Source organism: Sphingobium nicotianae, from assembly GCF_018603885.1.
Taxonomy (GTDB): Bacteria; Pseudomonadota; Alphaproteobacteria; order Sphingomonadales; family Sphingomonadaceae; genus Sphingobium; species Sphingobium nicotianae.
On the sequence record NZ_JAHGAW010000007.1, the window covers coordinates 69,443 to 126,246 of the forward strand.

General features: G+C 65.4%; 51 protein-coding genes (1 of these 51 cut by a window edge). 15 read left to right on the plus strand and 36 right to left on the minus strand.

Going from position 1 to position 56,804, the window contains the following annotated elements; all coding sequences use genetic code 11:
• Window positions 1-82 precede the first annotated feature (82 nt).
• From KK488_RS11515 to KK488_RS11530, 4 genes are all read right to left on the minus strand, one after another.
• Window positions 83-565 carry a hypothetical protein gene (locus KK488_RS11515; protein ID WP_214623651.1) on the minus strand — a complete coding sequence of 161 codons (483 nt, stop codon included), beginning with the start codon at window positions 563-565 and terminating at the stop codon, window positions 83-85.
• Window positions 552-950, minus strand: a complete 399-nt coding sequence (locus KK488_RS11520) for a hypothetical protein (protein ID WP_214623653.1) — start codon at window positions 948-950, stop codon at window positions 552-554. Before KK488_RS11520 ends, KK488_RS11515 begins: the two co-directional genes overlap by 14 nt.
• Window positions 951-1,042: 92 nt before the next feature.
• The gene (locus KK488_RS11525) at window positions 1,043-1,393 is read right to left on the minus strand and encodes a hypothetical protein (RefSeq protein ID WP_214623655.1); all 351 of its coding nucleotides are present in this window, start codon (window positions 1,391-1,393) and stop codon (window positions 1,043-1,045) included.
• Between the two features lie 50 nt (window positions 1,394-1,443).
• Window positions 1,444-1,893 (minus strand): helix-turn-helix domain-containing protein, encoded by a 450-nt coding sequence (locus tag KK488_RS11530; RefSeq protein WP_214623657.1) that lies wholly within the window; start codon window positions 1,891-1,893, stop codon window positions 1,444-1,446.
• A gap of 235 nt (window positions 1,894-2,128) precedes the next feature.
• Between KK488_RS11530 and yajC the strand changes: the two genes are divergently transcribed.
• The 6 genes from yajC (at window position 2,129) to KK488_RS11560 (ending at window position 8,037) form a co-directional block, all read left to right on the plus strand.
• Window positions 2,129-2,464, plus strand: a complete 336-nt coding sequence (gene yajC, locus KK488_RS11535) for a preprotein translocase subunit YajC (RefSeq protein WP_214623658.1) — start codon at window positions 2,129-2,131, stop codon at window positions 2,462-2,464.
• A gap of 7 nt (window positions 2,465-2,471) precedes the next feature.
• Window positions 2,472-5,042, plus strand: a complete 2,571-nt coding sequence (gene secD / locus KK488_RS11540; protein ID WP_214623660.1) for a protein translocase subunit SecD — start codon at window positions 2,472-2,474, stop codon at window positions 5,040-5,042.
• A gap of 27 nt (window positions 5,043-5,069) precedes the next feature.
• A complete protein-coding gene (locus tag KK488_RS11545) occupies window positions 5,070-5,447 on the plus strand; it encodes an Mth938-like domain-containing protein (RefSeq protein ID WP_214623662.1) in 378 nt (125 codons plus the stop codon).
• Window positions 5,448-5,526: 79 nt separating this feature from the next.
• On the plus strand, window positions 5,527-6,804 hold the full coding sequence (locus KK488_RS11550; RefSeq protein WP_349356880.1) for an aminotransferase class V-fold PLP-dependent enzyme: 1,278 nt from the start codon (window positions 5,527-5,529) through the stop codon (window positions 6,802-6,804).
• Between the two features lie 78 nt (window positions 6,805-6,882).
• Complete coding sequence (locus KK488_RS11555; RefSeq protein WP_214623663.1) at window positions 6,883-7,236, plus strand: type III secretion system chaperone family protein; 354 nt, start codon at window positions 6,883-6,885, stop codon at window positions 7,234-7,236.
• A gap of 243 nt (window positions 7,237-7,479) precedes the next feature.
• A complete protein-coding gene (locus tag KK488_RS11560; RefSeq protein ID WP_214623665.1) occupies window positions 7,480-8,037 on the plus strand; it encodes a 3'-5' exonuclease in 558 nt (185 codons plus the stop codon).
• 305 nt (window positions 8,038-8,342) lie between these two features.
• On the opposite strand, the gene KK488_RS11565 is transcribed toward KK488_RS11560, so the two are convergent.
• From KK488_RS11565 to KK488_RS11575, 3 genes are read right to left on the minus strand one after another with little or no spacing between them, the layout of a single operon-like run.
• Window positions 8,343-9,272: a hemolysin family protein gene (locus tag KK488_RS11565; protein WP_214623667.1), complete on the minus strand. Its 930-nt coding sequence runs from the start codon at window positions 9,270-9,272 to the stop codon at window positions 8,343-8,345.
• 24 nt (window positions 9,273-9,296) lie between these two features.
• The gene (gene ybeY / locus KK488_RS11570) at window positions 9,297-9,836 is read right to left on the minus strand and encodes an rRNA maturation RNase YbeY (protein ID WP_214623669.1); all 540 of its coding nucleotides are present in this window, start codon (window positions 9,834-9,836) and stop codon (window positions 9,297-9,299) included.
• A complete protein-coding gene (locus KK488_RS11575; RefSeq protein WP_214623670.1) occupies window positions 9,829-10,824 on the minus strand; it encodes a PhoH family protein in 996 nt (331 codons plus the stop codon). Before KK488_RS11575 ends, ybeY begins: the two co-directional genes overlap by 8 nt.
• A 250-nt stretch (window positions 10,825-11,074) precedes the next feature.
• Between KK488_RS11575 and KK488_RS11580 the strand changes: the two genes are divergently transcribed.
• The gene (locus KK488_RS11580; protein ID WP_214623672.1) at window positions 11,075-11,431 is read left to right on the plus strand and encodes a hypothetical protein; all 357 of its coding nucleotides are present in this window, start codon (window positions 11,075-11,077) and stop codon (window positions 11,429-11,431) included.
• A 298-nt stretch (window positions 11,432-11,729) separates the two neighbouring features.
• Here the strand turns inward: KK488_RS11580 and KK488_RS11585 are convergent, their stop codons facing one another.
• A complete protein-coding gene (locus KK488_RS11585) occupies window positions 11,730-12,770 on the minus strand; it encodes a rod shape-determining protein (RefSeq protein WP_214623673.1) in 1,041 nt (346 codons plus the stop codon).
• Between the two features lie 200 nt (window positions 12,771-12,970).
• Between KK488_RS11585 and KK488_RS11590 the strand changes: the two genes are divergently transcribed.
• Window positions 12,971-14,257 (plus strand): chloride channel protein, encoded by a 1,287-nt coding sequence (locus KK488_RS11590; protein ID WP_214623675.1) that lies wholly within the window; start codon window positions 12,971-12,973, stop codon window positions 14,255-14,257.
• On the opposite strand, the gene miaB is transcribed toward KK488_RS11590, so the two are convergent.
• Entirely contained in the window at window positions 14,258-15,595 is a 1,338-nt protein-coding gene (miaB, locus tag KK488_RS11595) for a tRNA (N6-isopentenyl adenosine(37)-C2)-methylthiotransferase MiaB (protein WP_214623677.1), read from the minus strand.
• Window positions 15,596-15,772: 177 nt separating this feature from the next.
• Between miaB and KK488_RS11600 the strand changes: the two genes are divergently transcribed.
• The gene (locus KK488_RS11600; RefSeq protein WP_214623679.1) at window positions 15,773-15,949 is read left to right on the plus strand and encodes a hypothetical protein; all 177 of its coding nucleotides are present in this window, start codon (window positions 15,773-15,775) and stop codon (window positions 15,947-15,949) included.
• A gap of 35 nt (window positions 15,950-15,984) precedes the next feature.
• Here the strand turns inward: KK488_RS11600 and KK488_RS11605 are convergent, their stop codons facing one another.
• The 7 genes from KK488_RS11605 to KK488_RS11635 form a co-directional block, all read right to left on the minus strand.
• On the minus strand, window positions 15,985-16,737 hold the full coding sequence (locus tag KK488_RS11605) for a lysophospholipid acyltransferase family protein (RefSeq protein ID WP_214624023.1): 753 nt from the start codon (window positions 16,735-16,737) through the stop codon (window positions 15,985-15,987).
• 159 nt (window positions 16,738-16,896) lie between these two features.
• Window positions 16,897-17,325: a Fur family transcriptional regulator gene (locus tag KK488_RS11610; protein ID WP_214623680.1), complete on the minus strand. Its 429-nt coding sequence runs from the start codon at window positions 17,323-17,325 to the stop codon at window positions 16,897-16,899.
• A 136-nt stretch (window positions 17,326-17,461) separates the two neighbouring features.
• On the minus strand, window positions 17,462-17,881 hold the full coding sequence (locus KK488_RS11615) for a Ros/MucR family transcriptional regulator (protein ID WP_214623682.1): 420 nt from the start codon (window positions 17,879-17,881) through the stop codon (window positions 17,462-17,464).
• A gap of 124 nt (window positions 17,882-18,005) precedes the next feature.
• Window positions 18,006-18,491, minus strand: coding sequence for a GNAT family N-acetyltransferase (locus tag KK488_RS11620; protein ID WP_214623684.1), 486 nt, complete (start codon window positions 18,489-18,491; stop codon window positions 18,006-18,008).
• Complete coding sequence (tsaB, locus tag KK488_RS11625; RefSeq protein ID WP_214623686.1) at window positions 18,488-19,129, minus strand: tRNA (adenosine(37)-N6)-threonylcarbamoyltransferase complex dimerization subunit type 1 TsaB; 642 nt, start codon at window positions 19,127-19,129, stop codon at window positions 18,488-18,490. Before tsaB ends, KK488_RS11620 begins: the two co-directional genes overlap by 4 nt.
• A 47-nt stretch (window positions 19,130-19,176) precedes the next feature.
• Window positions 19,177-19,761: a NifU family protein gene (locus KK488_RS11630; RefSeq protein ID WP_214623688.1), complete on the minus strand. Its 585-nt coding sequence runs from the start codon at window positions 19,759-19,761 to the stop codon at window positions 19,177-19,179.
• A 108-nt stretch (window positions 19,762-19,869) separates the two neighbouring features.
• A complete protein-coding gene (locus tag KK488_RS11635) occupies window positions 19,870-22,821 on the minus strand; it encodes a M16 family metallopeptidase (RefSeq protein WP_214623691.1) in 2,952 nt (983 codons plus the stop codon).
• A gap of 420 nt (window positions 22,822-23,241) precedes the next feature.
• Between KK488_RS11635 and KK488_RS11640 the strand changes: the two genes are divergently transcribed.
• On the plus strand, window positions 23,242-24,408 hold the full coding sequence (locus tag KK488_RS11640; protein ID WP_214623693.1) for a GGDEF domain-containing protein: 1,167 nt from the start codon (window positions 23,242-23,244) through the stop codon (window positions 24,406-24,408).
• 78 nt (window positions 24,409-24,486) lie between these two features.
• On the opposite strand, the gene KK488_RS11645 is transcribed toward KK488_RS11640, so the two are convergent.
• Complete coding sequence (locus KK488_RS11645; RefSeq protein ID WP_214623695.1) at window positions 24,487-25,158, minus strand: glutathione S-transferase family protein; 672 nt, start codon at window positions 25,156-25,158, stop codon at window positions 24,487-24,489.
• Between the two features lie 122 nt (window positions 25,159-25,280).
• Here KK488_RS11645 and KK488_RS11650 point away from each other — a divergent pair, with 122 nt between their 5' ends.
• Window positions 25,281-25,778: a hypothetical protein gene (locus KK488_RS11650; protein WP_214623697.1), complete on the plus strand. Its 498-nt coding sequence runs from the start codon at window positions 25,281-25,283 to the stop codon at window positions 25,776-25,778.
• 63 nt (window positions 25,779-25,841) lie between these two features.
• Here KK488_RS11650 and KK488_RS11655 read toward each other — a convergent pair whose 3' ends face one another.
• From KK488_RS11655 to KK488_RS11685, 7 genes are all read right to left on the minus strand, one after another.
• Entirely contained in the window at window positions 25,842-26,096 is a 255-nt protein-coding gene (locus KK488_RS11655; RefSeq protein ID WP_214623699.1) for a hypothetical protein, read from the minus strand.
• A 220-nt stretch (window positions 26,097-26,316) separates the two neighbouring features.
• The gene (gene gltB / locus KK488_RS11660) at window positions 26,317-30,834 is read right to left on the minus strand and encodes a glutamate synthase large subunit (protein ID WP_214623701.1); all 4,518 of its coding nucleotides are present in this window, start codon (window positions 30,832-30,834) and stop codon (window positions 26,317-26,319) included.
• A complete protein-coding gene (locus KK488_RS11665; RefSeq protein ID WP_214623703.1) occupies window positions 30,831-31,571 on the minus strand; it encodes a DUF2059 domain-containing protein in 741 nt (246 codons plus the stop codon). The genes gltB and KK488_RS11665 overlap by 4 nt, the downstream gene beginning before the upstream one ends.
• Window positions 31,568-33,013 (minus strand): NAD(P)-dependent oxidoreductase, encoded by a 1,446-nt coding sequence (locus KK488_RS11670; protein ID WP_214623704.1) that lies wholly within the window; start codon window positions 33,011-33,013, stop codon window positions 31,568-31,570. Before KK488_RS11670 ends, KK488_RS11665 begins: the two co-directional genes overlap by 4 nt.
• A 163-nt stretch (window positions 33,014-33,176) precedes the next feature.
• Window positions 33,177-33,986 carry an undecaprenyl-diphosphate phosphatase gene (locus KK488_RS11675; protein WP_214623706.1) on the minus strand — a complete coding sequence of 270 codons (810 nt, stop codon included), beginning with the start codon at window positions 33,984-33,986 and terminating at the stop codon, window positions 33,177-33,179.
• 54 nt (window positions 33,987-34,040) lie between these two features.
• A complete protein-coding gene (locus KK488_RS11680; protein WP_214623708.1) occupies window positions 34,041-35,003 on the minus strand; it encodes a complex I NDUFA9 subunit family protein in 963 nt (320 codons plus the stop codon).
• A 99-nt stretch (window positions 35,004-35,102) separates the two neighbouring features.
• Window positions 35,103-36,872 carry an alpha/beta fold hydrolase gene (locus KK488_RS11685; protein WP_214623710.1) on the minus strand — a complete coding sequence of 590 codons (1,770 nt, stop codon included), beginning with the start codon at window positions 36,870-36,872 and terminating at the stop codon, window positions 35,103-35,105.
• 631 nt (window positions 36,873-37,503) lie between these two features.
• Here KK488_RS11685 and KK488_RS11690 point away from each other — a divergent pair.
• Window positions 37,504-37,815 carry a UrcA family protein gene (locus KK488_RS11690; protein WP_214623712.1) on the plus strand — a complete coding sequence of 104 codons (312 nt, stop codon included), beginning with the start codon at window positions 37,504-37,506 and terminating at the stop codon, window positions 37,813-37,815.
• Window positions 37,816-37,884: 69 nt separating this feature from the next.
• Here KK488_RS11690 and KK488_RS11695 read toward each other — a convergent pair whose 3' ends face one another.
• From KK488_RS11695 to KK488_RS11715, 5 genes are read right to left on the minus strand one after another with little or no spacing between them, the layout of a single operon-like run.
• Window positions 37,885-41,010 carry an efflux RND transporter permease subunit gene (locus KK488_RS11695; RefSeq protein WP_214623714.1) on the minus strand — a complete coding sequence of 1,042 codons (3,126 nt, stop codon included), beginning with the start codon at window positions 41,008-41,010 and terminating at the stop codon, window positions 37,885-37,887.
• Window positions 41,007-42,158, minus strand: coding sequence for an efflux RND transporter periplasmic adaptor subunit (locus KK488_RS11700; RefSeq protein WP_349356881.1), 1,152 nt, complete (start codon window positions 42,156-42,158; stop codon window positions 41,007-41,009). Before KK488_RS11700 ends, KK488_RS11695 begins: the two co-directional genes overlap by 4 nt.
• Window positions 42,159-42,205: 47 nt before the next feature.
• Window positions 42,206-43,795 carry a flavin monoamine oxidase family protein gene (locus KK488_RS11705; protein WP_214623715.1) on the minus strand — a complete coding sequence of 530 codons (1,590 nt, stop codon included), beginning with the start codon at window positions 43,793-43,795 and terminating at the stop codon, window positions 42,206-42,208.
• A 44-nt stretch (window positions 43,796-43,839) separates the two neighbouring features.
• The gene (locus KK488_RS11710; RefSeq protein WP_214623717.1) at window positions 43,840-44,280 is read right to left on the minus strand and encodes a c-type cytochrome; all 441 of its coding nucleotides are present in this window, start codon (window positions 44,278-44,280) and stop codon (window positions 43,840-43,842) included.
• 17 nt (window positions 44,281-44,297) lie between these two features.
• Entirely contained in the window at window positions 44,298-44,813 is a 516-nt protein-coding gene (locus KK488_RS11715) for a Rid family hydrolase (RefSeq protein WP_250890315.1), read from the minus strand.
• Between the two features lie 313 nt (window positions 44,814-45,126).
• On the opposite strand from KK488_RS11715, the gene KK488_RS11720 reads away from it, so the two are divergent.
• On the plus strand, window positions 45,127-45,792 hold the full coding sequence (locus tag KK488_RS11720) for a RidA family protein (protein ID WP_214623719.1): 666 nt from the start codon (window positions 45,127-45,129) through the stop codon (window positions 45,790-45,792).
• A 289-nt stretch (window positions 45,793-46,081) separates the two neighbouring features.
• Here the strand turns inward: KK488_RS11720 and KK488_RS11725 are convergent, their stop codons facing one another.
• From KK488_RS11725 to KK488_RS11740, 4 genes are all read right to left on the minus strand, one after another.
• Window positions 46,082-47,008 (minus strand): DNA-binding response regulator, encoded by a 927-nt coding sequence (locus KK488_RS11725; protein ID WP_214623720.1) that lies wholly within the window; start codon window positions 47,006-47,008, stop codon window positions 46,082-46,084.
• 1 nt (window position 47,009) lies between these two features.
• Window positions 47,010-48,599, minus strand: coding sequence for an ATP-binding response regulator (locus KK488_RS11730; protein WP_214623722.1), 1,590 nt, complete (start codon window positions 48,597-48,599; stop codon window positions 47,010-47,012).
• Window positions 48,600-48,966: 367 nt separating this feature from the next.
• Window positions 48,967-49,419, minus strand: a complete 453-nt coding sequence (locus KK488_RS11735) for a c-type cytochrome (protein ID WP_214623724.1) — start codon at window positions 49,417-49,419, stop codon at window positions 48,967-48,969.
• Between the two features lie 3 nt (window positions 49,420-49,422).
• Complete coding sequence (locus tag KK488_RS11740) at window positions 49,423-50,706, minus strand: FAD-dependent oxidoreductase (RefSeq protein WP_214623726.1); 1,284 nt, start codon at window positions 50,704-50,706, stop codon at window positions 49,423-49,425.
• 193 nt (window positions 50,707-50,899) lie between these two features.
• Between KK488_RS11740 and KK488_RS11745 the strand changes: the two genes are divergently transcribed.
• Window positions 50,900-51,637, plus strand: a complete 738-nt coding sequence (locus KK488_RS11745) for a class I SAM-dependent methyltransferase (RefSeq protein ID WP_214623728.1) — start codon at window positions 50,900-50,902, stop codon at window positions 51,635-51,637.
• 47 nt (window positions 51,638-51,684) lie between these two features.
• Here KK488_RS11745 and KK488_RS11750 read toward each other — a convergent pair whose 3' ends face one another.
• The 3 genes from KK488_RS11750 to KK488_RS11760 all read right to left on the minus strand — a co-directional run bounded on the left by KK488_RS11750 (window position 51,685) and on the right by KK488_RS11760 (window position 55,999).
• A complete protein-coding gene (locus tag KK488_RS11750) occupies window positions 51,685-52,221 on the minus strand; it encodes a nuclear transport factor 2 family protein (RefSeq protein ID WP_214623730.1) in 537 nt (178 codons plus the stop codon).
• An 83-nt stretch (window positions 52,222-52,304) separates the two neighbouring features.
• A complete protein-coding gene (locus KK488_RS11755; protein ID WP_214624026.1) occupies window positions 52,305-54,350 on the minus strand; it encodes a PQQ-dependent dehydrogenase, methanol/ethanol family in 2,046 nt (681 codons plus the stop codon).
• A gap of 56 nt (window positions 54,351-54,406) precedes the next feature.
• A complete protein-coding gene (locus KK488_RS11760) occupies window positions 54,407-55,999 on the minus strand; it encodes a carotenoid oxygenase family protein (protein WP_214623732.1) in 1,593 nt (530 codons plus the stop codon).
• A 350-nt stretch (window positions 56,000-56,349) separates the two neighbouring features.
• Between KK488_RS11760 and KK488_RS11765 the strand changes: the two genes are divergently transcribed.
• Window positions 56,350-56,804 carry the 5' end (the start) of a TonB-dependent receptor domain-containing protein gene (locus KK488_RS11765; RefSeq protein ID WP_214623735.1) on the plus strand. The gene runs 2,734 nt beyond the window's last position, so the window shows 455 of its 3,189 coding nt (coding positions 1-455); it begins with the start codon at window positions 56,350-56,352; its stop codon lies off the right edge, out of view.

A 56,804-nucleotide genomic window follows, 5' to 3' on the forward strand; every position in this document is an offset into this window, starting at 1 on the left:
CCCCCCCCCCCCCCCCCCCCCCCCCCCCCCCCCCCCCCCCCCCCCCCGCCCCGCCGCGCCCCCCCCCCCCCCCCCCCCCCTCTCACAGCACCGAGATGTAGCTCGCCATATAATCGAAAAAGACGTTGAGGCGCGCCCGGGCGCTGCGGGTGAGGGTGATGAGGCGCATATCCTCGTCGTGGAGGTCGGCCTCGAGATGGATGAAGCCGAGCGCGATGGCATGCTGGATGCGAGGCGTGAGCACGGCAGAGCGCGGCACGCCGAATTCGGCCGGCCGCTCGGCGCCGACACGACGGCTGAGCCATTCATGGACCATGAGGTCGACCAGGAAGTCGAACGTCTCGCTGGGGATGCGCTCGGGGAAATGCTCGGCAAGCTTGACCTTGAAGGTGATGTAGATGCGCGCAGCCGAGAAATAATCGAGATCGGGCCGGTTGAAGACGGCCCCGTCCTCGCCATGACTGAACTGCGGGATCTTCGCGATTTGCTGGCGGATCGAATCGAGAAACGGAAGGGTCGGGCCCTGGGCGGTGATGCTGCCCAGCTTGGTATCACGTGAGGTCATAATTCTGTGTCCACCCGCGGTCGCGGTGAATGCCGATGACCATGACGAGTTGGCCGGGGATTGCCCACATGCCCTCATAGCCATGGTATACAAGCGCTGAAAATTCGGGGCTGATGACGGTCGCCAGATGGGCGACCACGCTGTTGAGTTGGAATGCGGCGACCCAGATGGGCCACCATAGCCGGCTCTTCACGGCAACTGCGTACATGGCGATGAAAGTCGCGGTGTCGACGGCCAGCACCACGGTGTTGGTGCTGTGATAGTGGAGGTGCAGCAGATTCTCCAACTGCATCGTCGCCAGGGTCGCCAGGATGATGATCGCGGTCATCACCCGGCCCTCCCAGCGTCCAAGGAGCAGGGCGTAGATACACGCACCAATGCTCATGGACCAGAACAGGATTGCGATCAGCATTGAGTCATAGCCTCGAGTCCGGTCGCAATCCTGTCTGGCGACGGCATAGGTGGGGCCTGCCGTCTTTACTCTGCCGGGACGAGCTGGGCCGCCGCCGGAACATGGGCGACGCGCTCTTCCAAACCATTGGGGCAGCCATAGTCCGTCACTTCGAGCGTGCTCTTGCCCTTGATCGAGGTGAGCTGCCGCACGACCGCCAGCATGTCGGCGCGGCCGGCCACGAGATGTTCGAAACCGCGCACCATCCCTTCGAGCAGCTTCTGGCTCTGCGCCATGGGCAGGCCGCTCTGTTCGCTCGCCTCGATGATCGAGGTGGCCAAGCGGGTCTTGGACAGGATGGCGTGGTCGATTGCGGAAATCGTCGTCTTGGTATCCTCGGCGACGACGAGTCCGGTGGTTTCCTCAATCTTGAACATGGTTCCTCCGCGGCGCAAAGCTGCGCAAAGAGATGATTGGACTGTAGCGACTAGCGGAAGGCTTTAAACGCGCCGGAAATCAACAGGGCCATGGCAATGACGACCATGGTCGAGAGGAAGGCAAGCGAGAGAATCTGGATGGTCTTGTGACCCAGCGTCTGCTCATTCAACTTTCCCCCGATCGGTGGCACCAATTTGAGCCCTGCAGAGATTTGCTGCTGCAATTCCTCCTGCACCCCCACAATGGAGGTTTTTTCCTCGTCGGTAAGGCCCGCTGCCTGCCTAGGTAATTGTTGCCCAAGCTGGGCCACGAGCCGGCCTGCCTCGCGGCGATCGGCCACGCCGAGCAGTTGCGTCGCGGCCAGCACGTGATTGTCCACGGTGCTGTGCGAAATGCCCAGCTTTCGCGCGATTTCCTTGGACGTGAAGCCTTTGGCGACCAGTTCCAGGCAGGCGCGTTGCCGCTCCGTAAGGCGGTCGATGGTTTCCGGCTTCGACATGATGCTATGTGGCAATAGCAAACCCCACCTGTCACGTCCTTTTTACATCTTTGCCATGCTCGAAACCCGGAGAATCGCCACGCCGCCGCCGCGATGTTTCAGCCTGGCACGGCTTGCCGATGTCGGTTGCCTGGGGGCAGGGGATATGCTAGCCGCGCGCCCTTGAACTCAAGCGATCGACCGCTGTCTGACGGGTCGATCCATCCTTCGCTGATCGCTGAACTCAAGGACTGCAATGTTCACCACACTCGCTCTCGCCGCGGCCGCACCGTCCGGTTCCTCTGGTATGGCCGCCTTTGTCCAGTTCGCGCCATTGGCGCTGATTTTCGCGGTCTTCTATTTTCTACTCATTCGTCCGCAGCAACAGGCAGCCAAGCGTCATCGCGAGAAGGTCGCGGCGGTGAAGAAGGGCGATCAGGTGGTGACCGGCGGCGGTCTCGTCGGCAAGGTGGTTCGCGTCGACGACACCTATGTCGATGTCGAGCTGGCGCCGAGCGTCAAGGTAAAGGCCGTCAAAGGCACACTCAGCGATGTCATCGATCCGATGACCGCCAAGCCCGCGAACGACTGACCGGACCATGCTGGACTTTCCCCGCTGGAAGATCTGGGCCGTCATCCTGACGCTGCTCATCGGTTGCCTCTATGCCGTCCCGAGCTTCCTGCCGGAACGGATTGCGACGCAGCTTCCCAAAGTGTTCCAGGCCAAGGTCAATCTGGGCCTCGACCTTGCCGGCGGCAGTTATTTGCTGCTTGAGGCGCAGACATCGGACGTCGCCAAGGCGCGCATCGCGTTGATGGAAGACCAGATTCGCACCGAGCTGCGCAAGAGCGATGGACGCATCGCCATCGGCGAGATGTCGACCCGCGACAACAAGCTGACCTTCATGGTTCGCGAGCCGAGTCAGGTTGATGCAGCGGTCGAGCGCATCCGGCCGCTGACCCAGGGCGCCGGCATGACCGGCCAGCGCGACTTCAATGTCGAGGTGCGCGACGGCAACACGATCGTCGTGACGCCGACCGACGCCGGCATCGCCAAATCGGTCGAGGATGCGATGACGGTCGCCACCGAGGTCATCCGTAAGCGCATCGACGAGATGGGCACGCGCGAGCCGACGGTCATCCGCGAAGGTGCCAGCCGCATCGTCGTGCAGGTGCCGGGCCTGCAGGATCCGAGTGCCCTCAAGGCGCTGCTGGGCCAGACCGCCAAGCTCGAGTTCAAGCTGGTCGACACGACCGCCAATCCCGTCGACCTTGCCAAGGGCATCGCGCCGATCGGCAGCGAGGTCGTGCCTTATCCCAACAACCCGGCCGGCGGCCCCGTCATCGCGGTCAAGCGGCAGGTCATGGTTTCGGGCGATGAACTGACCGACGCGCGGCAGGCTTATGAGCCCAAGACCAATGCACCGGTCGTCACCATCACCTTCAACCGCTCGGGCGCGAATAAATTCGCGCGCACGACGCAGGCCAATGTCGGCAAGCCGTTCGCGATGATCCTTGACGGCAAGGTGCTCTCGGCGCCGAACATCAACGAGCCGATCCTGGGCGGCTCCGCGCAGATCAGCGGTAACTTCACGGTAGAGAGCGCCAACCAGCTCGCCATCTCGCTGCGCTCCGGCAAGCTGCCGGTCGCGCTCAAGGTGGTGCAGGAATCGACGGTGAGCCCGGAACTTGGCGCCGACTCGATCAAGGCCGGCATCACCGCATCGATCCTCGCGGTCGTCGCCGTCGCGCTCTTCATGTTCGCGACCTATGGCCGCTGGGGCTTCTATGCCAACCTCGCCGTGACCATCAACGTGCTGGTCATCCTCGGCGTGATGGGCCTGCTCAATGCGACCCTGACCCTGCCCGGCATCGCCGGCTTCGTGCTGACCATCGGCACCGCGGTCGACGCCAACGTGCTGATCTACGAGCGCATCCGCGAGGAGCTGCGGCGTGGGCGCAGCGTCGTCCAGGCGATCGAGTTCGGCTACAAGGAAGCCAGCCGCACCATCTTCGAGGCGAACGTCACGCACGCGATCGCCGGCGGCATCATGCTCGTGCTCGGCTCGGGGCCGATCAAGGGCTTCGCGATCGTGCTGCTGATCGGCATCGCGACCAGCGTGTTCACCGCCGTCACCTTCACGCGCCTGCTCGCCACCCGCTGGCTGCGCGCCAAGCGGCCGACGCAGATCAAGATGGGCCCGCTGCGCATCGTGCCGGATAATACCAACATCGGCTTCGTGCGCATCCGCCACATCGCCTTCATTGTGACGGCGCTGCTGACGATCGGTGCGATCGGCCTGACCTTCGCGCGCGGCCTCAACCTCGGCGTCGATTTCGTCGGCGGCGTGTCGATCGAGGAAAAGTTCGCGTCGCCGCCGCCGATCGACGAAGTGCGCTCGACGGTGAACGGGCTGGGCCTGGGCGAAGCCTCGCTCCAGCAGCTTGCCGACAAGAACATCGTCTCGATCCGCCTGCCGCTGCCGGACACGGCGGATGAAGGCGCGACGGACCGGGTGGTCGAAAAGGTGAAGACGGCGCTGGCCGCCAAGTTCCCTGGCGCGAAGTTCAGCAACTATTCGACCGTGTCCGGCAAGGTCTCGGGCGAACTGGTGCAGAACGGCATGCTCGCCGTCGCGCTAGCCATCGTCGGCATCGCGATCTTCTCCTGGTTCCGCTACGAATGGCAGTTCGGCGTCTCGACTGCCGTGGCGATCGTCCACGACGTGCTGATGACCGTCGGCTTCTTCGCGCTCACGCAGCTGGCCTTCGACCTCAACATCGTCGCGGCCGTGCTCACGATCATCGGCTACTCGATCAACGACAAGATGGTGATCGACGATCGCATCCGCGAGAATATGCGCAAGTATCGCAAGATGGACATGAAGGCGCTGATCGACCTCTCGGTCAACGAGACGCTGCCGCGCACGGTGATGACCTCGTTCACGATCATGCTCGCGCTGGGCGCGCTGCTGATCTTCGGCGGCCATGTGCTGCGTGGCTTCACGGCGGCGATGATGCTCGGCATCGTGGTCGGCACCTACTCGTCCGTCTATGTCTCCTCTTCGTTGCTGATCACGCTGGGCCTCAAGCCCAATCCGACCGATCGCAAGGTGACGACAGGCCTCGCCTCCAACGCCGAGCGGGTCGGTCCGCGCAACGAGGGCTGAGGCGCGGACGGTTTTAGGAGCGGAGCCATGGAGCTACGCCGCGAGGAGATTGCCAGTGGCCCGGTCATCACCGGCTTTGCGGGACGAGGCTTCCGCGTCGGTGAGCGTGTCTTCGCGCGCGGGTTGCTGATCGATCCCGGCGGGGTGACTGCCTGGGACGCACCGGCCGACATCGCACTGCTCACGCCGGCCCTGCTGGGCGACCTGCTGGACCTCGATCCCTCGCCAGAGTTCCTGCTGCTCGGCACGGGGGCCGGGCTCGTCCAGCCGCCGCGCGCCTTCGTGCGGGCGCTGGAGAATCGCGGCATCGGCGTGGAGGCGATGGACAGCCGCGCGGCGGCGCGAGCCTGGGGCGTGCTGCGACAGGAAGAGCGGCAGATCGTCGGGGCGCTGATGCCGCTCTAAGGCGCGGTCGCGGACAGACTGCGTATTTGCGGCGTCACATCGCGAGGCTAGCTAAGCGCGACCGGATCGGAGGGCTTGCGTGACACTGCGTCGACGGGACATCATCGCGGGGGCGGTCGCCACGCCTCTCCTGACCGCAGTTGCCGGGGGTGCTTCCATGCCGGCGGGCACGGTCGACAAAGCGCCGGACAACGAGGCCTATTGGGGCACGATCGCCGCCCAGTATGACGTGACCCGCGAGGTCATCCAGTGGGAGAACGGCAACTGGGGGATCATGGCGCGGCCGGTGATGGCGGCCTATCACCGGCAGGTCGAGCGGGTGAACCGCGAGAACAGCTATTATGCCCGGCGCGGCATGGTGGCCGACATGGCAGCGGTGCGGGCGCGGGTCGCGACCGAGCTGGGCGTGAGCGCGGAGGAGATCATCCTGACTCGCAACGCGACCGAGGCGCTCAAGACGCTGATCGGCAACTATAACCGCCTGCGGCCGGGCGACAGCGTCCTCTATGCCGATCTCGACTATGACGCGACGCAGGCCTCGATGCGCTCGCTGGCGCGGCTGCGCGGGGTGACGGTGCGGCGCGTCGGACTGCCGGAGCCGGCCACCTATCAGGGCGTGATCGATGCCTATGCCGCCGCCTTCGATGCCGACCCGAAGATCCGGCTGGTGCTGCTCACTCACCTCAGCCATCGCACCGGGCTGGTCATCCCGCTCAGGGAGATCGTCGCGCTGGCGCGGTCGCGGGGGATCGATGCGATCGTGGACGCGGCACATAGCTGGGGGCAGCTCGATTTCGACTTCGCGGCGCAGGGTGTCGAGTTTGCCGGTTTCAATCTCCACAAATGGTTCGGCACACCGCTCGGCGTCGGCCTCATGTATATCCGCAAGGACCGGCAGGACGCCATCGATCCGGACATGGCCAACGAGCCTGGACCCGGCATCGATGCGCGGCTGCACACCGGCGTGGTCGACTATGCCGCCGCCCTGACCGTCCCGGCCGCGTTCGACTTCCAGGGAGCGATCGGGACTGGCCCGCGCGAAGGACGGCTGCGCTACCTGCGCGATCGATGGGTGAAGCAGGTGCGCGGCCTTGACGGCATCGACGTCCTGTCCCCAGACGATCCACGGATGCATGTCGGAACGACCTCCTTTCGCATCCGGGGCCTCACCTCGGCCGCGGACAATATCGCGGTCGCCAAGGCGCTGCTCGACCAGCATCGCATCTTCACCGTGCATCGGACGGAGGTCGCGAAGGGCTGCTGCGTGCGGGCGACGCCGGCCCTGTTCGTGACGCCGGAGCAATGCGACGCGCTGGCCGCCGCGCTCGCCGATCTGGTCCCGAAAATGCGGCGCTGACGCAGCGGAAGTCAGCCTCGTTCAGCGGGCAGACAGCATTGACCAAGCATTGTCCGCGCCGGGAAGGGAGGTCCCCTCATGGCAGCCAGGATTCCGGACAGCAGGCTCGGTCGCGCGCTGAAGGCGGGCATTCCGGTGGCACTCATCCTTCTCGGCACGGAGCTGCTCGAAGGTACGTTCAAGGTGGAGCGCACCGAGACCGGGCTGGCGCTGAGCTGGTCCTCGCCGGTCGATGGCGAGGAGGCGCGTGATCCCGCCGTCCGACTGCTGAGCTGCGCGCATGGCACCTGCCGGCGCTGGACCTTCCCGCTGACCGTTCCCGCGCCCCATCTGGTCTCAACCGGCGTCTCGCTGGTGGGTTCACTGGCCGATTTCATCTCGAGCGACTGCTCGGAGCAACGCAGGGCGCGCGGACGACTCGCCACGGCCTGATCGACGCACGCGGATGAGGCGCTCTGGCCAGCCTCCGTTTCGCGCGAACTGGGCGGATCGGTCTGACGGCGGGATGGTGCTTCCGCTCTGACGCCAAATTTTAACCTTACAGCCTTATCATTCGCGCCGGACCGGGCAGGACGATGATCAACAAGCCGTTAAGGCTGTCCTGCGACGATACAGAGAGAGGATGGGGGCGCCGAGCGGGGCGAGATGAGCCGCTCGTTTGCCGGAGAAAGACGCATGCCCTTCATTGCCATCGATTTCGAGGCGTCCTGCCTTCCGCGCTATGGCCAATCCTTCCCCATCGAGGTCGGCATCGCCAGTCCAATGGGCTGGAGCCAGTCGTGGCTGATCCGGCCGCACGCGAGCTGGGCCGGCTGGCAGTGGAGCGCAGAGGCAGAGTCCCTGCACGGCATCTCCCGCGCGCGGCTGGAGCGCGAGGGCCTCGATGTCGCGCAGGTCGCGCGCTATCTGAAGACGGCTGTCGGCGGAGACCAGGTCATCGCCGACAGCTGTCTCGACGACGACTGGTCGCGCATCCTGTTCGCCGCGGCGGGCGACAGGCATCCCCTTCCGGTGCATTGCCTTGCGGACCTTCAGGAATTTCACGATGTCGAGCCCGACCGGCTGGCCCACGCCATGGCCGAGGCGGACGTCCAGCGCACTCGCCGCCACCGCGCCGAGGACGATGCCCGTTGGCTGGCCCGGTTGCTCTATGAACTCGGCCTCGATCGCGTGCGGCATTTCATGCCGCTTGCCCAGCCGGACGAGATGCCGAGGCTGGCGGCGGTCCGCTAGATTGATCGACCAGGTCGATCACGCCGCGCAATATTCTAGCGAAGGTCACGAAGTTCACGGTGTGGATGGATTTAAAATCAGGGAAAAATAGGACAATCGGGAAATCGTCCCGGTCCCGTGATCGGAAAAAGCGATTATGCGGGGCTGAGAAAGAACCCATCCGCCTTGGCATATTGGCAGGCATGTAGGACAGCCATTTTGACCGAGAGGGGAGGCGGTCGTCGCCCTTATCGTCATTCCCGCGTTCGCGCGAATGACGAGGAAGAGATCGCGGATTCCCGCAAGCAAGTTCTCTATGAACCGCCCTAATCCTCCGCCCGTTCCGCAACCTGTTTCGGTGGGTGCAGGCGCACGCGCGTCACGTGGCGTGAATCGCCTCCGATAATCTCGATCTTCCAGCCGCTTTCGTCATGGATGAGGCATTCGCCGATGTCCGGCACCTTGCCGGCGATGACGAAGGCGAGGCCGCCGATCGTGTCGACGTCCGAATCCACCTCGGCCAGCTTGGGGTCGATCGTCTCGGCAATGTCGTCCAGCTCGGCGCGCGCGTCGGCGTCCCACATGCCGCCTTCCAGCGGTACCAGCATCGCTTCGGGCTCGTCGTCATGCTCGTCCTCGATGTCGCCGACGATCTCCTCGACCAGATCCTCGATGGTGAGGAGGCCGTCCGTGCCTGAATATTCGTCGAGCACGATGGCGAGGTGGGTGCGCTTGGCGCGCATCTCGGCCAGCAGATCGAGCACGCCCATGCTCTGGGGTACATAGAGCGGCTGTCGGATCAGCGACGCGAGGCTCTCCGGATGCGCCTCGCCTTTTGCGAGGATAGCGAAGGCGTCGCGGATGTGGATCATGCCGGTGATATGATCGAGGCTGCCCTCATAGACCGGAATGCGGCTGTGCCCGGCTTCGACAAACAGGGCCATCAGCTCGGCGAAGCTGGCATCCTGCGAAATGGCGACAATGTCGGCGCGCGGGACAGCGACATCGTCGACGCTATGCTCGCCGAAATGCAGCATGTTGCGGAGCATCTGCCGCTCCACGGGCGCGAGATCGCCCTTCGCGGCCGGCGCATCCTCCTGCTCCTCATGATGCTCGATGACATTTTCGAGCTCCTGACGCAGGCTCGTCGCTTCACTTTCCCCGAACAGCATGGCCCGCAGGCCGCGCCATATTCGGCCGCCTTCGCTGCTACTGTCGCCCTCTTTCGAAGAGGAGGAGGCGGCTGTCTCGGCCATGGTCTGTGTCAGGTCCCTGTTCGTCTATGAAGCGTCGTCGATCGGCCCGGCGTGGCCATTCGCGCGATCCCCATATGGATCAGCAAGGCCCAGCGTTTCAAGGGCGCGTATTTCCAGCTCCTCCATCGCCTCGGCTTCCGCATCATTCTCGTGATCATGGCCGACGAGGTGGAGCGTACCGTGAACGATCAGATGCGTGGCGTGGTCGGCCAGCGAAACGCCGCGCTCCGCCGCCTCGCGCGTGCAGGTCTCCTGCGCCAGGATGATGTCGCCGAGCAGCACTTCGCCATCGTCGCTATTGGCGAGCGCGCCGATGAGATCGCTCTGCACCATCGGAAAGGAGAGGACGTTGGTCGGCCTGTCCTTGCCGCGATAGGCGGCGTTGAGCTGCTGCACCTCGGCATCGTCGGAAAGCTTGACCGAGACTTCAACGGCGATGTCCTTGTCGAGCAGCTCGCCGTTCGGCGTCTGCATGAGGGCGGCGCGGACCGCCCGCTGCGCAAGGGCGCTCCAGTCCGTGTCGCCGGGCCAGGCCGGTCCGGCGTCGGTCGCGACCTCAAGCATTGGGCCCCTCATAGGCCGCGACGATGCGGCCCACGATCGGGTGGCGCACGACGTCGGCGGTCGTGAAGCGGGTGACGGCAATGCCTTCGATGCCCTCCAGCTTGTCGACGGCGTCTGCGAGGCCCGAGGCGCCGGGCGTCGGCAGGTCGACCTGCTTGGGGTCGCCGCAGATGACCATGCGGCTGCCCTCGCCGAAGCGGGTGAGGAACATCTTCATCTGGGCGATCGTCGTGTTCTGCGCCTCGTCGAGGATGATGAAGGCATTGGCGAGCGTACGGCCGCGCATGAAGGCGAGGGGGGCGATTTCGATCTCGCCGCTCGCGATGCGCCGCTCGACCTGCTCGGCAGGCAGCGTGTCGTAGAGCGCGTCGTAGAGCGGGCGCAGATAGGGATCGACCTTCTCTTTCATATCGCCGGGCAGGAAGCCGAGCTTCTCGCCCGCTTCGACCGCGGGGCGGGAGAGGATCAGCCGGTCGACCGATCCGGTGATGAGCTGGGAGACCGCCTGCGCGACGGCGAGATAGGTCTTGCCCGTGCCGGCCGGGCCGAGCGCGAAGATCAAGTCGTTGCGGGCCAGCGCCTCCATATAGACGCCCTGATTGGCCGTGCGCGGGACGATCGTCTTCTTGCGCGTGCGGATCATCACCTTGGGTGGCTCGGACACGTCGTGCCGGATGATGCCATCGAGCGTCGGCTCGGCCGACATGGCGATCACGGCCTCGACCGCGCCGCTGTCGATCTGTTGGCCGACGACCAGGCGATTATAGAGGCCTTGCAGCACGTCGCGCGCGCGGGCGGCGGCTTCCGCCTCGCCCTCGATCTGCAGCTTGTTGCCGCGCGCGGCGATATAGACGCCAAGCCGGTTCTCGATCGCCACGAGATTCTGGTCATATTCGCCGAACAGCGCGGTGAGCAGATAGGGCTTCTCGAAGACCAGTTCGAGCCGGGCTTTCTGGCCAGCCTCCGCCTGAACGGGACGCTTAGGCACTGGGCCGGCTCGGTGCGCGGGGCGCAAGGGAGACTGATGTCATCGGAAGCCCTCATGCCAGAGCGAATCGGAGGCGGACAAGAGGGAAGGTGGGAAAGATGCTTAGGCCGCGTGGACGAATTCCCGCTTCAATGATGGTCCGCTCTTAAGCGCGGACAATCCACGCCGGATGGCTGAAAAGTTGGGGTTTGCGGACAGGCGGCTTTTGAAATCAATAGCATGAAATGCCGCCCTTCCTTATGTTGGGTAGATGATCGGTAATCGCTTCGCCCTGTCCATGGCCTTCATCACATTCGCAGTGATGGTCTGCGGGCTAACCTTGGCTATCGGCAACGAGGTCGTTGCCTATTTGGCTGCAACGCTGCTGTTTCTCTGCCTGTGCGTGGTCGAGCAAGTTGGGCTGTTACCTTTGTTCAGAGGATTTCTGCGGCTCGCCCTTCTTATAGTTCTACCATCAGCAGCTTTCCCCCTTGCCGATCTTGGCTACCTCCCATTCCCTCAGGTCACTCTCTACATGGCCGCAATCATTATGCTTGCCGCTCTGCCCGTGTTTTGGTGGCAAATGGCGAAGCGCAGGACGAACTCTGGGCCTACAATTGTCCGCTAATTGAGCCGCTGTTGACCTGCGAGGCGTCCGCAACGTCGTCGCGTCCTGACTGCCCGCTTCCGGGAGAAAATGCCGGATAGCCGTCGTTCGAATTTGTCCACGCCGCCTGGCCCTCCCCTGCAGGGGAGCGTTGCAACACGCCATCCAGAAACATTTCTTCGTCATTCCCGCGAATGCGGAATCCAGTTCCCCCGTTGTCCTGTTGATGGAAGGTGGCAGCTAGATTCCCGCATTCGCGGGAATGACGGGGAGGGGGAGCTTTCGCAACGGCCCCTTTCCAGCGAGGACTACAGCCGCGCTAAGCTGTTGCCAGCACGCCGTCATAGGTCGGGTCTTCCAGCGCCATACCGGCGCCCATGGCGACGCAGATCAGCGGATTGTCGGCGATCTTGACGGGGAGACCGGTCGCCTCGGCGATGGCGGCGTCCATGCCCCGCAGCAGCGCGCCGCCGCCGGTGAGGGTGATGCCCTCGTCGATGATGTCGGCGGAGAGTTCGGGCGGCGTCTCCTCCAGCGCATTCATGACCGAGCCAATGATCTGCCCGACCGATTCGCGCAGTGCCTCGGCGATCTGAGCCTCGCTGATCGCCACTTCGGCGGGGCGGCCATTGACGAGATCGCGGCCCTTGACGCGCATCATCTCGCCCGGTCCCTCGGGCATTATCGCGTTGCCGATCTGGCACTTGACCTTCTCGGCGGTGATCTCGCCGATCATGAGATTGTGCGTGCGGCGGACGTAGGAGGCGATCGCCTCGTCCATCTTGTCGCCGCCGACGCGGACCGAGCCGGAATAAGCGATGCCGCGCAGCGAGAGCACGGCGACCTCGGTGGTGCCGCCGCCGATATCGACGACCATCGCGCCGATCGGCTCGGTGACCGGCAGATTGGCGCCGATCGCGGCGGCCATGGGTTCGTCGATGAGCTGGACCGAGCTGGCGCCGGCATTGGAGGTGGCATCGCGGATTGCACGGCGCTCGACCATGGTCGAGCCGGACGGTACGGCGACGACGATGTTGTTGCGCCGCTGCAGCAGGCTGGTGCCGCCCAGCGCCTTGTCCACGAAGCGCTTGATCATCTGCTCGGCGACGTCGATGTCCGCGATGACGCCGTCGCGCAGCGGGCGCATGGCCTTCACGCCCTCTGGCGTCTTGCCGAGCATGAGCCGCGCCTCGTCGCCGACCGCCTTGATCGAACGGACGCCCTGGATCGTCTCGATGGCGATGACGGAGGGCTCGTTGAGGACGATGCCCTTTCCGGCGACATAGACGAGTGTGTTCACGGTGCCGAGGTCGATGGCGAGATCATGCCCGGCGAGGCTGAAAAATCGGGAAAACTTCATATCTGTCGTCAGGCGCCCTTTTCTTTGATTTTGCAATGGCGCTGGTTCGACGGGACGTATCGCCCAAAGAGGCGAGGCGGTGTTTTCCGGGGACGATTATCCATTGACGGGGCATGTCGCCGGATTGTCGACACCCGTTTTTTCGCGCCAGGGCGCGCCAAGGGTAGTGCGAGCGCGCTTAGCGGCCTATCGAAGCGCCGATGCGGACCCGATCGCTCCGGCAACAGCTTGCAAGAGTGAACAATGCGACGCTGCGCGGTCGCATGGCGGCGGTCGTCGGCGCCGTGCTGCTGAGCCTGGCCGCCGTGTTCTTCGCGAGGATCGGCGAAGTCGCGCAACATTGGTTTCTGCGTCTCGTGGCAGCCCATCCCGCTGCACCCGCGCTGCTCACACCGGTGATGTTCGGCCTGGTCGTCTATATCACCCGGCGCTGGTGCCCCGAGGCTCGCGGCTCGGGCATCCCGCAGGTCATGGCGGCGGCGCGCAACCCCGAACGAGCAGGTTCGAGCGCACTGGTGTCGCTGCGCACGGCCGTGATGAAACTGGCGGGGACCATTGCCGTGCTCCTCGCAGGCGGGGCGGCAGGACGCGAGGGCCCGACGGTGCAGATCAGCGCCGCCATCATGGTTGCGGTGCAGCGCTGGCTGCGCGTGCCGGTGTCGGCAGGCGTGATCATCGCGGGTGGCGCGGCGGGGGTCGCAGCCGCCTTCAACACGCCGCTGGCCGGCGTCGCCTTCGCGATCGAGGAGCTGGCATCGGCCTTTGAACAGAAGGTGGCCATCTTCGTGATGGCCGCAGTCATGATCTCGGGCCTCGCCAGCCTGGGCCTGTCGGGCGACTATGTCTATTTTGGCGCGATGAGCCAGGCGCTGCCGCTGCGTTCGATGCTGCTGATCGCGCCTGTTGCCGGTATCCTCGGCGGGCTGGCCGGCGGCCTGTTCTCGCGCTGCCTGATCGCGATGAGCGCTTCGCCGCGCAGGATGGTCGCCGCACTCCGGGCGCGGCCGCTGCTGGTCGCGATCCTGTGCGGGGCGATCGTCGCCGCGCTCGGCATCGCGACCGATGGTCTGAGCTGGGGGACCGGCTATGACGAGACAAAGCGGCTGCTCGCGGGAGAGCATCTGCCGATCCTGTTCGGCCCGTCCCGCTTTTTCGCGACGCTGGCGACCGCGCTGAGCGGCGCGCCGGGCGGCATCTTCGCGCCGTCGCTCTCCGTGGGCGCTGGGCTTGGCCAGCTCATCTCGGCGCTGTTCCCCGGTCAGTCGGCCGGCGCGATCGTGCTGCTCGGCATGATCGGCTATTTCACGGGCGTCGTGCGGGCGCCGCTGACGGCCGCGATCATCATGATGGAGATGACGGCCGACCGGACGATGATCCTGCCGCTTTTCGCGACGGCGCTGATTGCTGATTGGGTGAGCGCCCTGGTGTGCCGGCCGAAGCTCTACCACGCCCTGGCGCGGCAGTTCCAGCAGGACAAGGTAGCGTGATCAGGCCCGCTGGTGCGCGACGACCGCGCCCGTGAGACTGTTCGGTCCGGCCGAGACGATGTCGACCTCGACCAGATCGCCGATCCCGACGTCCTCCGCTTCGATCACCACCGACTGGAGCCAGGGCGACTTGCCGATCAGCTGGCCGGCTTGGCGGCCCTTGCGCTCGAGCAGGATTTGCGTGCGTTTGCCGATCGTCGCCTGATTGAAGGCGAGTTGCTCGCGGTTGATCGCGGCCTGCAGGCGCTGGAGCCGCTCGTCCATCAGTTCGGGCGCGATCTGGCCGTCCATGTCGGCGGCCGGCGTGCCGGGGCGCGAGCTGTATTTGAAGCTGAAGCACTGGGCATAGCGTGTCTCTGCGACGATGCTCAGCGTCTCCTTGAACTCGGCATCGCTCTCGCCGGGGAAGCCGACGATGAAATCGCCGGAGAGGGCGATGTCCGGCCGGGCAGCGCGGACGCGCTCGATGATGCGCAGATAGGAGTCGCGGCTGTGGCTGCGGTTCATCGCCTTGAGGATGCGGTCGCTGCCGGACTGCACGGGCAGATGCAGGAACGGCATGAGCGAGGGAATCTCAGCATGCGCGTCCATCAGGCCCTGCGTCATGTCGTTGGGGTGGCTGGTCGTGTAGCGGATGCGGGCGAGGCCGGGGAGCTTGTCGAGCGCCCGGACGAGGCCGTCCAGGCCTTGGGCGCGGCCGGCTTCGTCCTCGCCGGTCCAGGCGTTGACGTTCTGGCCCAGCAGGGTGATTTCCTTGGCGCCAGCATCGACCAGAGCGCGCGCCTCGTCGAGGATCGCGTTCCACGGCCGGCTGACTTCGGCGCCGCGCGTGTAGGGCACCACGCAATAAGTGCAGAACTTGTCGCAGCCTTCCTGCACGGTGAGGAAGGCGCTCGCGCTGGTGCGGCGGGCACGGCCGGGCAGGATCTCGAACTTGGAGGCGGCGGGCATGTCGGTATCGACCGCCGCGCGCCCGGCGACGGCGTCGTCGATCAGGCCGGGCAGGCGATGATAGGCTTGCGGGCCGACCACGATGTCGACGGTCTTGGCGCGGCGGCTGATCTCGGCGCCCTCGGCCTGCGCGACGCAGCCTGCGACCGCGATCATCGGGCGACTTCCGTCCTCGCGCTTCATCCGGCCGATCTCGGAATAGATACGGTCGACCGCCTTCTCGCGGATGTGGCAGGTGTTGAGCACGACGAGGTCGGCGTCGAGGCTCTCGTCGGCCGCGGTCATGCCGCGCGCGGCGAGCAGCTCGCCCATGCGCTCGCCGTCATAGACGTTCATCTGGCAGCCGAAGGATTTGACGTGGTAGGTCTTGGGAGGGGATTGCGTCATGGGGCGGCGCTATATCGCTGACGAGGCGGACAAGGAAGCACCGTGGCCATCGTGCCGAAAATTCCCGTGGCGGCTGTCCCGGCCTTGCCGTCGTTCCAGTCCCCATCCGTTCGTGCCAGATTGGTACGCGAGTGGGGGTTGGCGGGTCGGTGTCGGTCCGTGCTAGGATGTCCGATCATGTCGGACCTGCGCGACGCCATATATTATCAGCAACTTGCTCGTGTCGCACGCTTGAAGGCCGATACCACAGACGACCCATATCTTGCTCGTCGTCTGCGGGAGGCCGCGATCAAGCATGAGCGCATGGCCCGGAAAATCGACGGCCAGAGCAGCAGCAAGAATGGCACGCACTGATTTCCGGCACTCGGCGCGCGCCAGCGAATTTGCTGTTATCGATGGCCAGCCGCTGATTTTGCGGGTGCCTCACGAGCCAGCGCCGCCGCGATCCGCGCGCGCGTCTCGGCCGACAGGGTCTTGCGGTCCGGATGATCGCCGGGATCGAACGGTGCGAGGAAATGCAGGGTGAGCGGGCGGCGGCCTTTCGCGCCGAGGACGCGCAGCGCGTTGGCGATGCCGGATTCGCCTTCCCTCCAGGCCACCATGGGACCGGCGGGGCCATAGTCCATCACTACAGGCTGGATGCGGATCGCGCGGGGCGGGGGGAGCAGGACTTCGAACAGGGCGGGCTTGAAGGGAAGCAGCGTGCTGCCGTCACCCGTGGTCCCTTCCGGGAAGAGCGCGATCGGCTGATGCAGGGCAACGGCAGCGCGCACCGCTTCGACCTGACCGGCGATCGCGCCGCGCTGCTTGCGGGCGACGAAGATGGTGTTGTTCTGCGCGGCGAGCCAGCCGACGACCGGTGTCGCCTGGACGCCATCCTTGGAGATGAACGCGCAGCCGGTCGCCCCGCCGAGCGAGAGAATGTCGATCCAGCTCAGATGATTGGCGACATAGAAGACATCGTGGAGCAGCGGGGTGCCGGAAATGCGGACATCGAAGCCGGCGATGCGTGCGGCCCGCCCGAGGAAGCGCTGCGGCCACGGTGAGGGGCGACGGCGCCTGGCGAGCAGATGCGGCGGGACGCAATAGGCCGTGAGGGCGACGAGGCGGAGGATACGGAGCAGGGCGCGCAGGGTGGTCATGATCACCGACCTGTCCTGCTCTCGCAGATCATATCCGTTCCTCTCCCATCGTGTCATTCCCGCGCATGCGGGAATCCAGAACCGATGTTGCTACTGGATTCCCGCGTTCCCGGGAATGACGAAAGGGGAAGGGCAAAAGTGAACGACTTGCCGCCCTGCTCAGTCCTTGCGGTCGCGGTCCAGCGCGACGCCATAGAGCTCCATGCGGTGATCGACGAGGCGGTAGCCCAGCTTCTCGGCGATCTGGCGCTGGAGCTGCTCCAGTTCCGGGTCGACGAACTCGACCACCTTGCCGGACTCCACGTCGATGAGATGATCGTGATGCGCTTCGGGCGCCGGCTCGTAGCGGGCGCGGCCGTCGCCGAAATCGTGGCGCTCGAGGATGCCGGCCTCCTCGAACAGGCGGACGGTGCGATAGACCGTCGCGATCGAGATGTTGGGATCGATCGAGGAGGCGCGCTCGTGCAGCTTCTCGACGTCGGGATGATCCTCGCTCTCGGACAGCACGCGCGCGATCACGCGACGCTGATCGGTGATCCGCAGACCCCGCTCGGCGCAGAGCGCCTCAATGTCGATCGTCCGGCTCATCCGCGTGTAGTAGCGGAATTTGCAGGCGCTGGAACCTGCAAATTCGTCGGTACGACAAGTTTCCGACAGGAAGGGACGCCGCCGGTGCCAGGCTCCGACGGCGTCCTTACGAACCGGCTGGGATCTGCGGGAAAGCTTATTTGCGCGTGCGGCGACGCGACGTGCCGAGACCGATCTTCTTGGCCAGCGACCGGCGCTGTTCGGCATAATTGGGAGCGACCATCGGATAGTCGGCGGGCAGGCCCCACTTGGCGCGATAATCGTCCGGCGTCATCTGATAGTGCGTCATCAGGTGACGCTTGAGCATCTTGAGCTTCTTGCCGTCTTCCAGGCAAACGATGAAGTCGGGCTTCACGGACGAGCGGATCGACACTGCCGGCTCCTGCTTTACCAACACCGGCGCGGCTTCCTTCTCGAGTCCAGCGAGGGCGCCATAAACGTTCGAAATGAGCAAAGGCAGGTCTGAAACCGCAACGCTGTTGTTCGAAACATGCGCGGCGACGATATCCGAGGTCAATGTAACGAGCATTTCATCCCGAGCGTTTGCATCCGACATAGTTGATTCCTTCAATTTCTTGTATTGTTGTTGGCGAACCCTGGAACCGTCTCTTCAGGACTATCAGGTGGCTGCTTCTAGGCGCCAGCGGTAGAAAGGGCAAGCTATCTCTGCTTGCTAAGCTTCAATCATGTCCCAAAATGATCTTGAAGCTTAGTGCATCATGACGGGAACCATTGCTGCCGACATAATAATCGCGTCGTTGATTATATTGGCGAAATCCTGCCTTGCTGTACAGATGGATTGCCGGATTGCCGGCGCGGACTTCCAGGAACATTGTCTGGGCCCCGCTGCTCTCGGCTTCGGTCATGCAGCGATCGAGCAGACGCCGACCGTGATTGTGGCCGCGATGATCGGGATGGACCGCGAGAAGCAGCAACTCCGATTCACCCGCGATGCTGCGCAACAGCGCGAAGCCGACAGGCTTATCGTCGAGCCGGCCCACGGCGAGCAGGGAGCCGGGCAGGCGCATCATCCCGCTCAACTGCGGCATCGACCAGGCCTCGCCATATTCCGGGGGAAAGGCGGCGATCATGACACGCATCGCGGCGGCGATTTCCTGCTCGTCGCCGTCGGACCGCACGACGATCTGGAGCGGGCCTTCGCTCATGACGCGGCGACCCCCGGCGACACCCCAGCCATCGGCTTGGCATCGGCGCCGCGCCCATAGACCGGGCGGGGCGGCAGCGCGCGCAGGGCATCCGGCAGGAGAAGGACGTCGCGCGCATCCGGGAGCAGCGGAATGGCCCGACCGCGCGCGCCGGCGTCGATCAGGATCTGCGCGCCGGAACCGACCAGCAAAGAGGCGTCGATCTGATCCGCGAGCTGGGCGATCGGGCTCGACTGGACGGTCAGGGGTCCGTCGTCCGAGTTCAAAGCCCAGAACAGCTCGCCATGGCCGCCGACCATGACGACCGCGAACGGTTCAGCAGGCGCGTGCCGTGCGCGGGCCATCGCGGCGATGAGATCGAGGCAGCCATAGCCCTGGACCGGCACCTGCCAGGCGAAGCCGAGGCCGGTCGCGGCGGCGAGGCCGACCCGCACGCCGGTGAAGCTGCCCGGGCCGACGTCGACGAGGATGCGATCGCAGCGGCCGCCACCGGGCAGTGCGGCGATGCGCGGGAGCAAGGCCTCGGCATGGCCGCGGCCGAGCTCTTCATGATGGCTGGCGATGCAGTGGGCGTCATCGAACAGGGCGAGCGACAGCATCGGAGTCGCGCAATCGATGATCAGCAGGCGCTCGTTCATGCGCTTGCCCGTCCCGTCGCCAGAGCCATCCCCCCGCAAATCGCCGATCAGACCGCGCGGACTTCCGTCACTTCGGGCACATAATGCTTGAGCAATTGCTCGATGCCGTTCTTGAGCGTCGCGGTCGAGGAAGGGCAGCCGGCGCAGGCGCCCTGCATCTTGAGGAACACCGTGCCGCGCTCGAAGCCGCGATAGATGATGTCGCCGCCGTCATTGGCGACGGCGGGGCGCACGCGCGTGTCGATCAGCTCGCGGATCTGGACGATGACATCGGCATCGGCCGGATCGTCGCCGGCAACGGGGGCGTCGTCGCTGTCGGCCGGCACATGGATGTCATGCGCGCTGCCGGAGCGGAACAGCGGCATGTCCGCCGAGAAATGATCAAGGAGAATCGAGACGACATCGGTGCGCAGATCACTCCAGGCGACGCCGGGCGCCGCCGTCACCGAGACGAAATCGCGGCCGAAGAAGACGCCGGTGACATCGCCGAGATTGAACAGGGCTTCGGCGAGCGGTGAGGCTTCGGCCTCGTCCGCGTTGGCGAAATCGCGGGTGCCCGATGCCATGACCGCGCGCCCAGGAAGGAATTTCAGGGTCGCGGGATTGGGGGTCTGTTCGGTCTCGATGAACATCTGTCGCTACTCGCACTGAGGATGCCCGAAGGCATATGCCTGCGTGTTGTTATACACGCAGCGCTTGCTGCTGCCCATTTGGTCAGTCGGGGCCCCCGGTGCAAGTGTTCAGTGCGATGCAGGTGCCGGGCTGCCACCCGCGGCTTGCGCGGCGGGGCCGGATGCGGTCTGCTGCTTGGTGATCAGCGGCACCGGCATGCCCCGCGCCAGCACGATCGCCGACCAGCTCTGCCCCGGCACCAGATAGCGCGCCGCCAGCGCCTGAATGTCGGCCGGCGTCGTGTCGAGCAGATCCCGCGCAAGGCTGGTGGCGAGACCGAGCTTCCTGGGGTCGGTCGTGTAGCCCTCCAGCTGACTCATCCAGAAGGCATTGCTGTAGGCCGCGCGGTTGAGCAGCTGGCGGATCGGTTCGACCTGGCGATCCAGCTCATCCTGGGTGACCGGCTTGCTGGCGAGATCGGCCGCAATCTCGTTCATCAGCTGAAAGAAATAGGGAATGCGATCGGGCTTGAGCTGGGTCTGGACGAACAGATAGCCGCCGCTGTCGGATGTCTCCGGCCAGATGCTGCTGGCGCTCGGGGTATAGGCGGCCCCGTCGATCGAGCGGAGCTTCTCGAACAGGCGATCGCTGATCAGGCGCGCGAGCATTTCGAGCTGGCGGCTTTCGCGGATGCGCGCCGTGCCGCCGCCGGTCGGCCAGGCGATGATCGCGGCGGCCTGTTCGCTGGGGCCGGTGTGGCTCAGCAGGACCGGGGAGGAGACCGGGCGAGGGAAATGCATCGCGCGGTTTTCCGGCGGGGGCTGCAGATCCTCTCGTTTGGGCAGAGCGCCGAAGGTGGCGGCGACGGCCTGAATGGCCGCTTCGGTATCGACGTCACCGTAAATCTGCACCTCGATCGGCCCGGAGGCGAGGCGCGGCGCCCAGAGCGCTTTGAACTTGTCGAGCGTGAGCGCGGCGCGGTCCGAGGGGGCGGCGGGGGAATAACGGCCGTCGCGGTCCCGCAGCATCCAGTCGAGATTGCGCTCGATCGCGTCGGATGCCGAGCCGGGCACCGGGTCATAGCCGGCTTCGAGCGCCGCCATCGCACGCTTGAGCGGCGCCTCGTCCCAACGCGGGAAGGCGAGCTTGGTCGCGAACAGCCGCAGCTGATCGGCATAGTCCTCCGGACTGCTGGTCGCGCTCAGCGTGAAGGCGTCGTCGTCGATGCCGAAATCGAAGCCGAGGCGGCGGCCGTTCATCAGCTCGGCAAGTCCGCGCTGGTCGACGTCGCCGATGCCGCTCGCCGCGATGCCGAAGGGCGCCGCCCAGAGGGCATCGTCCTGCTTGGGCGAGAAGCTCTCCCGGCCATGGCCGAAGCGCACCTTCACATGTACCTTGCCCGGCTCCGCCTTGTTGCCCACCAACAGGAGGCGGACACCATTGTCGAACGCGATGTTCTGGATGCCGATGATGCCGACGGGGGTGCGCGAGACCACCTTGCCCGGCGGGGGGAGCGCGGGCAGCGAGGCCATGGTCACGGCCTTGTCGCCCAGCCGCGCGTTGGTGGCCGCCTGGACTGGCGCGCGGAGCGCCGTGGTAAGACGCGCCAGGGCATTGGGCTGCGCCGTCTTGAGGCTGAGCAGGGCGCGCACCGCGCTTGCCGAGAACAGGCGGCGCGTCGAGGCGAGGAGCTTGTCGGGGGTCATGTAGCTGCGCGCCGAGCGATAGATCTCGAGCTGCGTGGCAGGCGAGACCACCGTTTCGCGAATGTCCACCGCGCTGACCAGATCCTCGGCCTGCCGCGCGCTGCCCTCGATGTCCGCGCTGGCGACCAGGGCGGCATATTCGCCCTGCATGCCGGAGAACTCGCGGTCGATGTCGGTCTGGCTCGGCGCCGTCTTGCGTGCGTCCTCGACGATCGCGCGCACCTCCTTGAGCGCTTTTTCCCATTCGTTGCCGACCGGGACGATCGTCACATAGGTCGCGTTGACCGAGCGCGAACTGTTGTCCAGCGCGACGCTGGCCTGGAGGAAGCTTGCGCCCTGACTGGCGGCGACTTCGAGCCGGCGATTGATCAGCTCGAGCGCAACCATGTCGGCGAGGCGGGCCTGATTGAACGCGACGGTGTCCGCGTTGAACGTCCAGGGCCGCAGATAGGCGAGGCCGACCGTGTAGGGCGCGCTCGGCTCGACGACGACCTTGGTGGCCGGGGCTCTGGGATCGGGCTTGCCGAAGTCGGGCAGGGGCGTTGCCGGACCCTGCGCCTTCCAGCCGGAGAAATGCGCCCTGATCTTGGCTTCGAGCAAGGCCGGGTCCATCGCGCCGGAAATGGCGATGACGGTGCGGTCCGGCCGGTACCAGCGATCGTGGAAGGCGTTCAGCGCCTGGGGCGTGGCGGCCGCAAGGGTCGCTTCCGTGCCAATGGTGCTGTGTTTGCCGAGCCGCTGGCCCGCATAATAGAAGCTGCGGATCTCGTCGCCCACGCGCGACTGCGGGCTCAGGCCCTCGCGCCGTTCCGCCATCACGACGGCGCGCTCGGCCTCGACGGGGGCCTTGGCGATGTTGGGCTGCGAGAGCATGCCGGCGAGGATCTTGAGACTTTCGTCGATGCCGGCCTCGTTGGCGCGCGGCAGATCGAGCGCATAGGTGGTGCCGGTCGGCGTGGTCTGCGCATTGGTGTCGCTGCCGAACGTGGCGCCGAGGCGCTGCCAGATGCGCTTGGACTCACCATCGGGCACGTCGCGCGAGCCGCGGAAGGAGAGATGCTCGATGAAATGCGCGAAGCCCGCTTCGGCGGGCTCCTCCATCAGCGAACCGACATCGACGCGGACGCGGACCGACACCTGGCCGGCGGGCACGTCATTGCGGCGGATGGCGTAGCGCAGGCCATTGGGCAGTTCGCCGAAGTGCCAGGCGGGGTCCATCGGCACGTCGCTCTGCTCATAGAACCAGGGGCGCGGCGTTGCCGATGCGGCGGAAGGCGCGGCGGACGCCGAGACCTGCGCGGTGAGCGGTGAGCCGATGAGGGCGAGCGCGAGCGCGGCCGAAAGCAGCCGACGGGCGGCGAAGTTGGTGGTCATGAGACTAGTCTAGGTCCGATCGCGGGCAACGTCACATGGAAACGCCCGGCGGGCCGTCGAAACGATCGGTCGGGCTGACGGGCGGTGGTCATACGCATCCTTGCGGAGGGGAAGCGACGGCGCGGTCGGAAACCGCGCGGCAGGGAAAGGCGATCGTCGCAGTGTGCGGCTGAACCTCGCATGACTGGCCGGAAAACTGCGCATTTTGTGCATTTCCTTCTGCGGACGAGAGACCGGCATGGCGTGAAGCAATGAATGGAAGGTGAAGTTTCTCCACTTAAATCAGCGACAAAGCCGATTTCCGTCAGCGGTTTGCCCGAACGCGCGCAAAACTGGCGCTCGCCGCGGGTAAAATCATCTCAAGCTCAAGTCTTTGTTTACCACGGCTCCTTATAACATTGCCATTGGAGGAGACTACGAATGTCCGCCGCTCACGCGTCGTCTGATGGTTTTGGTGGGAAACTGGCCAAGTTGGGCCGGATCTTCGGCATTTCGGATGCCGATCCGGAGCCGGCCAGTTCGCCCAGGCCGTCTGCTGCCCGGGAAACCGGCAATGCCCACACCCGCCGCGAGATCGAGCGCCGCAGGGGGCTTTACGACGATATTGGCAGCTTTCTTTTCGCCCACGACCTCGACCTGACCCCCCTCAATTTTGGGCTGGCGCTCGATTATATCACCGGCAACGACCTGGCGATCGAGAAAGCCGTTCGTGCCATTCTCCATGACAAGGGGCGCCTGACCAATGGCATTGCCGAGCAGATCATCGCCGAGCAGCGTGCCGAGGAAATGACACCCGATACGCTGGGTGACATGCTGGACAAGGTCGAGGCCAATCTTGATCAGCTTACCGGCATTGCCGATCAGTCTCGGAATTCCGCCAAGGATTTCGGCGCAGCCTTGCAGAAGCAGGCGGCCGAACTCACCAAGGATGCCGCCGGCAGCGATACCATCAGCAATCTGGTCTCGCTCACACGCGGCATGATCGAGAAGACCCGCGAGGTCGAGGCGCGGATGCGTGAGGGGCAGAAGCAGACGCGCCTGCTCCAGAAGAATCTGGAAAACGCACGCAAGGCGGCCGAGCAGGATCATCTTACGGGCCTGCCCAATCGTCGCGCTTTCGAGAATACGATCCGCGAGGAAAGCGTCCTCGCGCGCGAGAATGGCGAGCCGCTCAGCGTCGCCTTCTGCGACATCGATCATTTCAAGAACATCAATGATCGACATGGTCATGACGCGGGCGATCGCGTGCTCAAGTTCATTGCCGGTCTGCTTGCCAGGATTTCGGGCGACAAGGCGCATGTCGCGCGTCATGGCGGTGAGGAATTCGTCATGCTGTTCCGCGGCCTGACCGTCTCCGACGCCGCCAAGATCGTCGACGATGCCCGCGCTGACATGGCCGAGCGCAATCTCGTCGATCGCAAGACCGGCGAGCGCATGGATCAGGTGACGTTTTCCGGCGGCGTGGCCGATGTCTTTGCCTATGACGAACCACGCGATGCTCTCAAGGCCGCCGACCGCGCGCTCTATCTCGCCAAGGAACATGGCCGCAATCGCGTCTATATTGCGAGTGAAAGCCCGGAAGACTGAAGATCCGTCACCCGGCTGGAGCTGGGGCTCCTCCGAACGCGATCCGGCTTCCTTCAGGAAGATGGACGTGTGGGGTCGTCAGAAATCCGGCTGATCATAATATTTGGGAGGCGTGACCACTTCCATGCGCTCGGCGAGGAGCGGGCGGAAGGAGGGGCGCGATTTGATGCCGGCATACCAGCGCTTGGTGGGCCTGTGGCCTTCCCAGTCGATCCCGCCCAGATAATCCGCGACGGAGATATGCGCAGCCGCCGCGACATCGGCGAGGCTCATCGTGCCGCCGGCCATCCAGCTGTGATGATCCAGCAGATAATCCATATAATCCATGTGGGTGTTCGCCTTGCGCATTGCGTCGCGCAGAGCGCCGGCATCGGGCGAGGTGCGCGAGACGATGCGCTTGATCATCCGCTCGTTGAGCAGGGGGGCGACGACGTCCCGATAGACGATCTGATCGAACCAGGCGACGAGGCGCCGGATTTCCGCACGGGCGAAAGCCGAGCCGGAAATGAGTGGGAACTGGTCGACCGTTTCCTCGAAATATTCGCAGATGGCCTGACTGTCGGCCAGTGGCGGCGATCCGTCTTCGGCGACCAGCACCGGGGTCATGCCGGCAGGATTGAGATGGAGGAACTCATCGCGCGCGTCCCAAGGCGATTCGCGCACCAGCTCATAGACGATGCCCTTTTCCGCCATGAGGAAGCGCAGTTTGCGCGAGAAGGGGCAGAGCGTGAACTGATGAAGATGCCACATTTCGTGGCTCAATAGTCGCACGCCGCTTCCGCGCAAAGCGCATAATGGTGCTGGGCGGGCGCGGCGGCTGGCTCCTTTTTCCGGCTGTCGCGTTGTGAGGGCAAAAGCGCTAGGAAGAGTTCATGCAGGTCGCGCTTCGCCGCTTGATCATCGTCGGTGCCATCTCGCTCTTCGGCGGGACCGCCGGGGTCACGCTCGGCAATTTCGTGGCGCGGGGGCCCAAGCTCAGCGGCGCGGACGAACTGGCCAATTACAGCAGTCCGTTGATGGCGGACGCAGCGCCGACCCACGCCGTGGACCCCGATCCTGACATCGCCGCGCGCATCGCCGGGCCGAGCCATTACGACTGCACCGGATGCGACGCATCCCCCTATAACGATACTATCGGCGGGAATGTTGCCATCGCGTCGACCGCGCCGCTGCCGCCCTATCATGCGGAAGAGTCGCCCGCGCCCGCCGCGCGGCGCGAGGTGCCCGGCACCGCCGTGCGGCGAGGCGATCCGCCCGGTTCGGCAGAGCCCGCCGCCTTCCTCGCCAGCCCCGCAGGGCCACCGCCGATTGTTGCCCCGTCTGTCGCGGTTGCTCTGCCTCAAACGCCGCCGCGCAACGGCGGGCAATGAAGGACAGGCAAAAAAAAGGCCGCCCCGGGCGACCTCCTCGAATCCATCTCGGCCCGGCAGTTCCTATTCCGAATTGACGCTCCCGGTCTTCTTGCGCGCATTTGCCGCGAGGCGGCGACCCCAGGTCACGCCGGCCGCGGCAATGCCGAACAGCAGGAACATGGGCGGCGCGGGGACATCGTCCACGGAGGGGCCAACGGGTTCCTGATTCTTCTGCTGAGCATTTGTTTGCACGCCGGCATCGGCAGCCAGACTGGGGACGGACATCGTCAGCATCAGCGCACCCAGAGCGCCGCTGCCCAACCGAAAATTGCTCAAAATCGCCTCCCACAGCGCGACTCAGGACGGGACCACGAGCCGTTAACAATTTTCTAAGCATGATTTATTGCGGCACCGCAACAGCGCCGGGAGCCACTGTCCCGATATGGGGCAGGGCGGCAGGTCATTTGGCGCGTGCGGCGAGACGAGGCGGGCGCCGCGACGGGAAGCGAGCAGGACGAAGCCCCGAGGCCCGTCCCGCTCTATGTTGATGTCGCGCTTATTCCGCCGCAACCGTTTCCGTCTCGTCGGACAGCGGGTGGGCGAGGCGCGAGACCATCTCCTTCGGGCAAACCTGCCAGAAATGCTCAAGGCTGCGGTCCCAGCCGTGCAGGATCGCATTGGCCCATTTGCTGTCCGTGCGGGCGACATGCTCCTCGATCAGTGACTTGAGCACCTCTTCCCAATGGGCGCTGGCGAGGCGCTGCCACACGATGCTCTCGGGATTGGCGTGAGCAGCGAAGGTACGGCTCTCATCATAGACGAAAGCCATGCCGCCGGTCATGCCCGCGCCGAAATTGTTCCCGACCTTGCCGAGGATCACGGCGACACCGCCGGTCATATATTCGAGGCCATTGGCGCCGCAGCCTTCGACCACGACCTGTGCGCCCGAGTTGCGCACGGCGAAGCGCTCGCCGGCCTGGCCAGCCGCGAACAGTCGGCCCGAGGTCGCGCCGTAGAGGACGGTGTTGCCGACGATCGTATTGTCCTGGCTCGCCAGCGGACTCGAGACCATCGGGCGTACCGCGATGATGCCGCCCGACAGGCCCTTGCCGACATAGTCGTTGGCATCGCCGAACACTTCGAGCGTGATGCCCTTGCACAGGAAGGCGCCGAGCGATTGGCCAGCCGTGCCGCGCAGGCGGACATGGACATGGCCGTCGTTCAGCGTCGACATGCCGAACTTCTGCGTCACCATCGCCGAGAAGCGCGTGCCCACGGCGCGGTGCGTGTTGCGCACCGTGTAGGTCAGCTGCATCTTTTCGCCGCGCTCGAACACGGCCTTGGCGTCCGCGATCATCTGTGCATCGAGGCTGTCGGGCACTTCGTTGCGGTTGGTCGGGATGTTGAAGCGGCGCTTGTCGTCGTCCGCATCCACCTTGGCGAGGATCGGGTTCAAGTCGAGATCGTCGAGATGCTCGGCGCCGCGGCTCACCTGCTTGAGGAACTCGGTGCGGCCGATCACCTCGTCGAGGCTGCGGCAGCCGAGGCGCGCGAGCACCTCGCGCACTTCCTCGGCGATGAAGGTCATGAGGTTGATGACCTTCTCCGGCGTGCCGGTGAACTTGGCGCGCAGCCGCTCGTCCTGGACACAGACGCCGACCGGGCAGGTGTTCGAGTGGCACTGGCGCACCATGATGCAGCCCATCGCCACCAGCGACAGCGTACCGATGCCGAACTCCTCGGCGCCCAGGATCGCCGCGATGACGATGTCCCGCCCGGTCTTGAGGCCGCCGTCGGTGCGCAGCTTCACCTTGTGGCGCAGGCCGTTGAGGGTCAGCACCTGGTTGGTCTCGGAGAGGCCCATTTCCCAAGGCAGGCCTGCGAACTTGATGCTGGTCTGCGGCGAGGCGCCGGTGCCGCCGACATGGCCGGAGACGAGGATGACGTCTGCGTGGGCTTTCGCGACGCCGGCCGCGACCGTGCCGATACCCGACTGGCTGACCAGCTTCACGCAGACCCGGGCGCGCGGATTGATCTGCTTGAGGTCGTAGATCAGCTGCGCCAGATCCTCGATCGAATAGATGTCGTGGTGCGGCGGCGGCGAGATCAGGGTCACGCCGGGCGTCGAGTGACGCAGCTTGGCGATGAACTCGGTCACCTTGAAGCCGGGGAGCTGGCCGCCTTCGCCGGGCTTGGCGCCTTGCGCGACCTTGATCTCGACTTCCTCGCAGGCGCCGAGATATTCCGCGGTGACGCCGAAGCGGCCCGAGGCGATCTGCTTGATCGTCGAGTTGGCATTGTCGCCATTCTCATAGGGCTTGAAGCGCGCCGAATCCTCGCCGCCCTCGCCCGAGACGGCCTTGGCGCCGATCCGGTTCATGGCGATGGCCAGCGTCTCGTGCGCCTCGGGGGAGAGGGCGCCGAGCGACATGCCGGGCGTCACGAAGCGCTTGCGGATTTCGGTGATCGCCTCGACCTCGTCGATCGGCACGGCCTGATCCGGATACTGGAACTCCAGCAGATCGCGCAGATAGACCGGCGGCAACTCCGAGACGCCGCGCGAGAATTGCAGATAATGCGAGTAGCTGTCGGTCGCGACCGCAGTCTGCAGCAGGTGCATGAGCTGGGCCGAGTAAGCATGCGTGTCGCCGCCCGCACGCTGGCGGTAGAAGCCGCCGATCGGCAGGTTGACGACCGCCTTGCTGTAGGCATTCGTGTGCCGGACCAGAGCATTATACTGGAGCGAGGCATAGCCTTCGCCGGAGATCTTGGACGGCATGGACGGAAAGAGATCGTTGACGAGCGCGCGGGAGAGCCCGACCGCCTCGAAATTATAGCCGCCGCGATAGGAGGAAATGACGGCGATGCCCATCTTGCTCATGATCTTGAGCAGGCCCTCGCGGATCGCCGTGCGATAATTTTCGAGGCACTCGGTAAGCGAGCGATCACCCAGCAGGCCGCGCGCGTGGCGATCGGCGACGCAGGCCTCGGCCAGATAAGCATTCACCGTGGTCGCGCCCACGCCGATCAGCACCGCGAAATAGTGCGGATCGAGGCACTCGGCGGTGCGCACGTTGATCGAGCTGTAGGAGCGCAGCCCCTTGCGGACCAGATGCGTGTGGACGGCGGCGGCGGCCAGCACCATCGCGATGCCGACCCGGTCCGGGCCGATCGCCTCGTCCGACAGGAACAGCTCGGTCTGGCCGGCTCGCACGGCGATCTCCGCCTCGTCACGCAGGCGATTGATGGCGGCGCGCAGCGCATCGGGCGGTCCATCGACGGGGAAGGTGCAGTCGATCTCGGCGACGCTCTTGCCGAAATATTTCTTGAGGCGCGACCAGTCCTCGCAGAGCAGCACTGGGCTCTCCAGCACCAGCACGTCGCTGTTCTGCGATTCCTCCTCCAGGATGTTGGCGAGGTTCGAGAAGCGCGTCTTGAGGCTCATCACGTGGCGTTCCCGCAGCGAGTCGATCGGCGGGTTCGTGACCTGGCTGAAATTCTGCCGGAAGAAATGGCTGATCGTGCGCGGCTTGTCGGTGATGACCGCGAGCGGGGCGTCGTCGCCCATCGAGCCGATCGCTTCCTTGCCGTCCTCCGCCATGGGGCTGAGGATCAGCTCCATGTCCTCGAGCGTGAGGTTGGCGGCGATCTGGCGACGGGTGAGCTCGGCCTTGTCCCAGACCGGGCGGGCATTCTCGTCGGCCGGCGGCAGGTCGTCGGCGCAGCGGAAACCCTTCACATAGTCCTCGTAGGGACGCTCGGCGGCAATCCGGTCCTTGATCGCCCGATCATCGAACACCTTGCCGGCATCGAGGTCGACCGCAATCATCTGGCCCGGGCCGAGGCGACCCTTCTTGGTGACGCCGCTCTCGGGGACGACGACCATGCCGGTCTCCGAGCCGACGATCAGCAGATTGTCGGACGTGATCGTGTAGCGCAGCGGCCGCAGCGCGTTGCGGTCCATGCCCGCCACGGCCCAGCGGCCGTCGGTCATCGCCAGGGCGGCGGGGCCGTCCCACGGCTCCATCACCGAGGCGAGATAGTTATACATATGCTTGTGCGCTTCGGGCACGTCGTCATTGCCCTGATAGGCTTCGGGCACCAGCATGAGCTTGGCGGTCGGCGCATCGCGGCCGGCACGACAGAGCGTTTCGAACACGGCGTCGAGCGCGGCGGTGTCGGAGGCGCCGGCCGGGATCACCGGCTTGATGTCGCTCGACTGCTCGCCGAAGGCCAGCGCCGCCATCTTGATCTCGTGGCTCTTCATCCAGTTTTTATTGCCGCGGATCGTGTTGATCTCGCCGTTGTGGGCAAGCTGGCGGAAGGGCTGAGCGAGCCACCACTGCGGGAAGGTGTTGGTCGAGTAACGCTGGTGGAAGATCGCGACGCGGCTCTCGAAGCGCTCGTCGGTCAGGTCCGGATAGAAGACCGACAGGCTCTCGGCCAGAAAGAGCCCCTTGTAGATGATCGACTGGCAGGAGAGCGAGCAGATGTAGAAATCGTTGATCTGCGCCTCGACCACCTTCTTCTCGATCCGGCGACGCACGAGATAGAGGTCGCGCTCGAACTCGGCGACGGCCTGCTCCTCGGGCATTGGCCCGGCGATGAGGATCTGCTCGATCTCGGGGCGGGTGCGCTGCGCCTTCTCGCCGATCACGCTGACGTCGACCGGCACCTGGCGCCAGCCATAGATCTTGTAGCCAGCCTGGATGATCTCGGCCTCGACCAGCATGCGGCACATTTCCTGCGCATTGAGATCGGTACGCGGCAGGAAGATCATGCCGACCGCGAGGCGGTTCGGCATCGGTTTGTGGCCCGAGGCCGAGATGGCATCGTCGAAGAAGCGCACGGGCAGGTCGACATGGATGCCGGCGCCATCGCCGGTCTTGCCATCCGCATCGACGGCGCCGCGGTGCCACACGGCCTTGAGCGCATCGATCGCGCTGGCAACGACACGGCGCGAGGCCTTGCCATCGGTCGCGGCGACGAGGCCGACGCCGCAGGCGTCGCTCTCGAACTCGGGGCGGTACATGCCGACTTCGGCAATGCGGCGGCGTTCTGCTTCGGTGGTCATGGCTTCATCTTCTTCGGGTCGATGCCGAGCAGCTCGGCAAGGCGGTTGCGTTCAGCTTGCGACAGATCCTTGTAGGCCCTGGGCTTCGGCAGTTTTGCGAGCGCGTCGGCCGGTTCCTTCATGATTGTCGGCATGGCCGCGATCAATTTCGGCATCATGGCCTGGACGCGGCTGATGTAATGCGGATCGGCGGCGAGCTCCATGAAGCCGGAGCCGAACTTGCTGCCGGTGGGCGTACGCAGAAACGCGAGGATATTATCCAACTCCGCGGCGCTGTATCGTCCTGCAAAAGCCTCGGCCATGCCCTCGCGCATGTCCGGCTCGAACTGCGTCATGAAGTTGCCGATCGCCGGGAACATGCTGGTCGTCATGACGGCGATACGCTGGTGATAGGCCGGGTCGACGATCGCCATGATCTGGTCGATGGTCGCGGGCTTCATCGCTTCCGCCCCGGTCGGGTCAACGCCGCCAGCCTTCAGCAGGTCGCGGATCGGCATCTTGCCGACGGAGTCCATCATCGGCCCCATCATCTTCTGCATCATCGGCCCCATGATCTTCGCCATGGTGCCTTCCGGCAGGATCGCGGCGGCGATCGGCCGGGCTTTCTCCACCAGTGCGGGATCGAGCGGCGGGGCAGTTTCGATCGCTGCAGCGGCTGTTTGCTGCGCGTGAACCGGTACCGCCGGAACCAGGGCGCAGGCGAGCAGTGCCGCCGCGAGGACGCGCACCCGGCTCATGCCGCCACCCGCTGCTTGGCCGGTGTCTTGGCCTGGAGATAGGCCTGGATATGATCGGCCACGTCGCGCCCGTCGCGGATCGCCCAGACGACGAGGCTGGCGCCGCGCACGATGTCGCCGGCGGCGAACACGCCGTCGATGCTGGTCATCATGTTGCGGTGATCGACGCGCAGCGTGCCCCAGCGCGTGACGGCCAGGCTGGGCTCGCCGAACATGGTCGGCAATTCCTCGGGATCGAAGCCGAGTGCCTTGATGACCAGATCGGCCGGGATGCTCGCCTCACTGCCCGGATCGGGCTCGGGCGCGCGGCGGCCGGATGCGTCGGGCTGGCCCAGGCGCATACGGGTGATCTTGACGCCGGTGACGTGCTCGGTGCCTTCGAAGGCAATCGGCGCTGTGAGCCAGATGAACTCGACGCCTTCCTCCTCGGCATTCTGCACCTCGCGCTGCGAGCCGGGCATATTCTCCCGGTCGCGCCGATAAAGGCAGCGCACCGATTTCGCACCTTGGCGGATCGAGGTGCGCACGCAGTCCATCGCGGTGTCACCACCGCCGATGACGACGACATCCTTGCCGGTCGCGAGCAGCGAGCCGTCTTCATGCTCGGGGACGTCGTCGCCGAAGCTGGCCTTGTTGGAAGCAGTGAGGAAATCGAGCGCCTTGACCACGCCCTGCGTGCCGACGCCGGGCATCTTCATGTCGCGGGCCTTGTAGACACCCGTGGCGATCAGGATCGCGTCATGCTTCTCGCGCAGATCGGCGAGGCTGGCGTCGCGGCCGACTTCGAAGCCGAGATGGAACTGGATGCCCGCTTCCTCCAGCCGCTTGACGCGGCGCATGACGACATCTTTCTCCAGCTTGAAGCCGGGGATGCCATAGGTCAACAGGCCGCCCGCGCGGTCATAGCGATCATAGACATGGACCTCATGGCCAGCAGCGCGGAGATATTCCGCTGTCGTGAGGCCGCCGGGCCCCGCGCCGATGACACCGACAGAAAGGCCGGTCGCTTCGCCGACGAGGACGGGTTCGACCCAACCTTCCTTCCAGGCGGTGTCGGTGATGAACTTCTCGACCGAGCCGATGGTGACGGCGCCGTGGCCGGAAAACTCGATGACGCAATTGCCTTCGCACAGCCGGTCCTGCGGGCAGATGCGGCCACAGATCTCCGGCATGGTCGAGGTCATGTTGCTGAGCTCATACGCCTCGCGCAGGCGCCCTTCTGCCGTCAGCTTCAACCAGTCGGGAATATGGTTGTGCAGCGGGCAATGGACCGAGCAATAGGGCACGCCGCATTGCGAGCAGCGTGCGGCCTGATCTTCCGCGCCGGACGTAGCGAAGCCATGGGAGATTTCGGAAAAGTCCCTGGCGCGTTCCGTCACGGCGCGCTTGTCCGGGTAGGACTGCCCGCGAATGACGAATTTGAGCATCGGATTGTCGGCCATCACGCATTTCCCTTCTCGATGAGGGCTGCGCTAACGCCAAAAAACGGCAGAGTCACGCGATTCCTGCCAATTAGGTCAAGTATATTGTCCCAACCTGTTGCGAAATGCGCATCAAACTACGCGCTTGCAACATATGCATCGAGATTATCCGGCCGAAACGGACCTATCTCGCCAGAAGCCAGATCAGAGCGGCCGTGCCCGCAGCGATTCGGTACCAGGCGAAGGAAGCGAAACCACGGCGCGAGACCCAGCCGACGAACAGCTTGATCACGATGATGGCGACGACGAACGACACGACGAAACCGACGCCGACATCGGCCCAGTTGACGGCGCCGCTGGTCAGCTCGTGGCGGTTCTTGACCATCTCAAGCGTGGTCGCGCCCAGCATCGTGGGGATAGCGAGGAAGAAGGAAAACTCCGCTGCCGTCCGGCGATCGACGCCCATCGACAGCGCGCCCATGATCGTCGCGCCCGAGCGGCTGACGCCGGGGATCATCGCGAGGCACTGGATGAAACCGATGCCCAGCGCATGGCTGAAGGGGATGCGATCGACGGCGTGATATCGGAACGAGCTGAGCATCCGCTCGATGACGAGGATCGCGATGCCGCCGACGATGAGGGCGACCGCGACGATCTTCGGTGCGCCGAGCATTTCTTCGATCTTGCTGTGTAGCGCCAGACCGATGACGGCCGAGGGCAGGAAGGCGAGCAGCAGAATGCCGACGAAGCGCCAGCTGCCCCCGTCGCGCGCGAGCAGTCCGGTCGCGACATTCCAGAACGTCCGCCAGTAAAGCACGACCACGGCGAGGATCGCGCCGAGCTGGATGATGACGTTGAACGTCGCCCACTCCGCGGCATTATAGCCGAGCAGTTCGCTGGCGAGGATGAGATGGCCGGTCGAGGAGACGGGCAGGAACTCGGTCAGCCCCTCCACGATGCCCAGCAGGATGACGGTCAAGAGATGGCTGTCCATGGCGGATCATCCTGTATGGGGCTGGGGAGGCGCGCGTCCGGCGTCCCCGGAATCTCAGGCGCTGACGGTCGATCCGAAGCGGCCCTGTTTGCGATATTGCTCGAGCCAGGCCGGGGCGAGCGCCGCCATCGGGACCGGCCGGATACCGAAGCTGGCGATCCCCTTGGCATTGGCCGCCACGACATTGTCACCCATCAGCATGGCGAGCTGATCGCGCGTGACCGGCGCGCCGGGCGCCCAGCCGGTGAGCGTGGCGAGTGCCTTGGCGATGCCGTCCGGGATGGGCAGGAAGTGGCACGAGCGGCCGATCTGGCCGGCGATCCATGTCTGGATCTCGCCGAGCGTCAGCACGTCCGGGCCGCCCAACTCATAGGTTTCGCCGCCATATTTTCCGGGCTCGTCGATCGCGGTCGCGATGGCGCGCGCGACGTCGGCGACATGGATCGGTTGGAAACGCGTGCCGCCGCGGATGAGCGGAACGGTATGGATGAAGGGCACCGACGCGGCGGTCGCGATCAGCCCGGCGAAGCGGTTGGTAAACTGATCGTCGCGGCCAAAGATGATCGAGGGGCGCAGGATCGTCGCCTTGGGAAAGGCTGCGCGCACGGCCGCTTCGCCCTGCGCCTTGGTCTGGCCATAGGCAGACGGACTGGCGGGATCGGCACCGATCGCCGAAATCTGGACGAGCGCGTCGAGACCGGCATGGGCGGCGGCCTTGGCAATATTCGCCGCGCCGGTCACGTGCGCGGTCTTCATATCGCCGCGCAGCAGGCCGACGAGATTGACTGCGGCGCCTGCGCCGGCGAGCGCCGCCGCGACCTGGTCGGCATCGGCGATGTCGACCCTCGTCAGCTGCGTCTGGCCCATGCTGCCGAGCGAGCGGACCATGAAGGCCTGACGCGGCGCGCGCTGGGCGATCCGCACGCGATAGCCGCGCGAGAGCAGCTCCTGCGCGACCTGCCGGCCGACGAAGCCGCCACCGCCAAACACCACCACCGGCTTGTCCGTTGCGCTCATCGCCCTGCTTTCCGTCTGTGCCTACACCTGAAAACCCCTTGCATCAGGTGCGAGCGCAAGACAACTGGCCGCGTGGGGGTCCGTGCTATATTCCCGTCGTCAGGCTTTCGCGCCGTGCCGTGAGACGAAATCGAGGACGCTGGCATTGAAGGCTTCCGGCTGCTCCCAGTAGGACGCGTGGCCCGCTTCGCGCAGCACGCGCATTTCCCAGTTGGGGAAGCGGCTGGTGTAGAAGCGCATCAGCGCGGGCGAGGGCCCCATGTCCGTGTCGCCGGTTTGCAGCATGATCGGCAGTGTCATGGCCGCGAAGGTCCTCCAGTTGCGCTCGGCGCCCCAGGGTTGACTGGTGAACCAACCGCCGGGATGCGCGATATGCTCCAGCGCCTGCCAAGCGGCGAGACCTTCCGGATCGCCCGCGCGATAGGAGGCGCCGACTTCGGCGAACTCGACCGGCACGTTGGTCGGCGCGCCCGTGTTTGCCGGCCCACGGCCGAGATTGGCCATGAATTTATCATACTCCGGTTCGGTGGGCAGCAGGATGCTGCCCGAGACAAGGACGGAATGTAGCCGCTCGGGGTGGGCGATAGCATAGGCGATGGTCGTGCAGCCGCCAGCCGCGCAGCCGACGATGTGGAACTTGTCGACCTTGAGATAGTCCATCAGCTTGTGAAGATCCTCGGCGGAGGAGCCGGGATTCTCGGCGGGGCCTTTCTCGGTCTTGTAGAAGCCGCGCGCCGACCAGCCGATGACGCGATAGCCGCGCTTCGCGAAGAAGGGCTGCTGATATTTCCAGCACTCGCTGGACTGCGACCAGGGATGGCAGAAGACGATCGCCTCTCCGTCGCCGCCGGTGTCCCAATGCCAGATCTTGACTGGCGAGGTGTCGGCATAGCCTTCCTTCGCGGGAACTTGCGCGGGAACGGGGATGGGTTCCCAGACCTTGACCGGGCCGGTGACGATTGCGGGCGTCGGCGAGCGGGAGGTGAGGGGGACATACGTAGGACCGGGCGCCGGGTTCGACGCGGGTGGAAGCGAGGTGCCGCCGCGATGACGGCGCAGGAAATCCAGCAGCACGGCATTGAATGCGTCCGGCTGCTCCCAATAGGCCGCGGTGCTGCATTCCTGGATGACGGCCAGCTCGCGATTGGGCAGATGCTGGGCGATCAGCCGGTTTTGAGAAGCGCTCGAATAATGGTCGCAATCGCCGGTCAGCAGCATGACGGGCGTCTTGAGGCCGCTGACGCGCGCCCAATTGAGCGGCTGCGCGCCGGCGGGTTGGGCCGGCCCCGTACCGGCGGGATGCGCGGCGGCGGCGCCCTCGGCCCAGCTTTTTGTCCCGGTCGGATTGCCGCCGCGATAGGAAGCGCCGATCTCCGCGAAGGAAGGGGCTGTGTTGTGGTTCGCGGGCAACCGGGTGCGACTGTCCATGTCGCGATAATCATCCTCAGCGACGCCCAGACGTCCCCCGGACAGGAGGAGTGAGCGCGCGCGGGCAGGATGCTCCAGCGCGAAGTGGACGGCGACAGCGGCGCCTTCGGCCGAACCGACGAGATGACATGCATCGACCTTGAGCAAATCGAGCAACCTGGCGAGGTCGGCGGAGCCGGTGCCCGGATTGCCCTGCGGTCTGCGCTCGCTGCGGAAGGTGCCGCGCCGGGACCAGCCGATGACGCGATACCCGGCCTTGGCGAGCACAGGCTGCTGATATTTCCAGCATTCGCTGCTCTGCGCGTCGGAATGATTGAGGACGACGACCTCGCCCTTGCCGCCGGTATCCCAGAACCACAGCCTGGCGGGGCCGATGTTGACGAGGCCTTCCTTCGCAGCGGCCTGGGCCGGAATGGCGATATTTGTCCACGCGTCGGGCATAATCTCTCCCTTCATCTCTTCTTGGCGATCGCGGTGATTTTCCGCCGTCGATCCATTCGCCGCTGCGGGCAGTTTCTTGTCAGTCCGGCCGAGGGCTCTTTCCGTCGGACCTGCAGCCGGATTTTCTCCAGATATTTTCGGCGCGATCGGCCTCTATCCCGAATGGCCGTTTCGGCGACACCATGCCTTGAGTTGCAAGGGCCGCTTAGCCGGATCGGCAACTTTCACTGCCTTTGATAATAATCGCCAATTTACAGTATCTTGCTTTAATTATTGCGAAGCTGGCCGAGCTCGCTCTGTTCTCCCCCCACTCTCCGCCGATCTATGATGCGCGGCGCTCGGAGAATCCGCCCACCGAAAATGACGCGGGGAGCAGGGGGCGGCAAGCGCCGCTTCCGCACGTTGGTCCGCTATCGAGAAATTCGTTTTCTACCGTCCTGCAGCATCGAAAAATGGCTGATTTCTGCGGCGCAGCATCGATTTTGCCTTGTGGCTGTCACATCACGCTCCTATGTGCGCCGCCAAGCGCAGTCGAGAACGCTTGGCAGGTGGGTTCGGGTTCGAAAGCCCGGATACCTGACGTCAGGAAGCATCAACGGCCAATATAAAATGCGTTCACAGGAGTAATCATATGAAGATCGTTGCAACCGCTCTTGTTGCGGTCAGCCTGCTCGCCGGGTCCACCGGTGCTTTCGCCAAGGAGCGCCAGGGCGTTCAGTTCCGTGTCTCGACCGAGGGCGTGAATTTCGCCGATCCCAAGAGCGTCGCCAAGTTCCGCGCGCGCGTCAACGAGCAGATCGACGCCGCCTGCAATCCCAAGGACGAACTGATGACCGGCCGTGGCCCGGACCTGCAGTGCCGCAAGTCGCTGGGCTACTCGGCCGACACGCGCATCGCGGTGCTGAGCGGCAACGCGACCTCGCAAATGGCGATCGTCGAGTAAGCACCTCATCACGCAAGCAAACGGCGCGTCGCTCCACCAGAGAGCGGCGCGCCGTTTGCGTTTGAGCGGCTATTCGGCCGGCTGCGCCAGACCGCCACCCTCGCGGCCGCCGCGTGCGGCGACAAGGTCGCGCAGCTTGCGGGCGACGAACTGCGGTGATTGGGTGCCGCGCGCAAGGCGGCGATAGAGGATCGGCACGACGAACAGGGTGATCGCGGTCGCGATACTGACGCCGAACACGATGACCCAGCCGATCGACGAGCGGGCCGCCGCGCCCGCGCCATGGCTCAGCGCCAGCGGCACGGCGCCCGCGACGGTCGCGATCGAGGTCATCAGGATCGGGCGCAGGCGGCGGGCGGCCGCCTCGCGGATCGCCTCCTTGATGTCCTTGCCCGCATCGCGCAACTGGTTGGCATATTCGACGATCAGGATGCCGTTCTTCACGGCGAGGCCAACCAGCATGATGATGCCGATCTGGCTGAAGAGATTGATCGTCGTGCCCGTGAGGAAGAGCCCGATGATGCCGCCCGCGACGCCCATAGGCACGGCCGAGATGATCACGGCGGGGTGGACGAAGCTCTCGAACTGCGCGGCGAGCAACAGGTAGATGACGATCACGGTGAGGCCGAAGGCGAACCAGATCGAGCTGCCGGTCTGCTTGAACTGCTGGCTCTCGCCCTTGTAGCCGACCGCAAGCACCTCGGGCGACTGGGCGGCCTCCTGCTCCAGGAAGGCCAGCGCCTTGCTCAGCGAATAGCCGGGGGCGAGGCCGCCATTGAGCGTGATCGACCGCATCTTGTTGAACCGCCCCAGCTCGCGCGCGGTGGCCGCCTGGCGAGCGGTGACGAGATTGGATAGCGGCACCAGCGCGCCGCTCGCCGACCGCACATAAACCTTGGCGAGACCGGCTTCGTCGTCGCGGTTGAAGGCCTCGGCCTGCAGCACGACATAATATTCCTCGCCGTCGCGCACATAGGTTGAGACGCGGCGCGAGCCCATCATCGTCTGCAGCGCCTGGCTGACATCATCGACCGAGATGCCGAGATCGCCGGCGCGCTGGCGGTCCACCTCGATGACGAGCTGCGGCTTGTTCTCGACATAGTCGGCATCGAGATTGAGGATGCCGGGATTGTCACGCGCGGCGTCCAGGATTCGGTCGCGGGCGCGGGCGAGGTCCTGATAGCTGTTGCCGGCGATCACGAAGCTGAGTGGCTGGCCGCTGCGCGACATGCGATTGTTGACGACGGCATTGCCGCGCACGGTCGGCAGGTCGGCGAGCTTTCGATTGATGATGCGGGCGATGTCCTGCGTCGTCTCCTTGCGCTCGTCCCAGTGGCGCAGGAAGATGGCGATCTGGCCGCTGTTGAAATCCTCGCTCTCGCCGCCATTGTTGGGAATACGTGCGTTCATGCCGCGCACCGCGCCCTTGCCGACCATCGGCTGCACGACCGCCTCGACCTGGCGGGCATAATCGTCCGCCTGCTTGAAGCTCACGCCCTCGGGCGCATTGAAGCGAATCTGCGCGGTGCCGGCATCCTCGGCGGGGGCGAGTTCGGCATCGATATGGCGGAACATGATGCTTGCCGATCCGAGCAACAGCGCCACCGCGATAATGACCGGCAGCGGGCGGCGCAGCACCTTGTCGAGTGCGTATCGATAGCCGGTCTCCGTGCGGTTCATCAACCGGTCGACGCGCGTGGTCAGCCAGCCGCGCTCGGCATGTCTGAGGAATTTGGAGCACATCATCGGCGTGAGGGTCAGTGCGAGCAGTCCGGAGACGCTGAGCGCCGCGATCATCGCGACGGCCAGCTCGCGGAAGAGCAGGCCGGTCTGGCCGGAGAGGAACATGACCGGCACGAACACGGCGCAGACCACGAGCGTCGTTGCCATCACCGCGAAGCCGACCTGCCGTGTGCCGGCGAAGGCGGCGTAGAGCGGCTCCTCGCCCTGCTCAATGCGGTGATAGACATTCTCCAGCACGACGATGGCGTCGTCGACCACCAGCCCGATCGCGAGGACGAGTGCGAGCAGGGTCAGGAGGTTGATCGAATAGCCGGCGATCCACAGCACCGCGAAGGTGGTGAGCAGGCAGATCGGCACGGTGATCATCGGCACGATCGTCGCCCGCACGCTGCCCAGGAAGAGGAAGACCACGATCGTCACCAGCAGCGCCGCCTCAATCAGCGTCTCCCACACGCCCTTGATCGCCTGGTCGATGAAGAGGGTGCTGTCGTTGCCCAGTTCCACCCTCACGCCCGGCGGGAAGGTCCTGGCCATCTCGGCCATCACCTTCTTGGCCTCCTCGGCGACGGCGAGCGTGTTTGCGCCGGACTGACGCACGATGCCCAGGCCGACGCCGGTCTGGCCATTGTAGCGGAACATCGAATAGGGATTTTCCGGCCCTTCCTCGATCCGCGCAATGTCGCCGAGGCGGACCTGATAGCCGTCCGCGCCGCGGCCGATGACGAGGCTCTTGAAATCGTCGGGCGTGGTGAAACCACGCTGCACGCGCAGGGACAGGTTCTGCGAGCGCGCCTCAATGCGGCCGGCCGGCAGCTCGACATTCTGGCGGCGCAGCGCATTCTCCACGTCGCGCGGCGTCAGGCGCAGCGCGGCAAGGCGATCGGCATCCAGCCAGACGCGCATCGACGGCTTGGCGAGGCCCATGGACTGGATCTGCGCGACGCCGTCGATCGTCGAGAGGCGATCGATGACGACGCGGGTGACAAAATCGCCAAGCTTGGTCTTGTCCCAGCCCGGCGCCATGATCGCGAAGAAGATGATCGGCTGGGCGTCGCCGTCGACCTTGCGCACTTCGGGCGGCAGGGCATCGATCGGGCGATCGGCCGCCCCCGCCGCCACGCGATCGCGCACGTCGTTGGCGGCGGAGTCGACGTCGCGCCCGGCGCGGAACTCGATGTTGATGTAGGAGCCGCCGTCGCGCGAGCTAGAGCTGATCGACTCGATGCCCGCGATGCCGGCGAGGCGCTGTTCCAGCGGCTGGGTGATCCGGCTCTCGATGACGGCGGCGTTGGCGCCGGTGTAGCGCGTTTCGACCGAGACGACAGGCGGATCGGTGTCGGGATATTCGCGCACCGACAGGCTGAAGAAGCCGACAAGGCCGATGATGGTCAGCAGCAGCGCCATCACCGTCGCGACGACCGGACGACGGACCGACAGGTCCGAGATCATCATGGCGCGGCGCCGGCCGGTCCGCCTCCGCCTTCTGCGCCGCGCTTGCCTTTGCCCCTGCCGCCGGGGCCTTTCCCATCCTCGCCCGCGAGGCGGACGGTGCGGCCGTTGGAGACTTTCACGACGCCCTCGGAGACGACGAGGGCGCTCGTTGGCAGTCCGCTCACCTCGATAAAGCCATTGTCGCGCAGGCCGGTGGTGATGTCGGTGCGCTTGACCTTGCGCTCCTCGTCGACGGTATAGACGTAGCGCGTGTCGCCTTCGCTCAGCACGGCCATTTCCGGCAGGGCAGGGGCGCTGCGCGTATGCGTCTCGATGCGCACGGTGAGCAGCATGCCGGGCTTGATGCGATTGCCCGGATTGGGCAGCGTGGCGCGGACCATGACGGCGCGGCTCTGCGGATCGATGACCGGATCGATCACCGCGATCTGTCCCTCGATCGGCTGATCGGGGAAGGCGGAAGCATAGGCGCGGATCGGCAGGCCCGGGCGCAGGCGCGCGAGCTGGGTCTCGGGCACGGTGAAATCGAGCTTGATGCGCGAAATGTCGCTGACCGTGACGAGCGGCGTGCCGCTGGTGACAATGGCGCCGGCCGAGATGTTGCGCAGCGAGAGATAGCCGGCGAAGGGTGCGCGGATCATGCGATCGCCGATCTGCGCGCGGACGCTCTCCTCGCTCGCCCGCGCTTCGCTCAGGGCCGCGCGCTGCTGGTCGAGCAGGGCGCGGGTCGCGAACCCCTGCTGGTTCAGGCTGTTGATGCGATCGAGCTGGGAGGAGGCTTCCGCCGCGCTTGCCTTGGCGCCGGCCAGCGCCGCCTGCTCCTGCGCGTTGGAGAGTATGGCGAGGAGCTGGCCGCGCCGCACATACATGCCGTCGTCGAACAGCAGCTTGTCGATCCGCTCGGTGACGTTGGCGGCGAGCGTCACCTGCTCGTTGGCGCGCGCGGTGCCGACGGCCTGGATTTCGTCGCGGAACAGGTGCGCCGTCGGCTGGACGGCGGTGACAAGCGGGGGCGGTCGCTTCTGCTCCTCGCCCTTGCTCTCCGCGCAACCGGTGAGCATGATCAGGAGCGGCAACAACGAGGCGCCGTTCCGGCCAATCCAATGCTCGCGGCTGCCGGCAGCCGAGCGCTCCCGGTGTCTGTGCGTCACGTCTTCACCACTCTGTTTCCGAAACCCGTTGGTTGCCTGAGTCTACCTCAAGCGGCGAGCGCTGTCTTGTGCAACCGCTCGATCGCGTCGAGCGAGGACAGCAGTGCGCCCTCCATCCAGCAGCCGTAATAAGAGGCATGCTCGCCGGCGAGGACGATGCGGCCATCCATGGCGACGAGATTCTGGTAATGCTGCGCGCGGGAGGCTTCCGTCCAGCTGCCGCAGCAACCGAGGATCCAGGGCTGGCGGCTCCAGGCGAGGGAGACGCCGTTCATAAATTCTTTGCGATATTCCGCCGGGTGGAAGACCGACCCCTGTGCCAGCGCCGCCTCGATCCGCTGTTCGGGCGTCATGCCCGCGAGCTGGTAGCCGCCCGCGCCGTTCGCGAAAGCGCCGAGCAGCACGGCCGGCTTGTCCTTGAAGAAATCGAAGTTCGGATAGGAGATCAGGGCGATCGCCTGATCGGTGAAGCTGTGGCCGCCATAGATGGAGTATTTCTCCTCCCAGAAGCGGCTGCGCATCTCCAGGCCGATCTTGACTTGCCCACTGTAAGGCACGGCCTTGATCGCCGCCTTCATCGGCGCGCCGACCTGGATGTCGATCTGGTTGAGGACGGGCAACGGGATGGTGCAGACGCAATAGTCGGCCTTGGCTTCGCTGACCTTGCCGGTCTTGACGTCCTCCCACATCACCGAGACGCCGGCATCGCCCTGTGCGATCTTGGTCACCTTGGCATTGTAGGTGATGAGGCCGGCGAGTTGCTTGGCGAAGGCCTTGCCGATCATGTCCATGCCGCCCTTGGGCTGGAACATCGTCGTCTGCATCACATAGTTGAAATAGAAGCCCATCTGCGTCCAGACCTTGGAATCGAGCAGGTCGCTGAGGCTGTTGATCTTGGAGGGCGTGGGCTCGCCATTGACGCCGCCGCCGGGCGCGCGGTCATAGCCGCGCTGGCTGGAGACATGGACGTTGCTGGCATATTTGAGGTCGCCGTCGAGCAGGCCCCAGTCGCGTAGCGCATCGATCAGGCGGGCCTTGTCCTCGGCGGTAACCTGCTGGTCGAGCGCGCCGGCATTGAGCGACTTGGAGAGCAGCTCGGAGACATGGCCTTTGAAGTCGGTCGCCAGCTCCTTGTAGCGCTGCGGCTTGCCGCCGAAAGCCTTGGTCTGGTGGACGAAGGCATTGTGGTTCATCTGGATGAAGGGCTCCAGCTCCACGCCGAACGCCTTGCAATAATGCAGCAGAGTGCGGTGATGATGCGGGATGCGCCAGGGGCCGGGGTTGAGGTAATTGCCCGGCTGGAATTCGCAGGTCTGCGTCGCGCCGCCCACCTCGACGATCTTGTCGCCGCCGCGGATCGAGTAGTTCCGCCCGCCGGGGCGCGCCTGATATTCGAGGATCTGGACGGCATAGCCGGCCTTGCGCAGCTCGTAGGCGGCAAGCATGCCGGCCAGGCCCGCACCCAGCACGAGCACCTTGCTGCCCTTCCTGGCGCCGGAGAGCGCGGGCGGGCCGGTGAACTGGGTTTCCGCGGCGTGGCCGAGCGCGGTCATCGCCTGATACATGGCGATCGCGCCGCCGGCCTTGCCGATCATCGTGAGGAGTTCGCGCCGCGACGGGCCGGCTTCTTCGATCATTGGTCTTCCCCCTTGGTCTGGTGCGGCGCCGTCCCCGAACGGCGTCAGCACGTGGCGCAATCGCGAGGCGAGGCCTTGGCGCCGCCAGCGATGCGCTGGACGTCGGCCTCGGTGACGGGCTCGGAATAGCTGTTGAAATGGCTGCGGACGTAAGTTGCGACCGCGGCGATCTGCTTGGGCGTCAGCATGTCGTTGAACCAGGGCATGCCGCCCCGGCCCTTGAGCAGGATGTCGACCATGAAATCCTTGTCGGCGAGATGGGTGTTGCCGGCGAGGGCGGGGATGCCGCTGCCGCCTTTCGCGTCCGCCAGGTGGCAGGCCTGGCAGATGGTCTCGAACACTTCCTTGCCTTCGCCGCCGACCTTCACGCTGGACGGGCCGCCACCGGCCGTGTCCTGGGCCCGGCCGCCGACGGTCCAGGCGCAGAGAATCGCGGCGAGCGGCAGCGCGATGGCCGACGCCCTGCGCATGCGACGGCGCGTCATCTGGCGGTGACTGCGGATCACGGCATCTTCGCTGCGACGGCCTCGATCTCGATCAGCACCGGCGGGCGACCGAGCGCGGCGACCTGGACGGTCGAGCGGGCGGGCTTGTTGGGCTGTTCGGCGGTGCCGAAGAAGGTGCGGAACACCTCGTTCATCGACGCGGCGTCCATCTTGCCCGTCTCGGGCGTGCCGACCATGAAGATGGTCATCTTGACGATGTCGCCCATCGACATGCCCATGCCCTCGAGCTGGGCCTTGATCTTGGTGAGGATGCTGAGCGTCTGCGTCTTGGTGTCGCCGAGCTCGTCCGGCTTGGCCGGGTCGATCGGGGAGGCGGTCTGGCCGGAGAGATAGACGACATTCGCTGCCGCCGGGACGGAGACCGAGGCGGCGATCGGCGCGTTCGCGTTCGGCCCCATCTTGTGCTCGATCATCGGCTTGGGCACAGCTTTGGTGGCGGCCGATGCTGGGCCGGCAACGAAGGCGGCGGCTGGCAGAAGGGCCGTCATCAGGGCGATCGTCATCCTCTTCATCGTCATCTTCCTTCTTCCGATTTCTGTGCAGGCAGGCGCGTCGGTCCGGTCGGGCGCCGCGGCACCCGGCAGGCGGTCATCTGCAGCGAAAGGCGCGGTTACGGCCCGCAGGTCGGTCATCATCGTGAGAGTCCTCTTTTTTCGCGAAAGGACTTCGCGAAGCTACTCTCCTGCAGGTGCTTCATGTTGTCCGCGCGTCGATCGCTCACCCTTGCCGACGCTTCGGCGGTCAGGTGATCAGGCGCCCCGGATTCGGACATACGCATTTTGTCGTATGGCAAGGTCAGGGGGTGGTCCCTAGCCACGGAATTCTATGAAAAGATCGGCTCGCACCCTCCCGCTCGTCACCTCCCTCATGCTCGCAGGCGCTGCGCTGCTGGCATGCGCCGCACCGGCCCAGGCGGATGTCGTGCGGCTGAAGAGCAATCCCAGCGCCCTGATCCTCGACGGTGTGCGAGTGAGCGACGACAATGAGATCTTCTTCCTCTCGGGCCAGCTGCCTTCGCCGGTCGACCCCAAGAAGCCGATGTCCGAAGTCAAGACCATCGAGGATATGGGCGACAGCAAGGCGCAGACGATCAGCGCGCTCACCAAGATCAAGGCGCTGCTCGAAGGGCAGGGCTACAAGATGTCCGACGTGGTCAAGATGACCCTGTTCGTTGCGGCCGATCCGCGCACCGGCAAGATGGATTTCGCGGGCGTCAACGAGGGCTTCAAGATGTTCTTCGGTACGCCCGAGAATCCCAATACGGTGGCGCGCTCGACCTTCCAGGTCGCGGCCTTGGTCGGCCCGCTCTACCTGATCGAGATCGAGGCGACGGCGGTCAAGAAGAAGGCCGGGCCGACGGCAGCGGTGGACGAGCAGGAAGCCGCGCCCGAGGCAGCCGCGGCCGACGGCGCGGCGACGGAAAAGGCCGCGACCTTCCATCGCCGCCAGCGCTACCCCGCCGAGCTGCGCAAGAAGTCCATCCTAGTCTGAGGGCCACTCCCATTCGCAATTCGAGCGCTCCTGCGAAGGCAGGAGCCCAGGGCGGTAACTGGCCGGGCGCGCGCCCTAGGTTCAGCCCTTGGTAGGATTGAATGTCGGCAGCGGGTGGCTCCTCCGCTCACTACCTTCGTCATTCCCGCGAACGCGGGAATCCAGTCGACGGCGCGGATCGAAATCCACGTTGTGAGGTCAGTGCGATGTAACAGCTGGATTCCCGCGTTCGCGGGAGTGACCAAGGGGCGGAGCCTCAGTCCCGCAAACCGGACACCATGAGGCGCCTCTACTGCCCCAGCATCCGGATCGCGACGGCCGCCGCCGCTGAGCGCGTCTCGACGCCGATCTTGTCGAATATGCGCTCGAGATGCTTGGTCACCGTGCGCGGGCTGATCTCCAGCACGTCGCTGATCACGCGGTTGGGCTTGCCGTAGCTCACCCAGAGCAGCACCTCGGCCTCGCGATGAGTCAGGGGCAGCCTGTCCTGCAGGCGCAGCAGATCCTGTTCGGGATTGATCTCGCTCAGGCGAATGAGCACCTCGTCCTCGCGATAATGGGCGACGACAACGAGTTCCAGTTCACCGCGTCCCACCACCTGCTTGACGCGCACCGTTCCCCCGGCTGACTCGTCCCGGGTCAGCAGCCGCTCGATCTGGCTGCGCAACTCCTGCGGAAGGCTGTCCTCCCCGCGACGCCAGCCCGGCGCGACGCGGGCGATCGCCTGCTCGGCCCGCGGCGTGCACCAGAGCAGGCGACCCTTGGCATCGGTGGCGAGGATGAGCCGGTCCGTTGCGTCGAGGCTGGTGATGCTCGCATGGACGGCGCGGCCCTGCGCCATGTGGACGCGGACGCGCGCCAGCAATTCCGAGAGATCGACGGGCTTGCGCACATAATCGACACCGCCCACCTCGAACGCTTCGACGACATGCTCGCTTTCGGTGAGGCCGGTCATGAAGATGACCGGGATGCTGGCGGTCGCGGGACGCGCCTTGATCTTCTGCGTGGTCTCGAAGCCGTCCATGCCGGGCATGACCGCATCCATCAGGATGAGATCGGGCATGATATTGTTGAGCAGTTCGAGCGCGGCTTCCCCCGAAGTGGCGACCAAAACGGACATTTCCGCGCGCTCCAGCACCGCGGTCAGCATGCGCAGCGCGTCCGGTTCGTCGTCGACCACAAGAACCGTATCTGAATGCCCTGGGGCTTGCATCATGTCAGCTTTCCTTGAGCAGCTTGGCCATGCCGGCGAGGTCATAGCGGTCCAGGCAATCATAGAGCCTGCCGACGAGAGCCTCCGCATGGGGTGCGGCTTCTTCCAATTGGCGAATTTCGGCTTCGATCCCGCGCACATAGCCGATGCGCAGAAATTCCTTGAGGTGAACGAGATGCTCGCGGGCGCTCGCGTCGAGTGTTTCGCAGTCGGGCGCGGACGGCGCCGTGTCGGCGCCCGGCTCGGCATCCGCGTCCCAGCGCCAGGTCAGCCCGAGCAAATCGCCGATCGTCTCGACCAGATGCGCGAACTCGACCGGCTTGACCAGGAATCGGTCATGGCCCGGCGTCGGGAAATCAGGGCGATGCAATTCCTCGCTGTTGGCCGACAGCATCAGGATCTTGAGCGTCTCGCTGCCGCGTGCGCGCAGGCCCTGCGCCACTTCCCAGCCCGAGATGCCGGGCATGCTGATGTCGAGAATGGCGAGATCGGGCGCCGCATGTTCGGCGGCCAGCGCAGCCTCGCCATTGGGATGGGCATGCACATCGAAGCCCAGGGTGCGCAGCAGCCGCTCCAGCCACTGGCGCTGGTCGGCGTCGTCCTCGCACAGCACTATGCTGCGCTGGCGGCCTTCATAGCCGACCGCGCGACGGGCCGGCGCAGACGTCGTCACCTTGCCGGCAATCTCGCTCAGCATCATGGTGATGCGGAAACAGGCGCCAGCGCCGAGATCGCTCTCCAGCTCCAGCCGGCCGCCCAATATCTCGACGATCGTGCGCGCGATGGCGAGGCCGAGGCCGGCGCCCGGCTTGACCCGCGCGCCCTCGGCCTGCGTCCCCTGCTCGAACCGCTCGAAGATGCGCTCATGATCCTCGGGCGCGATGCCGGGGCCGGTGTCGCGCACCTCGAACGTGGCGATCTGCCCGGAATAGCTGGTGCGCAGCGTCACCGAGCCGCTGTCGGTGAACTTGATCGCGTTGGAGAGCAGGTTGATCAGCACCTGGCGGAAGCGGCTCTGATCCAGCCGGACATATTCGGGCACGCGCTCGGAAGGCTCGTAGATGAAGTCGAGCCCCTTGGCGGCGGCTGCCGGGCGCATCATCGCCACGACCTGGTCGATGAAGGTCGGCAGACGCACTTCCTCGCTGCGCACGCGCAGCACGCCGAACTCAAGCTGCGAGATGTCGAGCAACCCCTCCACCAGATTGGTGAGATGCTCGGAGCAGCGCAGGATGACGCGGGCGGCCTCCTGGGCATTGGCGCCGTCGCCGCGCTCGAAGAGCTGCGCATAACCGTAGATCGCGTTGAGCGGCGAGCGGATCTCGTGGCTGACGCTGGCGAGATAGCGGCTCTTAGCGAGATTGGCTGCCTCGGCTGCCTGCTTGGCGCGGCTGAGTTCGGCAAGGCCGTCCCAGCCGGTGAGCGTCTCATGCATCTGGCGGATGCCGAACAGCAGCACGGCGCCAAGCGCGGTGAGATCGATGATGGCCAGCGCCTCGAGGATCGCGTCATAGCCATCAGTGGCAGCATGGAGGATGATGAAGAGGCCGGCCAGGCCAGTGGCGGCGAGGGCGAAGGCGAGGGTCCGTTTCATGCCTGGCCTGATGCCCGTTCCCTCATGAGGGAGCCGATCCGCTGGCAGGCCCTCCGCAAGGGGTGGCTGGACGTCGGCCTGCGCGGTGGACAGCCGGGACATCAGCATCCAGCCATGCCTCGCCGCAGCGCGTCGCGGGGCACTGCCCAAGCTTTTGCCGACACTCTTCCGTGAAGCACGCCCCTGATGCCTTCCCGACAAGCGACCGAGGCGGAAACCGCCTCTCAAGATAGGAATGTTGCATTGCAAAAATCCAAACTCAAGCGTTGCACGCGAGTCCATGCTCACGCCGGCTTGTTTTGAGGGATTTCCGTCCGACTGTTGCTCTTATGCTGCAGTGCGGGAGCTTTCCGCCCGTGGCTGTGCCCTATTTTGTTCTGGGCACAGCCTTGGCGGAAAGGGAGGGAGCCTTGGGCTCAAGCATGATTCGCGCCAGCGTGGGGCCACCCTCGGGCAGGGGCTTCGCTCCGGCGGGCAGGCCATTGGCTTTCAGAAGATACGCGACGATCTGGGCGGTTTCGGCGGGTTTGAGCGATCCGGGCGCAAATTGCGGCATGGCGCGGGCGAGATAGTCGTAAAGATCGGCAACGGGTGCCTTGCTCCAGTTCGCGATGAACCTGTCCTGCAGGCTCGGCGTTTCATACGTGCCTTCGCGCATCTTGCCGTGGCACATCGCACAGCGCGTCGCGTAAAGCTGGGCACCGGCAGCAGCCTGATCCTCGGTGAAGACACCCTGACGTGTGGTTATGGGAGCGGGGGAGGCCGCGCCGATTGCGATGGCGGTGGCCGCGAGGGCGATAACGGAGAGGGCGCGCGCCATCGCTCAGGCTCCGCCCACGGGTGGCGCGAACACCGGCGCGATGAGCTTGAGGCCGGCCTGGATGTCCGCCGGGTTCGGCAACTCCATGCTGTTGCCGACGCCGAACATGTCGCCCAGATCCTCGGGGATCGAATTATTGTTCATGACGCACACGCCGTCGGCTTTCGACATCAGCATGACGTTCTTGTAGCGGACGGCATAATGGGAGTCCGGTTGGGGAACGAGCCAGCCGGTCTGGCCGCGCACCGGAATGATCGTCTTGTCTTGCCACAGGTCGCGCGCGGCATAGCCGGTGCAGTTGATCACCACCTTTTCCTTGAGCTTGGCGTAATCGGCCGGGCCGTGGAAATCGCGCATGACGAACTGGCCGCCGCGCCCGAAGAACTCGGTGAGCAGCATGTGGCCGTAGCTCGCGAAGTTGAAATACATGTGCGAGGTGCGGCTCGCATAAGCGGCGTTGAACGGATTTTCCTCGGGTGGCAGCAGCGAGGATTGCGGGACGATGTCCTTGATGCGGTCGTCGAGATGGGCGAATTCCGTCTCCTGGAACGGGATGCCCCTAGTCGCATAGCTGTCGGTGATGGCCGGATTGGGTTCGCGCACGCGACGCTGCGGCGGCGTATCCGAAAGGCCGTAATTGTCCTGGAACTCGACCGGATTGCCGGGCAGGCCAATGCAGGTGCGGAACGCCTTCCAGGAGAAGCGCGCCATCCGTTCCCACAGATCGCCGAACTCGGGCCCGGCCGGCTCGGTCAGCGCGACGCGCGAACTCGGCGTGAACGAGCCGCTCGCGCGGAAGGAACGGGTGCGCTGGATCATGTCGCGCGCATAGATGGTCACCTTGAGACCATATTGCTGCGCGAGCACGGCCGTGGTGAGGCCGACGATCCCACAGCCGACCACCGCGATCTCCTTGGGCAGCACGCTCAGCGCCTTGCCGAGCGCGACATCTGCCGAGCCCCAGCTCAGCGACCAGCCGCTGCCGCCATGGCCGTAATTATGGACGACCAGCGTGTCGCCGATCATCTGCGTGCCGAGATTGGGGCCGGCGGCGCGGAAGGGGCGGATGCAGCATTTGACGTCGATGAGCTGGTCGGGCGTGACGCGCAACGGCACCAGCGCGACTTTCCGGCCGGGGAGGGGCATGGGTGGCGGCGCGGTTACCTCGGCGATCTTGGCGGCCGACGCATAGCTCTGCATGCCGGCGAAGGCCGCGGCGCCAAGCGATCCCTTGAGCAGGGCGCGCCGCTCGAGCGCAGAAAGTCCGAATTGGCTACGACCCGCCATATTACCCCCGTTTTCTTGCGTTGTAGGGCACGGCCCGCGTGCAGCAATTGCCCAATATGCGTATTGGCGGGCGCAGACTCGGTGCGGCGTTCCCCGGCCGAGCCTGACACGAAATAGGGCGTGGAATAAGAGGCGCTGCGCGCGTAGCATCGGGGCAACCTGCCTCACTGACCCTGCCCTGGGAGAGAAACCAATGACCCGCACGACCTTGCGCTATGCCTTCGCCGTGACCCTGATGGCGACGAGCGGCGCCGTGATCGCCGCATCCGCCGTGGTGAACCTCAAAACCGTGCTCGCCGATCCCGGCCGCCCCGATGCCGACAAGGTTCGCGACGCCGATCGCAAGCCGGCCGAACTGATCGCCTTCGCGGGCGTCAAGGCCGGCTCGACCGTCGCCGAGCTCGGGCCGGGCGGTGGCTATTTCACGCGCATCCTGACCGGCGCGGTCGGCGCCAAGGGCCATGTCTATGCCATGGTCGGGCGCCCCTCGCCGGTGCTGAGCGACTATGCCGCCACCCACGCGAACCTGAGCGTCGTGTCGATCCAGCCGGGCGAGATCAACGTGCCGGCGCCGGTCGATGTCGTGTGGACGACCCTCAACTATCACGACTTCAAGAACAACAAGGTCGGCGACAGCGACGTTGCCGCGCTGACCAATGCCGCCGCGTTCAAGGCGCTGAAGCCGGGCGGCGTCTATTTCATCGTCGATCATCAGGCCGCGCCGGGGGCGGGGACGAGCGTCACCTCGACGCTCCACCGCATCGAGGACAAGGCGGTGATCAGCGAGGTCGAGGCGGTCGGTTTCAAGCTTGAGACGCGCAGCGCCCTGCTCGCCCACGCCGCCGACGATCACACGCTGGCGGTGCGCGAGACCGGCATTCGCGGCAAGACGGACCAGTTCATCCTGAAGTTCCGCAAGCCGAAGAAGTAATAGAGCGCTGCGCTATCCTCTCCCGCGAAAGGAGAGGAGGGGCCTCGTTACTTCCCGCCCTTCAGCAGCGCCTCCGCCAGCACGTCCATGTCGCGCACAGGATTGCCCGGGCCGGACTGGCGTCCCTTGAGAAACTCGTTGAGGACGCGGCGCCTGCTCAGCAGCCACCGGCCGTTCACCTTGCGCAGGTCATCCTCGTAGATGCCGTAGGTGCCCATCTTCATGCTGTCCTGCGGGCCGTTATTGGCCATTTCCAGCCAGAGCGAGCGTGCCCAGGCGTGGTCGCCCTCAACGCGCACGCTCGACTGCAGGATCACGTGGCGCAGCAGCGCCGGCTTGCCGTCCTCGGTATGGTAGAAGCGGCCGATGCCGGTCTGGAACTTCATCACCGCCTCACGGATCGCCGCGCGGCCCTTGCTGGTGCCGCTGGCGAATTCCAACTCGCCGTCCTCGGTGAAGGTCGCCACATAGGCGTCCCAGTCCTGATAATCGATGGCGAAGAGATAGCGCGCCATCAGATCCTCGATTTCGGCGCGGTCCTGCGCATAGGTCGGGCCATAGTGGGGCTGGGCATCAACGGTCATGGGCATTCCTCCTAGGAGCAGGGCGGCGACGAGCGCGGCCTTGCGAAACGGGCTGACGGACATTCGTTATCCCCTCTTGGTCTCTATTGCCGGGACGCGGGTGCTTCCCAGTCGGCATTGGCCCGCGCAATGACATAATGGTGGATCGCCTCGGCATCCTCGCGCGAGAGCGTGTCGGCGAAGCTGGCCATGCCGCGCTTTGCGCGCTTGCCGCCGAGCACGATGTCGAGGAACTCGCCATGCGTCTCCGGCGACATGTGGCGCAGGTCCTTGATCCCGCCGCGCGCCGCCGTGCCATGGCAGAGCGCGCAATGCGCCTCGTAGAGCTTCTCGCCCCGCGCGATCGTCTCTGGCGATGCGGTCACGGGAGGCGGCGCGCGCAATTCCGGCACCTCGAAATTGCCGCTGGGCGCCGGCAGCTTCGCCGTGCCGCCCAGCTTGAACACCAGCAGGCGCGGCTTGGAGAGCGACAGCTCGGCATAATGCGAGCGCTCGACATGGGCGAGGCCACCACCCCAGCCGGCATTGACCGCGATATATTGCTCGCCATCGACCATGTAGCTGATCGGTCCGGAGATCGGTACTTGCTGGACCGGCATCTCCCAGAGCTTCGCTCCGGTGTCGGCGCGATAGGCGACGAAGCGGGTGCCGATCGATCCCTGGAAGACGAGATTGCCCGCCGTCGCCAGCACGCCGCCGCTGCCCTTGTTGGGATGCTCCACGCGCCACGCCACTTTCTGCGTCAGCGGATTCCAGGCGGTCAGCCAGGCGCGGCTGTGCGCATCGGCATAGTCTGAGATCGTCTTCCGCTCGGCGTCGTATCCCGTGTAGCTGAGGCCGGTGCCGCGCGGACTGTCGGGATCCCACCCGGCAGCGCGGGAATAGCCCATATAGGTCTCCTCGGTCTCCAGATAGACGAGGCCGGTGCGCGGGCTGTAAGCGATCGGGTTCCAGTTGTGGACGCCGCCGGGGCCGGGCGAGACCAGCGCCGGCGTCTCGCCATAGCGCACCGCCGGATTCTCGATCGGCCGCTCCGTCTTCTTGTCGATGCCGGCCGCCCAGTTGATCGACACCAGCTTTTCGGCGGAGATCAGCTTGCCGCTCGTCCGGTCGAGCACATAGAAGAAGCCGTTCTTCGGCGCCTGCATCAGCACCTTGCGGATGCGCCCGCCGATCCGCAGATCGGCGAGGATCATCGGCTGGGTCGCGGTATAATCCCATTCCTCGCCCGGCACCGTCTGATAGTGCCACACATAGGCGCCGGTGTCGGCGTGCACCGCCACGATCGAGGCGAGGAACAGATTGTCGCCACCGCCCGGGCTGCGATAGGTCTGCGACCAGGGCGAGCCGTTGCCTACGCCGATATAGATGAGCTTGAGCGCGGGGTCATAGACGAGGCTGTCCCACGCGGTGCCGCCGCCGCCGGCCTTCCACCACTGGCCTGTCCAGGTCTTGGCAGCCATCGCCATGGCCTTGTTCTCGAAGCCCTTCGCGGGGTCGCCCGGCACGGTGTAAAAGCGCCAGAGCAGCTTGCCGCTCCCGGCATCGTAGGCCGTGACATAGCCGCGCACGCCCAGCTCCGCGCCGCCATTGCCGATCAGCACCTTGCCGTCGAACACGCGCGGCGCGCCGGTGATCGTGTAGGGCTTGCTGTTGTCGACCGTCTGCACCGACCAGACCGGCTTCCCGGTGCGGGCATCGAGCGCGATCAGGCGCCCGTCCAGCGTGGCGACGTAGATCCCGCCCTTCCAGGCGGCGAGGCCGCGCGAGACGATGTCGCAGCAGGCCAGCCGCCCGAAGCGCAGCGGCACTTGCGGATCGTAGCTCCACAGCTTGCGCCCGGTCTTGGCGTCATAGGCCGTGACGATGTTCCAGGGCTGCACATTGTAAAGTACCCCGTCGATCATCAGCGGCGTGGCTTCCATGCCGCGCTCGGTGTCGATGTCGGCATACCAGGCGAGGCCGAGCCGGCTGACGGTCCGGTCGTTGATCTGGGTCAGCGGGCTGAAATGCTGCTCGTCATAGGTCCGGCCGGTGCTCATCCACTGGCCGGGCTCCCTGTCGGCGGCAAGCATGCGCGGCTGGTCGACCTGCGCGGGGCCGTGGTCGCCGCTCGCTGCCGCCAGCATGAGCAGCGCGCCCGCAGCGAACAGAATGCGCGCACGCCCCCCAAAGCTCACTTTCCTCACGCTGCGCGAACCTCCGGCAGATCGCGCGCATCGGCCCAGAAGCCATGGACCTGTCCCACGCATTTGAAAGGCATCTTCACGCGCGCGACGGGGCCGGCGGCGACCTCCTTGGTGTCGATCAGGATGAGGTCCGAGCGGCCATGCTCCTTCAGGCTGTTGCCGATGCCGATCAGATAGCCGTCGCCCTCCGGCGCATCCTTCTTGCGCGGCACGAAGGTCATCTCGGACAGGGCATAGTCGGGCACGCTCGCCATCTGCACCTGGCCGGTCGCATGGTCGATCAGCGCCCAGCCGCTGCCGCCCGGCCCGAAACTGTTGAGATAGCCATAACGATAGGGAAGCGTGTGGTAGCGGTCATCCTGGCGCGAGAGCACGCCGCTGATCTGCGGATAGAGCGTCTGAACCTGGAAGCGATCGTCGCTCCGGCGGCGCAGATCGACCGTGAAACGGCGGATGCGTCCGGCGGCCTTGCCGGGATCGAACGGCTCGTGGAGACTGGGGAAGAAGGGGAATTGATTGCCCTCGCCGCCGTCCATGTCGACCGTCACCTTGTCGCCGTCCGACCACGCCCCCATGACATGGGTGCAGAACAGGTTCTGCCCCGTGAACCAGCGCAGGTCCTTGCCGTCGCCGCCCCGGCGCATGATGCCGAGATAGCAGGGCCGGGTGGAATCGTAGGAGAAATGGACGCCGCCCGCGCGGATCCGGTCCATGTCCGCGACCATGTTGGTGAGGTAGAGGATGATGTGCTTCTGGGTGACCGCGAAGTCGTGCATCATGCCGGCATAGGGCGCCTGCACCTTCGTGCTCCAGTTGACGCTGCCGGAACGGTCGGCCGAGAAGAGGAAGATGTCCTTCGAGGCGAGACCGGTCGCCTCGTATCCGAAGCTGACATATTCGCCGGTGACGGGATCGATCTTGGGATGCGCCGTGTGCGTCTGGCTGTCGAGCTTGCCGCCGAACGTATAATAATCGTCGATCGTCTCGAGCGTATGCGGGTCCATATAGACGGGCGGGCTGTCCTCCTTGAACGCTAGCAGCTTCTGGTGATGGACGAAGAGTTGCGTGTTCGCCGTGCCGCGGCTCAGCCCCTTGACGCTGGGATCGTCGGTGAGGGGATTGCGATACATGCCGAACAGCGAGCGACGGGCCGCATGCTGTGCCTTCCAGCGCTGTGTCTTCGCGTAGCGCGTGCGATAATCGACATGGCCGCCCCTGATGCGAAACATCGAGACATGGCCTTCGCCGTCGAAGCCGATGTCGCCGGCATAGCGGTCCGGCTTGGGATATTGCGGATCCGGCCCGACGCGGAAGAAGGTGCCGTCGAGATCGTCGGGCAGCTTGCCCTCCACCTCGCAGTCATAAAGGTCGATCTCGGCGCGATTGTTGGTGCCGGCCGGGCCGCCGCCAAAACTGCGCGGGTTGTCGGGGAAATCGATCTGCCGGGGCAGGGACGCTGAATCCGCCGCCCGGACGGGGCTGGACTCTCCCAGTCCGGCGATCGCCGCGCCCGTGCCGATCGCCGCGCCAAGGAAGGCGCGGCGATCGACGCCGGGCGGCGCGGATAAATTATCTGATTCCCTGGCCATCGGTATGGCTCCTCCCCTTGTTCCCCGCAGCTTAGCTGTGTGTACCGAATTGACAACTACAACCATGAGGTGCCGCCACCTTGTTTCATGCTTCGAAAGGGCCTGTTCCGGGCGTTGTAAATGTCTCCAGAAACAGCGCTGAATTTCTCTCCTAATCGAGTTGAGTTTCCTTCCGTCGACCGCCAGCAGAACTTCCGATGCGGGCAAGTCTTCTAAACGGCGCTCCCTACAGTGTGATTGATAAGAAGAAACGGGAGATAGGTTGACCGTGGAAGCGGGCTGCCCATGCGGCAAGCCGGCGGCGGTCTGCCCGGAGTGCGCAGGTCATGCGCGATATAGGGGAGGTATGAATGAGAGCGTTCAAGACGTCTACGGCAGTGTCTGTTCTGGCCTTGTTAGCGGTACCAAATATCGCCTGGGCCCAGGGCGCCGAACAGCCGCAACAGTCGGCCGAAAATACCGATCTCGGTGAAATCGTCGTTACCGGTTCACGCATCGGCCATTCCACCTTCAATTCGCCGACGCCGGTCACGGTGATCAGCGGCGACACGATCCAGGCTCTCGGCCAGGTCAATATCGGTGAAACGATCCAGTCGCTGCCGCAGAACGTCTCCAAGTCGTCGGATACGAACACCGGCCTCACCGCCACCATTCAGAACATCAATGCCGGCGCCAACATTGCCGATCTTCGCGGTCTGAACCCCAATAACGGTGTCCGGACCCTGACGATGATCGATACGCGGCGTGTCGTCCCCTCCACCACGGGCGGCGCCGTCGACACCAACATCATCCCGTCCATGCTCGT

Excerpts from the sequence above, each read along its gene's own strand:
- KK488_RS11515 (WP_214623651.1), bottom strand. The coding sequence starts at position 565 with ATGACCTCACGTGATACCAAGCTGGGCAGCATCACCGCCCAGGGCCCG.
- KK488_RS11520 (WP_214623653.1), bottom strand. The coding sequence starts at position 950 with ATGAGCATTGGTGCGTGTATCTACGCCCTGCTCCTTGGACGCTGGGAG.
- KK488_RS11525 (WP_214623655.1), bottom strand. The coding sequence starts at position 1,393 with ATGTTCAAGATTGAGGAAACCACCGGACTCGTCGTCGCCGAGGATACC.
- KK488_RS11530 (WP_214623657.1), bottom strand. The coding sequence starts at position 1,893 with ATGTCGAAGCCGGAAACCATCGACCGCCTTACGGAGCGGCAACGCGCC.
- yajC (WP_214623658.1), top strand. The coding sequence starts at position 2,129 with ATGTTCACCACACTCGCTCTCGCCGCGGCCGCACCGTCCGGTTCCTCT.
- secD (WP_214623660.1), top strand. The coding sequence starts at position 2,472 with ATGCTGGACTTTCCCCGCTGGAAGATCTGGGCCGTCATCCTGACGCTG.
- KK488_RS11545 (WP_214623662.1), top strand. The coding sequence starts at position 5,070 with ATGGAGCTACGCCGCGAGGAGATTGCCAGTGGCCCGGTCATCACCGGC.
- KK488_RS11555 (WP_214623663.1), top strand. The coding sequence starts at position 6,883 with ATGGCAGCCAGGATTCCGGACAGCAGGCTCGGTCGCGCGCTGAAGGCG.
- KK488_RS11560 (WP_214623665.1), top strand. The coding sequence starts at position 7,480 with ATGCCCTTCATTGCCATCGATTTCGAGGCGTCCTGCCTTCCGCGCTAT.
- KK488_RS11565 (WP_214623667.1), bottom strand. The coding sequence starts at position 9,272 with ATGGCCGAGACAGCCGCCTCCTCCTCTTCGAAAGAGGGCGACAGTAGC.
- ybeY (WP_214623669.1), bottom strand. The coding sequence starts at position 9,836 with ATGCTTGAGGTCGCGACCGACGCCGGACCGGCCTGGCCCGGCGACACG.
- KK488_RS11580 (WP_214623672.1), top strand. The coding sequence starts at position 11,075 with ATGATCGGTAATCGCTTCGCCCTGTCCATGGCCTTCATCACATTCGCA.
- KK488_RS11585 (WP_214623673.1), bottom strand. The coding sequence starts at position 12,770 with ATGAAGTTTTCCCGATTTTTCAGCCTCGCCGGGCATGATCTCGCCATC.
- KK488_RS11590 (WP_214623675.1), top strand. The coding sequence starts at position 12,971 with ATGCGGACCCGATCGCTCCGGCAACAGCTTGCAAGAGTGAACAATGCG.
- miaB (WP_214623677.1), bottom strand. The coding sequence starts at position 15,595 with ATGACGCAATCCCCTCCCAAGACCTACCACGTCAAATCCTTCGGCTGC.
- KK488_RS11600 (WP_214623679.1), top strand. The coding sequence starts at position 15,773 with ATGTCGGACCTGCGCGACGCCATATATTATCAGCAACTTGCTCGTGTC.
- KK488_RS11605 (WP_214624023.1), bottom strand. The coding sequence starts at position 16,737 with ATGACCACCCTGCGCGCCCTGCTCCGTATCCTCCGCCTCGTCGCCCTC.
- KK488_RS11610 (WP_214623680.1), bottom strand. The coding sequence starts at position 17,325 with ATGAGCCGGACGATCGACATTGAGGCGCTCTGCGCCGAGCGGGGTCTG.
- KK488_RS11615 (WP_214623682.1), bottom strand. The coding sequence starts at position 17,881 with ATGTCGGATGCAAACGCTCGGGATGAAATGCTCGTTACATTGACCTCG.
- KK488_RS11620 (WP_214623684.1), bottom strand. The coding sequence starts at position 18,491 with ATGAGCGAAGGCCCGCTCCAGATCGTCGTGCGGTCCGACGGCGACGAG.
- tsaB (WP_214623686.1), bottom strand. The coding sequence starts at position 19,129 with ATGAACGAGCGCCTGCTGATCATCGATTGCGCGACTCCGATGCTGTCG.
- KK488_RS11630 (WP_214623688.1), bottom strand. The coding sequence starts at position 19,761 with ATGTTCATCGAGACCGAACAGACCCCCAATCCCGCGACCCTGAAATTC.
- KK488_RS11635 (WP_214623691.1), bottom strand. The coding sequence starts at position 22,821 with ATGACCACCAACTTCGCCGCCCGTCGGCTGCTTTCGGCCGCGCTCGCG.
- KK488_RS11640 (WP_214623693.1), top strand. The coding sequence starts at position 23,242 with ATGTCCGCCGCTCACGCGTCGTCTGATGGTTTTGGTGGGAAACTGGCC.
- KK488_RS11645 (WP_214623695.1), bottom strand. The coding sequence starts at position 25,158 with ATGTGGCATCTTCATCAGTTCACGCTCTGCCCCTTCTCGCGCAAACTG.
- KK488_RS11650 (WP_214623697.1), top strand. The coding sequence starts at position 25,281 with ATGCAGGTCGCGCTTCGCCGCTTGATCATCGTCGGTGCCATCTCGCTC.
- gltB (WP_214623701.1), bottom strand. The coding sequence starts at position 30,834 with ATGACCACCGAAGCAGAACGCCGCCGCATTGCCGAAGTCGGCATGTAC.
- KK488_RS11665 (WP_214623703.1), bottom strand. The coding sequence starts at position 31,571 with ATGAGCCGGGTGCGCGTCCTCGCGGCGGCACTGCTCGCCTGCGCCCTG.
- KK488_RS11670 (WP_214623704.1), bottom strand. The coding sequence starts at position 33,013 with ATGGCCGACAATCCGATGCTCAAATTCGTCATTCGCGGGCAGTCCTAC.
- KK488_RS11675 (WP_214623706.1), bottom strand. The coding sequence starts at position 33,986 with ATGGACAGCCATCTCTTGACCGTCATCCTGCTGGGCATCGTGGAGGGG.
- KK488_RS11680 (WP_214623708.1), bottom strand. The coding sequence starts at position 35,003 with ATGAGCGCAACGGACAAGCCGGTGGTGGTGTTTGGCGGTGGCGGCTTC.
- KK488_RS11685 (WP_214623710.1), bottom strand. The coding sequence starts at position 36,872 with ATGCCCGACGCGTGGACAAATATCGCCATTCCGGCCCAGGCCGCTGCG.
- KK488_RS11690 (WP_214623712.1), top strand. The coding sequence starts at position 37,504 with ATGAAGATCGTTGCAACCGCTCTTGTTGCGGTCAGCCTGCTCGCCGGG.
- KK488_RS11695 (WP_214623714.1), bottom strand. The coding sequence starts at position 41,010 with ATGATGATCTCGGACCTGTCGGTCCGTCGTCCGGTCGTCGCGACGGTG.
- KK488_RS11705 (WP_214623715.1), bottom strand. The coding sequence starts at position 43,795 with ATGATCGAAGAAGCCGGCCCGTCGCGGCGCGAACTCCTCACGATGATC.
- KK488_RS11710 (WP_214623717.1), bottom strand. The coding sequence starts at position 44,280 with ATGACGCGCCGTCGCATGCGCAGGGCGTCGGCCATCGCGCTGCCGCTC.
- KK488_RS11715 (WP_250890315.1), bottom strand. The coding sequence starts at position 44,813 with ATGAAGAGGATGACGATCGCCCTGATGACGGCCCTTCTGCCAGCCGCC.
- KK488_RS11720 (WP_214623719.1), top strand. The coding sequence starts at position 45,127 with ATGAAAAGATCGGCTCGCACCCTCCCGCTCGTCACCTCCCTCATGCTC.
- KK488_RS11725 (WP_214623720.1), bottom strand. The coding sequence starts at position 47,008 with ATGATGCAAGCCCCAGGGCATTCAGATACGGTTCTTGTGGTCGACGAC.
- KK488_RS11730 (WP_214623722.1), bottom strand. The coding sequence starts at position 48,599 with ATGAAACGGACCCTCGCCTTCGCCCTCGCCGCCACTGGCCTGGCCGGC.
- KK488_RS11735 (WP_214623724.1), bottom strand. The coding sequence starts at position 49,419 with ATGGCGCGCGCCCTCTCCGTTATCGCCCTCGCGGCCACCGCCATCGCA.
- KK488_RS11740 (WP_214623726.1), bottom strand. The coding sequence starts at position 50,706 with ATGGCGGGTCGTAGCCAATTCGGACTTTCTGCGCTCGAGCGGCGCGCC.
- KK488_RS11745 (WP_214623728.1), top strand. The coding sequence starts at position 50,900 with ATGACCCGCACGACCTTGCGCTATGCCTTCGCCGTGACCCTGATGGCG.
- KK488_RS11750 (WP_214623730.1), bottom strand. The coding sequence starts at position 52,221 with ATGACCGTTGATGCCCAGCCCCACTATGGCCCGACCTATGCGCAGGAC.
- KK488_RS11755 (WP_214624026.1), bottom strand. The coding sequence starts at position 54,350 with ATGCTGGCGGCAGCGAGCGGCGACCACGGCCCCGCGCAGGTCGACCAG.
- KK488_RS11760 (WP_214623732.1), bottom strand. The coding sequence starts at position 55,999 with ATGGCCAGGGAATCAGATAATTTATCCGCGCCGCCCGGCGTCGATCGC.